Genomic DNA, 57671 nt, shown 5'->3' on the forward strand with positions numbered 1-57671 from the left:
TTCGGACCGAGGAGGGCGAACACCGACCCCGCCGGGATGGCCAGATCGATCCCGTCGAGCACGGACTTGTCCCCGTACGACTTGCGCAAACCGGTCGCGCAGACGGCGGGTGGATGAGGTGTCGTAGTCGTCATGCCGCAGAGGATGCGGCGGGGTGCCTTCAGCGCGGTTGCACCGCGGTTTCAGCACCGGGGCCGGCACCGCCCGATCCGTTCGACCGCTGAAACCTCCGCAGCTCAGCCGCGGCGGCGCGGCCTGCCGGAGCCGCGGCCGGAACCGCGGGGCGCCTTGCCGCCGCCCGTACCGCCCATACGGCCGCCGCTCGGGCCGGACCGCCGCTGCGACTGCTGCCCGCCCTTGGCGGCGCCACCGCCCTTGCCGCCCTTCGGGCTCTTCCCGGCCTTGGCCGGCTTCTTCGGCTCCTCCTCGGTGCGGCGCCCCCGGGTGCTGTTGACCGTGCGCCCGCGCACGATCCCGATGAAGTCCTCCACCAGGTCGGTCGTGGCTTCTTCGGGCCAGCACAGGGCGACGGAGGACTGCGGGGCGTCCACGACGGGTCGATAGGTGAGGTCCCTGCGGTGGTGCAACCGCGCCAGCGACTGGGGGACGACCAGCAGCCCGATGCCCGCCGCCACCAGTTCCACGGCGTCCGCCGTCGTCGCCGGGCGCTCCAGCGCGGGCCGCCCCGGCGGGGCCTCCCAGCCGAGGGCGTCGTCAAGGGGGTGCAGCACGATCTCGTCCGCGAGGTCCTCAACGGACACTTCGTCCACCGCCGCCACCAGGTGGTCCTTCGGCACGACCACCACGGTGGTCTCGGTGTAGAGCGGGATGGCGCTGAAGAACGTGCGGTCCACCGGTAGCCGTACGAGGCCGGCGTCCGCGCCGCCCTCGCGCAGCAGATCGGACGCCGCCGGGACGGTGACCTGGACCAGCTCCAGCGGGACGTCCGGCTGCCGCTCGCGCCAGATCCGCACCCACTTCGCCGGAGTCGCGCCCGGCACGTAGGCGAGGCGGAAGGCGGGGGAATCGGGGGCTGTCTCCGGGGCTGTCACGAGGCCAGATTACCGTGCGTGGTCAAAGGCCCGGGCGGCACTCGATATCCTTGGACGCATGACGTCGCGCCAGAGCACCCAGACCATGAAGCCCGCCACGGCGGCCAAGAAGCTGGGTGTGTACCTCGAAGCCACCCCCGCGGAGTTCCGGGAGGGCGTCGTCTCCCGCGACGAGCTGAACGCGCTCCAGGCCGACCCGCCCGCATGGCTGCGGGACCTGCGCCGCGAGGGCCCGCACCCGCGTCCGGTGGTCGCCGCCAAGCTCGGGATCTCCATCTCCGGCCTCGCCCGCGGCGGGGTCACCGAAGCGCTCACCACCGAGCAGATCGAGTCCCTGAAGCAGGAGAACCCGGACTGGCTGGTGCGCGAGCGCGCCACGCAGGCCGAGGTCCGCAAGGAGGCCGTGCGCCTCAAGGACAAGGAGAAGAACGCAGAGAAGTAGTCGGGCGACCGACACCGGCGAAGGGCCGCCGGGCGCATTCCGCGCCCGGCGGCCCTTCGGCCGTTCACTCAGCCCGCGACGCGTGCCATCCACTCCTCGACGTCGTCCGCCGACCGCGGCAGGCCGTCCGACAGGTTCTCGTGGCCGTCGTCGGTGACGAGGAGGTCGTCCTCGATCCGGACGCCGATGCCCCGCCACTCCTCGGGCACGGTGAGGTCGTCGGGCTGGAAGTACAGGCCGGGCTCGACGGTGAGGACCATGCCGGGCTCCAGCACGCCGTCCACGTACTCCTCGTTCCGGGCCCGGGCGCAGTCGTGGACGTCCAGCCCGAGCATGTGCCCCGTGCCGGCCATGGTGAAGCGGCGCTGGAGGCCGAGTTCGTACGCCCGGTCGGCCGGGCCCTCGATGAAGCCCCACTCGACCAGCCTGGTCGCCAGGTGGCGCTGGGCCGCCTCGTGGAAGTCGCGGTAGGCGGCGCCCGGCTTCACGGCGGCCATGCCCAGCTCCTGGGCCTCGTACACCGCGTCGTAGATCTTGCGCTGCACGGGCGTGAAGGTCCCGCTGATCGGCAGCGTGCGGGTGACGTCGGCGGTGTAGAGGGTGTGCGTCTCCACCCCGGCGTCGAGCAGGAGCAGCTCCCCCGGGCGCACCGGGCCGTCGTTGTTCGTCCAGTGCATGATCGTGGCGTGCTCGCCGGCGGCGCAGATCGTGCCGTAGCCGACGGCGTTGCCCTCCAGGCGCGCGCGGCGGAAGAACGTGCCCTCGATCCAGCGCTCGGACGAGGCGACGGCGCCCGAGAGCTCGCCGATCGCGTCGGTGAAGCCCCGCACGGTGGAGTCGACGGCCTTGCGGAGTTCCGCGACCTCCCAGTCGTCCTTGACGAGGCGGAGGTCGTCGAGCGCCTCCTTCAGTTCGGCGTCGCGCTCGTCGTCGGTCGTGACGGCGGCCTCCAGGGCCGGGTCGATGCCGCGGACGATGCGGGTCGGCGCTCCGGAGGCCGCCGCCAGGTCTTCGGCGGCGGTGCGGACGTCGCGGCAGGGCAGGCCGAGCACGCGCTCCGACTCGGCGAGGGAGCGGCGCCGGCCCATCCACAGCTCGGCGTGGGGGCCGGTCCAGAACTCCTGGTCGTCCCGGCCGTCCCGGGGCAGTTGGTAGCAGTACGCGTCGTGCCCGCCGTCCGCGCGCGGTTCGAGGACGAGGGCGCCGTCCCGGGCCTGGTCGCCGGTCATGTGCACGTAGCCCGAGTAGGGCCGGAACGGGTAGGTGTCGTCGTTCGAGCGGACCTTGAGGTTCCCCGAGGGGATCACCAGGCGCTCGCCCGGGAAGCGCTCGGAGAGCGCGGTGCGGCGGCGGGCCGCGTAAGGTGCCTGCTCGTCCGGTGCCAGATCGTGCCGCTCGGTGTCCGCCCACCCCGTGCGCATCAGGGCGGACAGTTCCTCGGAGATCCCTGAGTAGAGACCGTTCTTCCGGCCTTTCGCCACGTCGTACGCCTTCCCCTGGTGTGATGGGCACGGAACGGGGCAGCGAGGGGCCGCCGTCGTGCGGCCCGGACCTGCCTCGCCGCCGCCGGTCGTCGGCGGCCATCGGACGGTATCCCGCTCGGCACCCGCCGGGCGCCGAGCAGTGCCAGTGGCACCGATCGGCCAGGACTCGGGCCCGGGCGCCGGATAATGCGACGCATGACGAACGCGAAACTCGGCGATGCGCTGCGCGTGCTGGGGCTCGACGGAGCCGCGGCCCGGGTCTATCTCGCGCTCCTCGACGTCGCCCCCGCTCCGCTGGGTGCGGTCGCGGCGGCGACCGGTCTGGACGGCGCGGAGCTGGACGCCGCGTACGGTGCGCTGGTCGACGCCGGTCTGGCGAGTGCCGCGAAGGACGGCGGGGACGTGGTGGCCCCGGTGCCGCCGGCGGCCGGTCTGGAGATCCTCGCCCGGCACCGGGCGGCCGAGGTCGAGGAGTCGCGCATCGCGGTCGGGGGCGCCTTCGACTCGTTCCGGCGGCAGCGGCTCGCGGCCTACAACGACGATCTGGTGGAGGTCGTCACCGGCGACGCCATCGGACCCAGGATGCGGCAGGCGTGGGCGAGCGCGCGCGAGCAGATCCGGCAGTTCGAGTCGCCGCCGTACTTCCCGCTGTCGAGCGCCACGGACGACTCGCTGGCCACGCTCGCCCGCGGGGTGCGGCAGCGGGTCGTGTACTCGCGGGACTCGCTGGAGCACCCGGGGCACCTGAGGGACGTCATCGAGCCGTGCGTGCAGGCCGGCGAGCAGGCCAGGACGCTGCCGTCGGTGCCGGTCAAGCTCGTGATCATCGACGAGGCGTACGCGCTGGTTTCGCTGTCGATCGAGCAGGCCGACGTGCACAACACCATGCTGGTCGTGCAGCCGTGCGGTCTGCTGTCCGCGCTGGTGGCGCTCTTCGAGCTGTCGTGGCAGAGCGCCGTGCCGTTCCCGGGGCGTGCGGCGCGCCCGGGCGGTCTGCCGCCGGCCGACCGGCGCCTGCTGTGGCTCCTCGCGGGCGGCGCGGGCGACGACGTCATCGCCCGCGAGCTGGGGGTCAGCCGCCGCACCTTCTTCCGCCGGCTCCAGATCCTGATGGCCAGGGCTGGCGCCGCGAACCGCTTCCAACTGGCCTTGCAGGCGCAGCGCAGCGGATGGCTGTGACCGGGTTCACCGGCGCTGCCACTCCGCTGCGAGGAGTTCGTAGGAGCGCACCCGGTCGGCGTGGTCGTGCGTGATGGTGGTGACGATCAGCTCGTCGGCCGCGGTGGCTTCCTGGAGTTGTTCGAGCTGGTCGGCGACGCGCCCCGGGGAGCCGACGAACTGGGTCTCCACGCGGTCGGCGACCAGGGTCCGGTCCGCGTCGGTCCATCCGTCGGTGAGGGCGCGGGCCTGATCGGGGGTGGGGTACGGGATGGCGCCCTCGGCGGTGCGGATGCTGCGGACCCACGGGCCGTACCCGGTGGCCAGTTCCCTGGCGCTCTCGTCGTCCGGGGCCACGACGACGTCGGCGGAGACGCTGACGTAGGGCTTGTCGAGGTGCTCGGAGGGCTGGAACGCGGCACGGTAGCCCTCGGCGGCCTCCAGGACGGCGGCCGGGCTGACGTGGTAGTTGGCCGTGAAGCGCAGTCCGTTGCGGCCGGCGACGGCGGCGCTCTGCCCGCCGCTGCTGCCGAGGATCCACACCTGCACTCGGGCGCCTTCGCCCGGGACGGCGCGGGCTTCGGTCCCGTCCGCGGCGCGGTACTCGCCGCGCAGCAGCGCGAGCACGTCGTCCACCTGCTCGTCGTAGTCCTGCGGGCCGGCGCCTGGCAGGTGCAGCAGCCGCTGCTGGAGCCGGAAGCGGGGCGAGTTGAGCACGTGCTCGAAGGAGAACCGCGACGGGATCCTCAGCCCGTTGGGCGCGCGGCCGGCGACGACGGGGGACGTGGTCGGGCGGGCCTCGGTCGACCGTCCGCCGGGGCGGCCGCCGGAGCGGCCGAGGCCGAGGTCGAGCCGCCCGGGGTGCAGGGCGTCGATCAGCCCGAACTCCTCGACGGTGGACAGGGCGGTGCGGTGGCCGAGTTGCACGGCACCGGCGCCGATCCTGATCGTGGAGGTCGCGGCGGCGGTCAGGGCGAGGACGACGGCCGGCGACGACCCGGCCACGCCGGGGTTGAGGTGGTGCTCGGCGACCCAGTAGCGCGCGTAGCCGAACTCTTCGGCCCTTCGTGCGAGGTCGATGGTGTTGTGCAGGGCCCGTGCGGCGGTGGAGCCGGACGGGATCGGGACGAGGTCGAGGACCCCGAGGGGGATGGCGGACATGGTCGGGTGCTGCTCCTCAGCGGTCGACGGGGGCCGGTGCGGGTGCCGGCCCGGTGGTGGTCGGCGTGCGGACGGTGCGGCGGGCGGGTCCGTGCGCGACCGCGGTGCTCACGGGGCGCCGCGGCGCTTCACGGGGCGGCGGTCAGCAGGGCCTTACGGCTGTCGAGGACGTCGGAGAACTGGTCGACGACCTGGGCCAGGGCTTCGGCAGCGCTCTTGGCGACGGTCAGGGTGCCGTCGGGGCCGACCGCGATGTCCCTGTCGAGCGTGAACCAGCCCTGGACGACGTGGGCGGCGCCCATGGAGCTGAGCACGGGGCGCAGGGCGTAGTCGATGGCGAGGACGTGCGCCGTGGTCCCGCCGGTCGCCAGCGGCAGGACCGTCTTGCCGGCGAGGGCGTGCTGCGGCAGGAGGTCCAACAGGGACTTCAGCAACCCGGAGTAGGCGGCCTTGTAGACGGGCGTGCCGACCACGACGCCCTCGGCGCGGGCGAACAGCGCGATCGCGTCGACGATCGCCGGGTGCCCGAGGTCGGCGCCGAGCAGGGCGCCCGCGGGCAGGGTGCGGACGTCCAGGGAGGTCACCTCGTGTCCGTGGGCCGCGAGCCGCTGGTCGAGGTGGCGCAGCAGGCGTGCGGTGCGGGAGGTGGCGGAGGGGCTTCCGGAGACGGACAGGACGGTGGCCATGGTGAACCCTTCGGGTGCATGAGGCGGCGTGGGGCGGCGGGTGCGGGGCGGTGCGGCGCTTCCGGCCCCGCGGCCGCGCCGGCTACTTGTTGGTCTTGGGCAGTCCGGGCGGGTTGACCTCGGAGGCGGGGACGGCTTCGGCGGAGAGTCCCCAGCGCGCCAGGACTCGGCCGTACGTGCCGTTGCTGATGGTCTCGTTGAGCGCGGCGGCGAGCGGCTTTGCGAGTCCGCTGTCCTTCTTGGTGGTGGCGGCGATGAGTCCCTGGAGGGTGGCCCCGGCTCCGGAGTGGGTGCCGACGACCTCCGTCCTGCCGGTGGTGGCGGCGTGGTAGGCGGCGGTCGGGTGGGGGCCCAGGTAGAGGTCGATCCGGCCGGACTGCAGGGCCAGGTAGGTGTCGCTGTCGTTCTGGTAGTACTTGATGTCGACGGGTTTCAGGCCGGCTTTGACCGCCTCCCGGCTCCACTCCACGAGCAGCTTCTCCTGGTTGGTGCCGCTGCTCACCGCGACGGTCCGGCCGGCGACGTCCTTGGGTCCGGTCACCTTGAGGCCGCTGCCCTTGCGGGCCGCGAAGCCGAGGTTGTCCTCGCGGTAGCTGGCGAAGTCGTACTTCTCCTTGCGCTCTTCGGTGTCGGTGATGTTGCTGAAGCCGACGTCGTACTTGCCGCTGTCGATGCCGACGAAGACGTTCTCCCACGACACCGTGTTGACGTGCGGTTCGAGTCCCAGGACGCCGGCGACGAGGTGGGCGAGGTCGACCTCGACGCCGATGACGGTCTTGTTGTCGTTGGCGTAGAAGTTCAAGGGGGCCGCCGAGCCGGAGGAGTTGGCGATCTCCAGGGTGCCCCGCTCGCGGATCTCCTGCGGGACCTCGGCGGCTATGGCGTCGACCTTCGCCGCGGTGACGCGTCGTTGGTCGGGGCTCAGGTTGATCTTCGTGCCGGTGCCCTTGGTGGCGGCGACCTCGACCGTGCCGCCGTCGGAGGGGTTGCTGCACGCGGCGAGCGCGAGGGCGGCGGTCAGCCCCAGCGCGGCTGCGGCGGTGCGGCGGGCCTTCGAGCGGAACATGGGCCGTACTCCAAACTCGTGGGGAAGGGGGCGGGCGGGGCGCGTCACAGGACTTTGGCGAGGAAGGAGCGGGTGCGCTCGTGCCGCGGCCGGTCGAGCACGGCCGACGGCGGGCCCTGCTCGACGACGACGCCGCCGTCCAGGAAGACCACGGTGTCGGCGACCTCGCGGGCGAAGCCGATCTCGTGGGTCACCACGATCATGGTCGTGCCGGAGCGGGCCAGGTCCTTGATGACGTCGAGGACCTCGCCGACGAGTTCCGGGTCGAGCGCCGAGGTGGGTTCGTCGAAGAGCAGCACCTTCGGTTCCAGGGCGAGCGCCCGGGCGATGGCCACGCGCTGCTGCTGGCCGCCGGACAGGTGCCGCGGGTACGCGTCGGCCCGATCGGCGAGCCCGACCCGGGCCAGCAGCCGACGGGCGGCCTCCTCCGCCTCCCCGCGCCGACGGCGGAGCGCGGAGACGGGCGCCTCCACGAGGTTCGCCAGCACGGTCAGGTGCGGGAAGAGGTTGAAGTCCTGGAAGACGAAACCGATGTGGGTGCGCTGCTTGAGTACCTCCCGCTCCCGCAATTCGTGCAGCTTGCGGCCGGAGCGGCGGTAGCCGACGGTCTCGCCGTCGATGCTGATCCAGCCGCGGTCGACCTTCTCCAGGTGGTTGATGGTCCGCAGCAGGGTGGACTTGCCGGAGCCGGAGGGGCCGAGGACGACGGCGACCTCGCCGGCGTGGACCTGGAGGTCGACGCCGCGCAGCACCGGCACCGCGCCGAAGCTCTTGTGGACGCCGTGCACGTCCACCATCACCCGGTGGGCGGTGTCCGGGGCGTGCGCGTACGTCGTCGTCCCGCTCATCGGCCCGCTCCCGACTGCTTGAGCACGGTGACGGGCCGGTCGCGCTCGGCGGCCCGGGCGCGCAGGGTGCGGGCGAAGTGCCGGGCCCGCTGGATCGGGGTGGGCGGCGGGGTCCGGTCGGCGCCGCGGGCGAAGTGCCGTTCCACGTAGTACTGGCCGATCGACAGCAGGGAGGTGAGGACGACGTACCAGGCGGTGGCGACCAGCAGCAGCGGGATCACCCGGCCGTTGCGGCCGTAGACCACCTGCACTTGGTAGAACAGCTCCCCGATGGACATCACGTAGACCACCGACGTGCCCTTCAGCAGACCGATGATCTCGTTGCCCGCGGTGGGCAGGATGGCGCGCATGGCCTGGGGCAGCACGATCCGGCGGATCTGCCGCAGCCGGGGGATGCCGAGCGCCGCGGCCGCCTCCAACTGCCCGTGGTCGACGGCGACGACGCCGCCGCGGACGACCTCTGCGGCGTACGCCGCCTGGTGCAGGGTCAGTCCGATGACGGCGGCGCCGATGGTGCCGATCAGGCTGTTGCTGTCGACGGACCAGAAGACCGGGCCGAAGGGGATGCCGACGCCCAACCGTTCGTACAGGGCGCTGAGGTTGAACCAGAACACCAGTTGGACGATCACCGGGATGGCACGGAAGATCCAGATGTAGGTCCAGGCGACGGTCTGGAGCACCGGGTTGCGCGACAGCCGCATGAAGGCCAGGACCGTGCCCAGGAGGAAGCCGAGCACCGTGGCGTAGAGGGTGAGTTGGAGGGTGACCCAGACGGCTTGGAGGATCGTCTCGGACAGGAAGTACGCGCGGAAGACGTGCCACTCCCAGACGGGGTTGGTGGCCAGTCCGTGCAGGAGTTGGGCGATCACCACGACGGCCGCGGCGGCCGCGACCCAGCGGGCGTAGTGGCGGGCGGGGACGATGGTGAGGGCATCGGGTGCCGCGCCGTCGGGCGGGTCGGACCGGTCGGTCTGGTCGGGCGCCGGGGGCTCGATCGCAGGGGGCACGGCGGTGGCGCTCCGGGGCGTCCCGGTGCCGTGGACGCTCACAGGTCGGTTGCCCTTCTTTGGTGCGGTGCGGTCGACAGGTGCTTCTCGAAGGGCAGCGGGCCGATGGACTCCGGATCCGCCCCGGTGTCGAACAGGGGGGCGTATCCGGTCGTCAGGTACAGGCCGCGGGCCTCGGGCTGGCGCGGTCCGGTGGTCAGGTAGATCCGCTGGTATCCGCGGGCCTCGGCCTCGCGCTCCAACTCGGCGACGACGCGGCGGGCCAGGCCGCGCCGGCGGTGGGCGGAGTGCGTCCAGATCCGCTTCAACTCCGCCGTCGCCCCGTCGTACCGGCGGAAGGCGCCGCCCGCGACGGGCTCGTCGCCTTCCAGGAGGAGGAGCAGGACGCCGCCGTACGGGGCGGTGAACTCTTCGTCGGGGTAGCGGGCGAGTTCTCCGTGGGCGTCCTTGCCGTAGCGCGTCGAGTACTCCTCGCCGAGTTCGCGCAGCAGGGGCTTCGCCCTGGGGTCGGAGACGGACACGTGGATGACGGTCGGGGCGGCCGATGTCGGCGGCGGGGGCGGTGCGGGCGAGGTCCCCGGTGCGGCGGAGGTCATCGGGTCACCGCCGCGGGGGCGGGCGCAGCGTGTGATGCCGGCTTGGCGTCGGGGTGGGCGCCGCGTACGGCATCAGGGTCGGCATCGCGCTCGGAGTCCCGTTCGGCGTCCCGTTCGGCGTCCCGTTCGGCGTCCCGTTTCGCGACCTCCTCGCGGACGATCGGAATCACGTGCCGACCGAAGTCGATCGCGTCGCCCAGCAGGTCGTAGCCGCGGGCGGAGAGGACGTCGACGCCGAGGTCGTAGTAGTCCAGCAGCGCCTGGGCGACCGTCTCCGGGGTGCCGACCAGGGCGTTGGAGTTGCCCGCACCACCGGTGGCGGCGGCCGTCGGGGTCCACAGTGCGCGGTCGTAGCGCTCCCCCGCCTCGGCGATGGCGATCAGCCGCTGCGAGCCCGTGTTCTCCGGTTGGACCTGCCCGTGGTGCCTGATGAACGCCCCGCTCCGTTCCCTGCGGTCCTTGATCGCGGCCACCGTGCGGTGGGCCTTCTCCCAGGCCAACTCTTCGGTCGGGGCGATGATCGGGCGGAACGCCACCTGGATGCGGGGCACGTCGGTGCGGCCTGCGGCCCGGGCGGCGGCCTTCACCGCTTCGATCTGCTCGGCCGTCTTCGCCAGGGGCTCGCCCCACAGGCAGTAGACGTCGGCCTCGGCGCCGCCCGCGGCGTACGCGGCGGGTGACGAGCCGCCGAACGACACGCCCGGGCGCGGCTGTTGGAAGGGGAACACGTCGCTGAGGAAGTCGTGGAAGCGGTAGTGCTCGCCCTCGTGGTCGAAGGGCTCCCGGGCGGTCCAGACCTTCTTGACGATCCGGATGTACTCGCGGGTGCGGGCGTAGCGCTCGTCCTTGGTGAGGGTGTCGCCCTCGCGGGCCTGCTCGTGGTCGTTGCCGCCGGTGATGAAGTGCACCGTCAGCCGGCCCTCGCTGATCTGGTCCAACGTGGCGAAGGTCTTCGCGGCGAAGGTCGGGTACGACACGTTCGGCCGGTGGGCCAGCAGGATCTGGAGGCGCTCCGACCTGCTCGCGACGTACGCGGCGGCCGGCGCGGGGTCCGGCGATCCGGAGCCGTAGGCGAACAGCACCCGGTCCCAGCCGTGGTCCTCGTGGGCCCGGGCGAGGCGGAGCGTGTACTCCTTGTCGAAGGCGGCGCCGGAGCGCGCGGTCGTTTCGGATCCGTCGTTGGTGGCGGCGATGCCGAGGAACTCCACTGGCATGGGAGATGCCTTTCTGCAGCCTGCTGCCCTCGCGCCGGGAAGGCACCGGGGCGCGGCGGAGCGCCCGTGGTGCAGCCGGGCGTCAGGGCGCTGCCGGGGGCTGCGAATCACGTGGTGGTCGGGTGTGCTGACGCCGTGGGGTGGGGTGGGTCAGGCTCGGCCGGGGCCGTCCGTACGCGGTTCGGGCGCGTGCCCACGGCGAGACGCGGCGAAGCCGCGAGGAGGGAGGTGCGGGGAAGGCGACCCGGCCCGCAAGAGGGCTACCGGGAAGGGATAAGGGCCGGTCAGACGGCCCGTTGCCGCATCAGGCGCAACACGCAGCGGACCACACGCGACCGAAGTCGATGTGGTCACGGGTGACCAAGTGCCGCTCGGCGTTCATGTGACTCATTGAGCCGTACAACGTGACTCCCGTCAACCACGGCCCGGATGGTGGACCGGAGTTGAGCGGTTCGTCCGCCCATCCAGGTCCGATGGCACCACCGCCACCAAGTCGGCATCAAAAACCTTGCATAATGGCGCCACTGATGTGCCATCATGGCATCACTGGAGGGTGCGTCCACCTGCTTCGCAGGCCGAGGGGCACACGTTTCCGGCAGAAGCCGATCAAAGGGGTGGGGTCATGGAGCCAGCGCAGAGCCAGCAACGGACGGCACCCGGCGCCGTCTCGGCCTTCGCCCGCTTCGTGGTCTGCGGCGGCGGGGTGGGGCTCGCTTCCAGCTTCGCCGTGGCGGCCCTCACGGCGTGGCTGCCCTGGGCCCTGGCCAACGCCCTGGTCACAGTGGCCGGCACGCTCCTGGCCACCGAACTGCACGCCCGGTTCACCTTCGGCGCAGGCGGACGGGCGACATGGCGTCAGCACGCGCAGTCGGCCGGGTCAGCGGCTGCGGCGTACGTCGTGACGTGCGTGGCGATGTTCCTGCTCCAGCAGTTGGTGGCGACGCCGGGGGCGGTGCTGGAGCAGGTCGTCTATCTGTCGGCCTCCGCGCTCGCCGGCATCGGGCGGTTCGCGGTGCTGCGGCTCGTCGTCTTCGCCCGGGAGCGTTCGCGGGTCCCGGCCGCGCCCCGCGCCTCGGCCCCGACCGGCCGCGCGGCGCTGTGCCGCGCGGCCTGACCGGGCCGGCCGGGAGGGGTCAGCGCTGGGCCGGATCCGTGGCGATCACGCTGTACGGGTACGGCAGCGGCTGGTCGCCGGCCTTGGTCAGCAGCTCCGCGTCGGCCGGGTCGAGGTCGACGTCGGCCGCGCCGAGGACGTTGTCGAGCTGGTCGAGGGTGCGGGCACCGACGATCGGGGCGGTGACGGCGGGCCGGCCGCCGAGCCAGGCGACGGCGACCTGAGCGGGCGTCAGCCCGCTGCGCTCGGCCACCTCGAACAGGGCGTCCAGGACCCGCCAGGTGCGCTCGTCCTGGTACGCGCTCCAGGACTCGCCCCAGCCGAGCCGCTCGGCCGTCTCCACCCGACTGCCGGCCGGCGGGGCGGTGGCGCCGCGCCGGATCGACCCGCTGAGCCAGCCGCCGCGCAGCGGGCTCCACGGAATGACGCCGAGCCCTTCCTGCCGGGCCACCTCGATCAGCTCCCACTCCGTGGAGCGGTCCAGCAGGTTGTACAGCGGCTGGAGGGTCGCGAACCGCTCCCACCCGTGCAGCCGGCTGAGGTCCAGCGCCTTCTGGAGCTGCCAGCCGGTGAAGTTGCTGGCCCCCAGGTAGCGGACCTTGCCGGACTTCACCAGGGTGTCCAGCGTGGCGAGGGTCTCCTCCAGCGGCGTCGCGGGGTCCCACGCGTGCACCTGGTACAGGTCGATGTGATCGGTGCCGAGCCGGCGCAGGCTGGCCTCCACGCCGGAGATCACGTGATTGCGCCCGAGCCCGCGGTCGTTGGGGCTGTCGCCGGTGCCGTAGCGGACCTTGGTGGCGATGACGACGTCGTCACGCCGGCGCCCCTTGAGCCACTTGCCGATGATCTCCTCGGAGGCGCCGGCCGAGTAGATGTCGGCGGTGTCGACGAAGTTCCCGCCCGCCTCGACGAAGCGGTCCAAGATGGCGTGCGACTCCTCTTCGGCGCTCTCCCGCCCGAACGTCATGGCCCCCAGGCACAGTTCACTTACCACGAGTCCGGTTGATCCCAGGAAGCGGTGACGCATCTCAAGTCCCTCTCGATCGTACGGCGTTGCGGCACGGACCGATGAAGACCTGTGGGGGTGCACGGTCCGGGGCCGGGGTCATCTCGTGGACGCAGCGACCGGGCGGGCCCAGGTCGCGGAACCCGTGCGTGTGCACGCGCGCGCCAAGCCCGGCAGGCGCCCAGATCAGCGTCACCCTTGCACACCCGGACGCGGATGCCGAGAGATTTTTGGCCTACGGTCTGGCTCATCGACCCACGGTCGCGAGGACGTCGTGGCCCAGCCTCCGGATGACGTCCGTGGCCAGGCGGTGGCGCACCAGCTTGCCGTCGCGGGTCGAGCGGACCAGGCCCGCTTCGCGCAGCACGCGCAGGCTGCGGGAGACCTGCGGTTCCGTGGAGCCCAGGCGGTGGGCCAGTTCCGAGGTGGTGATGGGCTCGCCCAGCAGGTGGCGGCAGAGCTCCATCCGGGCGGGCGAGGTCAGGGCCATCAGGCGCTGGTGGAGATCGCGCACGGTGAGTTGTTCGTCGGGGGTGGTGCCGCGTGCCGCGTAGTGGACCACGACGCACGAAGGGTGCTCGTTCTTCACCGTCAGATGGGGCCACACCCGGGCGGACGGGACGAGGACCAGCGGGCGGGGAGCGACCCTGACTTCGTGGTTCTGGAGCTTGTCCAGCCGGATCCGCTCGCCCGGGCCGACCCGGACCGCCGTCGGAAGCAGGTCGGTGAGCACGTCCACGGGGGCGCGGACGGCCAGTCGGCGGCGGACCTCCCGGGCGTGGTCCTCCAGGAGCGGGCGGAGGGTGCGCCAGTCGTCGGCGAAGAAGGCGGTGTCCGCGGCACGGAGGGCCCCTAGCAGTCGGTCCCGCAGCTCCAGCGGGGCGGCGACCAACTGTCGGGCCAGCTCGCCGCGGGCGTAGGAGCGGCGCTGGCAGCGGCGGACGTACTCCTGCGCGGCGGCGGTGCCGGGGCGCAGTTCGCCGGCGGGCGGCACCGGCTGCGCGGTGGTGCCGAGGACTCCCGGGGCCACCAGGCCCAGGAAGTCCCCGGCGTCCAGCCGTGCCAGCGCCGTCAGCTCCTCCCCCAGGTCCTCGGCGAGCGGGAGCCCGCGGGGGAAGAACAGCCGGCAGCGGAAGCGCGCCCACAGCGGGGCGAAGAGGAGCAGCTCGTCGCGGAGGGCGGGGTCCGCGACGGCGCGGGCCGTCCAACCCGCGGCCTCCGGGTGGTGCTCGGGTTCGGCGAGCACGTGCAGGCTCGCCATCAGTTCTGCCAGGGCGGAGGGGGCGACCACGAGGTCCGTGGGGCCGAGCCCGCCGAGGTCGAGGACGATGCTCACGCCGTCAGGGTACGGCGGGCCTCATCGCACGGGCGCGCCCGGGCCGAGCGGAATGCCCAGCGCGTACCAGAGGAAGAAGAGCGCGGTCCACACCGCGAGCATGATCATGGCGACGGGCAGGGTGAAGGAGACCAGGGTCCCGATGCCGGCCTTGCGGCGCAGGGTCTGGAGGTAGCCGACGCAGAGCATGAAGGAGGTGCTCATGGGCGTGATGGAGTTCGTGCAGGAGTCGGCGATGCGGTACAGCGCCATGGTGGTGGCCGGGTTGGTGCCCAGCAGCATCAGCATCGGCACCAGGGCCGGGGCGACCAGGCTCCACAGCGCGGAGCCCGAGGTGATCACCAGGTTCAGCAGCGCGATCGCGACGATCAGCAGGGAGAACAACAGCAGCGTGGGGGCGCCGAGCCCCTTGAGGAAGTCCGCGCCCTCGACGGCGACGACGGTGGCGATGCCGGTCCACTTGAACAGGGCCAGGAACTGGGAGACGGCGAAGAAGAGCACCAGCAGCGGGGCGATGGAGCGCACGCCCTCCGCCATGAACTGCGGGATCGCCCGGCTGCCCTTGATCTGGCCGGTGAGCCACCCGTACACGGCACCGATGAAGAGGAAGAAGGCGGTGAGGAAGACGGCGATGGAGTTCATGAAGGTGGACTCGACGATCGCGCCGCCCTCGCCGCGCAGCGGCGACGCGGTGGGCAGCATCGCCAGCACGATCAGCGCGGCGTAGCCGAGGACGGCCAGCCCGGTCAGCTTCAGCGCGCGCAGTTCGGTGGCGTCGTCCACCTGGGCCGCGACGACCTGCCGCGCCGCGGCGGCCTCCAGGTCGGGGTCCGGGGTCAGGTGGTGCTCGCGCTTGGCGAGGACCTTGTCCACGACCAGGGCGATGGTGGCGGCGAGGACGAACGCCGAGACGGTCGTGAAGTACATGTTGTCCGTGGGGCGTACCACCGCCTCCTTGTCGATGAGCTGCGCGGCCTCAGTGGCGACCGAGGCGAACAGCGCGTCGCCGGGCGCGATCAGCGGATTGGCGTCGCCGGCGGCGTTGATGGAGACGAACGCGACGATCATGCCGAGCATGGGGGAACGTCCCACGGCACGGAAGGCGACCGCCCCGAGCGGGATGAGCACCACGTACGCGGAGTCGGAGAGGAACTTGCCGAGCACGCCGCCGAGGGCCACGCCCAGGACGACCGTGCGCGGGGACAGCCCCGACAGCATCCGGCGGGCCAGCGCCTCGAAGAGCCCGGAGCGCTCGGCGACCGCGACGCCGAGCATCACCATCAGCACGGTGCCGAGCGGGCCGAAGGTGACGAAGGACTCCTCGGCACCGGTGATCAGGTCCCGTACCGCGTCGCTCGACAGGGCGCTGCGCACTCCGACGAGGTCCCCGGACGAGGGGTCCTCGACCTTCAGCCCGGACGCGTTCAGGGCCCAGCTCGCGACGGCGACGACGCCGCCGAGTATCCAGAACAGCCAGAACGGGTGGGGCAGTGCGTTGCCCGCACGTTCGATCACGTCGAGGAAGCGGGAGCCGCGGCCCTCCTCTCCGGACCCGCCGGGAGGCGCTTCGGGGGCGGGCTGGACGGGTGTGCTCATGGCGGTGCTCCTCGGGAGGCGGTACGGGGACAGGGCGCGGCCACGCCGCGAGCGGTACGGGAAGGAACCCGGTGCACGCACGATCCGCCGTGCCGGCAGGCGGGGCGTTCCCGGGATGCGGTGCACAGTAGGTCCCGCGTCCTGTCCCGTCACCGTCCGACGGAACAGTTGACCTGATGAGGTCAAGTGATCGCCATGACCTGGGCCACTGCCTAGCGTCACGGTCGTGACCTCGTACGACACCTCCGCCGCCGCCCGTCCCGAACCCCTCGCGGGTGGTGCCCTGTGGCGCCGTGCCCTCGCCGTCCCCGTGCGGGACGGCGTGCACCTCGCCGCCGACCTGTACTCGGCATCGGCCGAGCCGGACGCGACCCCGCTGCCGGTGCTCCTGGAGCGCACGCCCTACGGGCGGCGCGCGGCCCGCGTGTCGGACCAGGACCGGGCGGGCGCCCCGGTGCCGTCACCGGAGGAGACCGCCCGGCACTTCACCGACGCCGGCTACCACGTCGTACGGCAGGACTGCCGGGGCCGCGGCGACTCCGAAGGCTCCTTCGTGAAGTACCTGGGCGAGGGGCCCGACGGGGCGGACACCATCGCCTGGCTCGTGGCCCAGCCGTGGTGCGACGGCCGGGTGGTGATGACGGGGGTGTCGTACTCGGCGCACTGCCAGTCGGCCGCCGCAGCCGAGAGGGCGCCGGGGCTGGCCGCCATGTTCCAGGATTCGGGCGGCTTCTCGTCCGCGTACGACGCGGGCATGCGGATGGGCGGCGCGTTCGAGTTGAAGCAGGTGACGTGGGCGGTGCGGCACGCGGCGCGGAGCCCGGAGGCGGCGGCCGACCCGGTGCTGTCGGAGGCGCTGGCGCGGGTGGACGTGGCGGGGTGGTTCGGTGCGCTGCCGTGGCGGCCCGGGTGCAGTCCCCTGCGGCACCTGCCCGTCTACGAGGACTTCCTGCTGGAGCAGTGGCGGCAGGACGCCTTCGGGGACTACTACCGCAATCCGGCGCTGTACGGGCGGGGCTTCTACGAGCGGTTCCCGGACGCACCCAGCCTGCACCTGGGCAGTTGGTACGACCCCTACGTCCGCTCCACCATCGAGAACTTCACGGCGCTGCGCGAGCTGAAGTCGGCGCCGTCCTACCTGGTGATGGGCCCGTGGACGCACGGCCACCGCTGCGAGACGCACGCCGGGGACGTGGACTTCGGTCCGCGGGCGACGCTGGACGGCAACCTCGCGCCCTCGTACCTGGAGTTCCGGCGGCGCTGGTTCGACCGGGCGCTCGGACGGGTGGCCCCCGATGACGCCGCCGGCGCGGCCGGGAGCGGAGACCTTCCGGCCGTCCAGTACTTCCTGATGGGCGGCGGCGACGGGCGGCGGGACGCCGCCGGGCGGATGCGGCACGGCGGCGAGTGGCGCACGGACGGCCAGTGGCCGCCGGCGGCGACGGCCCCCGTCGACCTGTACCTGACCGCAGACGGCCTGCTCACCACCGGCCCGCCCGCCGCGGAGACCTCGTCGGTCACGTACGACTTCGACCCGCGCGACCCGGTCCCCACCCTGGGGGGCCAGGTCACTTCGGGCGAGCCGGTGATGGCGGGCGGGGCGTACGACCAGAACGCCCCGGACGCCCGGGTGCACGGAGCACGCGAACCGTTCCTCCCGCTGGACGCCCGACCGGACGTGATCAGTCTGAGCACCCCGCCGCTGCGGCACGACGTGGTGCTGGCCGGTCCGGTGTCGGCGCGGCTGCACGTCTCCAGCACGGCGCTGGACACCGACTTCACCATCAAGCTGATCGACGTCCATCCGCCCAACGAGGACTATCCGCACGGCTTCGCCGTCAACCTCACCGACGGCATCCTGCGCTGCCGCTTCCGCGACTCCTTCGAGGAACCGGCGCCGCTGGTGCCCGGCGAGGTGTACGAGATCGAGGTCACCGCACCCGACACGGCGAACCGGTTCGCCGCCGGGCACCGCATCCGGCTCGACGTCTCCTCCAGCAACTTCCCGCGCTTCGACGTGAACTCCAACACCGGCGAGCCGGAGGCGGCGGCGCGCCGCACTGTCGTGGCCACGAACACGGTGCACATGGGCGCGGCGCGCCCCTCCCGGCTGCGGGTGTGGGTGGAGGGCGGAACGAAGTCGCTCCGCCAGCTCCACTTGGCCGGGTCCGGCAAGTAGCCCCGCCCGCCCGAAGCGGGGAGCCTGCCGGGGGTGGCCACGGGTCGCGCACTGAGGACAAGTGGTCGGAGTCTGCGTCGCGGGACTTGCCGAAGTGCCGGACCACGTACGGCACTCGGTTCCGTCCGGCTTTGTGTCTGCGGAGGATCGTGTCGCAACTGGCGCTCAAGCCCACTACTGGGGGCATCGTCAAACGGAACGGGGGCTCTACCCCCTACTCCTCTGTCTCCTCGGCGGACGCTGACCAGATCTCTTCCAGCAGTTCCGGGTAGTGCTCGCCGTAGGTGTTGACCGCGTGCCACACCGCGTCCAGTGCCGCCTTGAGCGGGGCGGGCTCGGCGGCGGCGAGCACTGCGGGGAGAGCGAAGTGGGGCTGTGAGATCTGTTCGGGGGCGCGGGGCGTGCCGGTGGCGTGGACCTCCACGGCCGCGGTGCGCCTCACTTCTGCGGGCGGCGTCGGCCTCTCGTCGCTGGACGCCGTCGGTACGAGTGCGCCCAGTGCTCGGCCCAGGCCAGGCCGATGTGGTCCGTCGTTTCCAAGCTCAGCATCCGGGGCCCATGTCCACTCCGCCCCCGGAGTCGTCGGCGGGTGGTATGGCGCTCGCTCGGGAGGTGTCGCCCGGCGCACCGACCGCCCCGGGACGCTGGGGTCGGAGCGCAGGGTCTCCCACATGCGGGCCGTGTCGTCGAACGGCGGCGGGAGCGGACGTTCCTCCGCCAACTCGGTGAGCGCCTCGGCGACCCACAGCACATCGGTCAGGCCCGCCACTTCGCAGGCCCGCCGCGCTGCCAGTAGTGCCACTGCACGCTGGACTTCGGGGCCTGCAGCATCGAGGGCGTGCACCAGGTCGCTGTCGAAGCGGAGCAGACCGAGGACGTTGCTCTCGCGGGCACCGCGCAGCCCTTCGCTCGGTAGCCGTCCGCCCCACTCCCACTGCTCGCGGTGCAGTCGCTGCTCTTCGGCGGCCTGTTGCTCCGCCTGGTGGGCGAGGTGTTCGGCCTCGGCGCGTTGCTCGGGGGTGGGTGGGGGCGGGAGTTCGCGGGCGTAGCGGTGCCAGTACGCGGCGTTGTGCGAGGTCTGGCGGATCATGTGGTCGGGGCTGGGTGGGGCGGGCCAGAACTGCAGGAGGTAGCGCTCTGCTCGTGGTTCCCTGGGGCCGGTGGTGTCGAGTTCCCGACCTTCGTCCATTCCTTGGGCGCAGTACCGCACCCGGTAGTCGGTCAGGATGAGGTCGAGGTTCCACGCGGCCTCGCCCGCCCACTGCACCAAACTGGTGCGTTCCGACATCGGTCGGAAGGACACCTCGACCACGTCCTGCCAATCTGAGTGCAGGAGAGGTGCTTCGTCATGGATCTCCACGCTGAAGTCGACGTCGCCTGTGTGCAGTGCGGTGACCAGCCAGAGCGTGCCCGGGACCGCGGCCCCGCACAATCCGACGCTCTGGCCTGCGAATGCCTCGGAGAGGTCTGGGTTCGTGTTGTCCGGATCGCTGTGGACGTAGATCTGTCCGTAGTGAACGTGCACCTTGCCTGTGACCGGCTTACGCACAACACACCCCTGTCGTCCAGGACGGCCTCGGGAGTTCGTCGGGCAGGCCGTCACATGCCCGTCATCATGGTGCAAGCCACTGACAACAGGGCCGGCGCCGCCGCGAGGCTGGGCACATGACCGGCATCGAGCCGCGGCCCGCCGGGCGGGGCACGTACGGCTGATCGAGCGGGGTTGGGACCCGTGTGGGGGGCGGCCTTGAGCACCTCCAGGGCGTCGACGGTGGCGGCGGGCCAGGGGCCGACGGGTGCGGGCGGTGCAGGCAGGACGGCGCAGCAGGCTGGTGAGCGAAGGCTCGGCGGGTGGTGGCGAGCGCTGGTGCAGGGCGACGGCGGGGGCCGCCCAGCCGGCCAACGGCAGGGCGGCGGTGGTCAACGAGAGGGTGCGCTGGCCGATCCGGCCCTGAACGCGCAGGAAGGGCGACATACTTGAGCTCTCGGTCTCGTCTGGTTTGGGTTGGGTGGACCCGGGGCGTCCGCCGTGTTCCGGTCGCCGTGTGGGCCCGGCGCAACTGACGCGGGCCGTCGGGGCGCACATGGAGGTAGTGGGTCCACTACGGCCGAGGCCATGAGATGGGCGTCGGCCGGACAGTGTGAAGCGAAGGAGGTGTTCCTGACGTGTCGTGGAGATGGGTGATCACGGGTGCGGTCGCAGTGGGGGCCGCGTTTGGTGTGATGCAGGCGAAGAGAGTGCTGGGCAACCCCTTCGCACGGGCGGAGAAGGAACTGGACAAGCGGGATCGGACGCTGCGCGAGGAGCTCCCCGACACCGTGGCGCTCCGGCACCGGGCCCACTACCTGAGCGAGATCGGGGACCTGGCCGGCGCCGTGGAAGTCTCCGAGCAGTTGCTCGCCGACCGGGTGCGGGTGCTGGGCGAAGACCACCCTCAGGTCCTCACCACTCGGCTCAACCTGGCCAACTTGCGTGGCAGGGCGGGGGACGCGGCTGGTGCCGCCGAGGCGTTGGAACGGTTGGTGCTCGACATGGAGCGGGTGCACGGAGCCGACTTCATCTACACCGTCTTGTCCCAGCGCGACGCCGTCCGCTGGCGCGAGGAAGCGGACCGGGACAGCCGGGGCTCCGCGTGACGACAGCGGCGCCGGAGCAAACGGCGCCAGGTCGTCGCCGACGATCACCCCAGGGTTGGTGGGCATCTGAAGTCCGCCCAGGGGCTCGGGGGTGGGGCCCGGCGGGATCCTTCAGACGGGCTCCGGGTCCGTAGCGCCCGGTCAACCGGCGACCGCGGGCCTCGTGGCGTGATCGTTCAAGACCTCCGCCCCCGGCCGGCCCTACCGTTCCGCAGGAGCGGGAGGAAGGGGCGGTCATGGAGGAGTACGCGAGTGCCAGGTTGCTGGAGCTCGTCCAGCGGGCGCTGGCGGCCGAGGGAATCCATGCCGTGGCGCCCGCCGGCGACGGCGCGCTGCTGCCGCTCGCGGCGAAGCGGGTCTTCCTGCGGGACGTCGCGCGTGACCACGGGCTGCTGCCCCTGCTGCGCGTCGGCGCCATGCTGCCGGTGGCCTCGTCCGATCCCGCGGTCGCCGCGCTGCTGAGCGCCGTCGACCCGTACGACTTGTTCGAGCGGTGGCAGCGGCTGGAGCAGTTCACGCACTCCCGGCACCGCGTGGTGGTCCGGGAACGCGGTGCGGGGCGGCTCGTCGCCGACCACGTAGGACCTGCCGCGGCGCCGCCCCACCCCGCCGAGGACACCCTCGTCCTCGGCGTGCTGACGGCGCTGTTGCCGCTGTGCGGTGCGCGGGACGTCACGGTCACCGCGGGCCGCGAAGCCCCGGTCACCGTGTTCGCGGCCGGCGGATACCCCGCGCCCCCGCCCCCGGCGGACAGCGCACGGTGGTGCTTCACCTGGTCCCGCACGGAGCCTCCGGCAGGCGCCCGTGCGGAGGAAGCCGGTCGGGACGAGGCCGTGCGCACAAGACGGCTGTTCGCCGCCGACCCCGCGCGGCGCTGGACCCTCGGCTGCCTCGCGGCGGAACTGGGGATGCCCGCGCGGAGCCTCCAGCGCCGGCTCGCCGCAGCGGGCGGCTTCAGCGGACTGCTGGGCACGGTGCGCGCCCGGGCCGCCGCCGAGCTCCTGATGGCCGGCGAACACCCGGTCAGCGTCATCGGCTTCGTCTGCGGCTACGCGGACCAGCCCCACTTCACCCGCCACTTCAAGGCGCGCACCGCCATGACGCCCGCGGTGTACCGCTCGGTGTTCCAGCGGCCCTCCCCCGGCGGACGGGAGAGCCACCCCCACGAACCGACGAAGAGAAGGTCTCCATGAACCTCACCGGCAGAACGGTCCTCGTCACGGGCGCGACCCGCGGCGTCGGCCGGGCCCTCACCCGGCGGCTGACCGGGCTCGACGCCCGCGTGGTGGCCGTGGGCCGGGACCGCGGCGGGCTCGCCGACCTCACGGCCGAGTACGGCGAGCGGGTGTCGACCGAGGAACTGGACCTCGCGGACCCGACGGCCGTCGACGCCTTCGCCGACGCGCTCCCCGACCGGCACCCCGAGGTCTCCGTCGTCGTCAACAACGCCGGCGTGCAGCACCTCAGCGACTTCCTGACCGCGGACCCGCGCGCGATCCGACCGGTGCTGCGCCGGGAGTTGGCCGTCAACCTGGACGCCGTCATCACGCTGTCCACCGGCCTGCTCCCGCACCTCGCCAACCAGCCCGCCGCGGCGATCGTGAACATCAGCAGCGGTCTGGCGGTCGCGCCGAAAGCTTCGGCGCCGGTGTACTGCGCGGCGAAGTCGGCGGTGCGGACCTTCACCCGGTCCCTGCGCTACCAGTGCGAGGACGCGGCGCCCCACGTCCGGGTGGTGGACGCGGTGCTCCCGCTCGTCGACACCGACATGACCGCGGGCCGCGGCCGGGGCAAGATCAGCCCGGCCGAGGTGGCGCGGGCGGTGGTCGAGGGGATCGCCCGGGACCGTGCGGAGATCTACGTCGGCCGGGCCCGGCTCCTGCCCGGCCTGATGCGGGTCGCACCCTCGCTCGCCCACCGGGCCCTGCGCCATGGTTGACGCCCCGACCGACGCGCTCCCCCAACCCGGAAGCCAACCCGGAAGCCAACCCGGAAGCCAACCCGGAAACCAGCCAGGAAACCGGTCCGGAAGCCGCCCCGAAGACCACGCCGGAACCGGCGACGGAACCCGCGCCGGACGGATCTTGAAGCGGCTGGACCGCGCCGCGGACCGGCCGTGGTTCCTCCCGGCACTCGCCGTCTTCCCGCTCGGCGACTACGTCCTGCCGGTGCTGCCGAACCAGATGCTGCTGATGGGGGTCTCGGCGCTCCACCCGCGGCGGTGGCGGACCGTCGCGCTGACCTTCGTCACCGCCTCCGTGGTGAGCGCATTCCTGGTGGCGACTGTGGTGCAGAGCGCCGGGACCCGGCTGCTTGAGGCGGCCGGACAGTCGGCGGAACCCGCCGAACTGGGCGATTTCGGCGGGTTCGTGGAGCAGCACGGCACCCTGGCCCTGGCCGTGCTCTCCCTTCTGCCGTGGACGCCCCGGGCGGCCGTCCTGCTCTGCGCGTTGGCCGGCCTGCCCCCGTGGTCCATCGCCCTGGCCGTGCTGGCCGGCCGCCCCCTGCCCGTGACGCTCCTCGCGGCGACCGGTGCGCGGGCGCCCCATCTGCTGCGCCGGTTCCGACGGATCGACCGGCTGCTGACGGAGGTACGGCCCGGTCTCACCCCGTCCGCGCGGGGCGGGCCGCGGCCCCGGCCGGGCGATCCGACGTGAGGGCGGCCAGGCCCACCAGGTCGTCCGCCTGCGCGTCCGGCACCTCCTGGTCGAAGCGGGCCAGCACCCGCACCCGTAGCGAGACCGCGCCGAGCAGCAGGAGCGCGGCCCCGAGCAGTACGTAGAGCAGCCCGATGCCGCGCCCGTCGCCGGTGCCGATGACGGTGCCCAGGGTGTCGGCGAGGGCGCCGTCGGAGGCCATCAGCGGCTCCAGGTAGCGGGTGCCGAACGGGGCGATCAGCAGGAAGCCGACCGGCAGGGTGGACCAGGCGACGAGCTGGTTGAGCGCCATCACCCGGCCGTGGAACCGCTGAGGCACCTTCACCTGGACGATCGTCAAGTAGATGCCGTTGAGCAGCGACAGCGACGCCGACGTGCCGAACACCCCGGCGCAGACCACCAGCAGCTCGGGCCGTAGCCCCGTCAGTACGGAGAAGAACGCCAGCACCGGAACCACCAGCAGCATCCCCCGCATCCGGCGGTGCCGCGGCCCGCCCCAGACGCCCATCGCAAGACCGCCCGTCAGGGCGCCGATGCCGCCTGCGAGGGAGACCGTGGCGACCGTGCCCAGCCCGGAGAAGCCGAGCACCAGCGGCGGGACGAGTTGGAAGAGGACGGGCAGGAAGAGGTTGAGCACGGCGAAGAACACCAGCATCGCCCGGAAGCCCGGCCTGCGCCAGACCAGTTGGAAACCCGCCGTGATCTCCTGCTTCAGGGTCTCGCGCCGGCGGGCGGCCAGCGTGCGCGGGAAGCGGACGGCCAGCAGGACGAGCGCCGCCGCGACGTAGCTGACCACGTCGATCAGCAGCACGCCGCCCAGTCCGATGGCGGCCAGCAGACCGACGGCCGCGAGCGGGGCGACGACCTGGGCGATGCCGCCGGAGATCTGCACCACGCCGTTGGCGTGGCCGAGGTAGCGCTTCGGCACGAGCTGCGGGATCGCCGACTGGAAGGCGAGCCGCTGCCCGGTGAGGGAGACGGAGAGGATCGCCATCAGCACCCCGACGTGCCAGGGCCGCAGGGCGTCCAACACGTGCAGCAGCGCGAGGACTGCTTCGGACGTGCCGCAGACCAAGGTGCAGGCCAGCATCACGCGGCGGCGGTCGACGCGGTCGACCAGCCCGCCGAGGACCGGGGCGGCCAGCAGCCCGGGCACGATGCCGAGGACCGCGAAGAGGCCGAACCAGGCGACGGAGTCCGTCGCCAGGTAGATCCACAGCGGTAGGGCGAACTCGGTCAGCGCCGAGCCGGTCTGCGAGACCATCTGGGAGGCGGCGACGGCCACGAAGCGGCGGGTGTCGCGGCGGGTCGCCGGCGCCGCGGGGCGCTCGTCGGCGGTCGGCGTGTGGTGGACGCCGTCCAGCCACCAGGTGGCACGCTCGGGACGACGGGCCCGGGTGAGGGCGGCGGCATTGCCGGCCGGGTCCTCGGAGCCTTGGCCGCGCGACGCCGCGACGGCGGGGTGGACCGTGGTGACGATCTCGGCCAGCTCCGCCGCACGGTGCTTGAGGAAGTAGTGGCCGCCCTCGTCGAGCACGGCCACGGCGGTGGTGGCGCCGACGAAGCCCCACTCCCGGAACCTCTCGCGGTGGAACTCCGTCCCCGGGTCGGCGGAGCCGATCACCGAGACCACCGGCGCCGTCAACGCGGCTGCCGGTGCGGCGAGTTGGTTCGTGAAGTAAGCCTCGGCCGCGCGGGAGTCCTCCCGTACGTTCGTGACGATCGTCGCCAACTGCTCCGGGTCCAGGCCCTCCAGGTCGGCCCCCATGGAGCGGAGCCAGTTCAGGTGGAGCCGTCCGCTGCGCCGTCGGTCGAGCACGGAGAAGCGGGCGAGCAGCCCGAGCAGGCCCTCGGTGGGCCGGGCGAAGGGGAAGATCCCGCCCAGGTAGACGGCGGCGGGCTCCCGGCCGGCGGCGGTCAGCCGGTGGGCCAGCTCGACGGCGAGCGCCGCGCCCACCCCGCAGTGCCCGTACACCGCGACCGGGCCGGTCACCCCGTTCAGCACTTCGTCGGCGCAGCGGCGGGCCACTTCCTCCAGCGGCAGCGGCTCCTCGGACGTGCCGAGGTCGTGCCCGGGGACGGCGACGGCGTGCAGGGCGACGCCGGGCGGCAGGGCGTCGGCGAGCGGTTGGTAGACGACGGCGCTGCCGCCGCCGTACGGCAGGCACACCAGGGTGAGCGTGACGCGGTCGACGGGTTGGCGGGGCGTCAGTTCGTGCAGCAGGCGGCTCGGGCCGCGCTCGGCGTCCGATCGGTCGGCGTGGGCCGCGAGGGCGGCGACGGTCCGCTCCCGGAAGACGTCCATGAGGGTGATCCGGGCCTGGGGGCCGAGCAGTTTGCGCAGCGCGGCCACCATCCGCATGGCCAGCAGGGAGTGGCCGCCGAGGTCGAAGAAGTCGTCGTGGGCGCCGACGCGGTCCAGTCGCAGGAGGTCGGCCCAGCAGGTGGCGATCGCCGCTTCGGTGGGGGTGGTGGGGGCGGTCCAGCCGGCGCCGTCGGCGGGGCCGGGCGTCCCGGGTTCGGGCAGGGCCCGGCGGTCGACCTTGCCGTGGGCCTGGCGGGGCAGGTCGGGCAGGACGACGAAGCGGGAGGGCACGAGGTAGTCCGGCAGCTTCTCGGCGAGCAGCCGGCGCATTTCGGCGACCGGGGCCGGGGTTTCGTCCGCGGTGGGGACGAGATAGCCGACGAGGACGAGTTCACCGGCCGGGCCGCGGGCGGCGGCGACGGCCTGGGCGACCGAGGGCAGCCGGGCGAGGTGGGCCTCCACCTCGCCGAGTTCGACCCGGTAGCCGCGGATCTTGACCTGGTGGTCGTCGCGGCCGAGGAATTCGATCGTGCCGTCGGAGCGGTGGCGGGCGAGGTCCCCGGTGCGGTACATGCGGGGCGTGCCGGCTCCCCCGCTCCGCTCGGCGCCGGCGCGGGGATCCGCGGCGAAGGGGTCGGGGCGGAACCGAGTCGACGTCAGCTCCGGCAGGCCCAGGTAGCCGCGCGCCAGCCGGTCGCCGCCGATCCACAGCTCCCCCGGCACCCCGGCGGGCACCGGTTGCCGGCGGGCGTCGAGCAGGTAGACCCGGGCGCCCGGCAGCGGGCGTCCGATGGGGGTGGTGGGTCCCGCGGCCGGCTGGTCCGGGTCCACGAGGTGGGTGGTGGCGCCCACGGTGGCCTCGGTCGGCCCGTAGTGGTTGATCACCCGGCAGCCGGTGCGGGCGCCCGCCGCGGCGAGCCGGCGCGCCCACTCCCAGCCGGACGCCTCGCCGCCGAGGACCAGCAGCCGCCGCGGCAGCAACTCCGCCGGGTCGTCCACCTCGGCGCTCAGCGCGGCCAGGTGGGAGGGGGTGAGCTTCACGCAGTCCACGCGCTGCGCGGCGAAGTAGGCGGCGAGCTCCGGGCCGGGGGTGCGCGGGGGCAGCAGGTGCAGACTGCCGCCGGTGGTGAGCGAGAGGTAGAGGGTGGTGAGGCCGAAGTCGAAGGCGAGCGACTGGAGCAGGACGTAGCGGGCGCCGCCCGGCAGCCCCGCTTCGGCGAAGCGCTGGTGCACGCCGGCGAGGTAGGTGAGCACCTGGCGGTGCTGCACGGCGACGCCCTTGGGGGTCCCGGTGGAGCCCGAGGTGTAGATCACGTACGCCAGGTCGTCCGGCCCTGCGCCGTCGCCGAGTGGGGTGTCGGGGACGGCGGCGAGTCGGTCCGCGAGTCCGTCGAGCAGCAGGACGGGGGCGTTGGACGCGGTCAGCAGGGAGCGTCGGACGGAGGTGGTGACGAGGGCGACGGGCGCGGAGTCCGTCAGCATGTGCGCGAGGCGTTCGCGGGGCTGCTCCGGATCGAGCGGTACGTACGCGGCACCGGACTTCAGCACGGCCAGCAGGCAGACGGCCTGGTCGATGCCCTGGTCCAGGCAGACGCCGACGAGCCGGTCGGGTCCGGCGCCGGTGGTGCGCAGCAGTCTGGCCAGCCGGTTGGCCCGGCGGTCGAGTTCGCCGTACGTGAGGGGGCGGCCCTCGTGGACCAGAGCGACCGCGTCGGGGGTGCGGGCGGCCTGTGTGGCGACGGCGTCGGCGAGGGTGGCGGCGACCGGGCGGGCGGCGCCGGAGTCGTTCCACTCGTACAGCACCCGGTCGCGTTCGCCGGGGGTGAGGAGGTCGAGGGCGCCGACGGGGGTGTGGGGGTCGGCCGCGACGCGGGCCAGGACGCGCTGCCAGTGCCCGGCGATGCGGGCGACGGTGTCGGCGTCCCAGAGGTCGGTGCGGTAGGTGACGAAGGCTTCGAGGCCGGCCCCGGGTTCGTCGGGCTCGGTGCAGTACAGCCCGAGGTCGAGGTGGACCCCGCTGCCTTCGAAGGGGAAGGTCCGCCACTGAAGGCCGCGGGGGCGGACGGTCTGGGCTCGGTGGTTCTGGAGCGCGAAGGAGACCTGGAAGAGCGGCGGCCGGCCGACGTCCCGCGGCAGGTCCAGTGCCTCGACCAGCCGCTCGAACGGAGTCTCGCGGTGTTGTTGGGCGCCGAGTGCCGCGGTGCGGACGCGGTCGAGGACGGTCGCGAAGTCGGGTCCCGCGCCGTCGTCGGCCGCCTGGTCCGGCCCCGGACCGGGCGCACCGAGGTCGGCCCGGATCGGCAGCATCGTGCTGAACAGGCCGATCAGGCCCTCGGTGGCTTCGGTGGGACGGCCCGCGAACGGGGTGCCGACGGCGAAGTCCCGCTGCCCCGACCAGCGTCCGAGCACCACCTGGAAGGCGGCGAGCAGGGTCGTGAAGAGGGTGGTGCCCCGGGCTCGGGCGAGCGCGCGGACGGCCCGGTGCGTGTCGGGGTCCAGCCGGAAGGTGTACGTCGCGCCGTCGGGGCCGGGCACGGCGGGGCGCGGCCGGTCGGTGGGCAGGTCCAGCGGCGGGACGCCGGCCATGGCGTCGCACCAGTACGCCAAGTCGGTGGCGGCCTGCGGCAGGTGCTGGCGTTCGCGCTGCCAGTGGGCGAAGTCGCCGTAGCGGACGGGCAGCGGCGGCGGGGCGAAGTCATTGCCGCGGGCCACCTCCTCGTATCCGGTGAGGAGTTCGTCCAGGAGCACTCCGGCGGACCAGCCGTCGCCGACGAGGTGGTGTTGGCAGATCACCAGGACGTGGTCGTCGTCGGCGAGGCGCAGCAGCAGGGCCCGCAGCAGGGGGCCGTTCGCGAGGTCGAAGGGGCGCGCGACCTCGGCTTCGACGGCGGCGCGGGCGACGGTCTCCCGCTCGTCGGCCGGCAGCCCGGCCAGGTCGCGGGTGCGCCACGGCACGGCGAAGCCGTCGGCGGGCGCGATGCGCACCCGGGGCGCGCCGTCGCCGTCGACGGGGAAGGAGCTGCGGAGGGTGTCGTGGCGTACGGCGATCAGGCGCAGCGCCTCGGCGAGGGGTTCGGCCCTCAGCGGGCCGCGTAGCCGCCCCGCGGTGGGCAGGACGTAGGCGGCGGTGCCGGGGGTGAGTTGCTCGACGAACCAGAGGCGTTCCTGTGCGAGGGACAGCGGCTGGGGCGCGTCGTCGGGGCGGGCCGGGATGCCGGTGGGCCGGGCGGCGGCGCGGTCCCGCAGTCGCCGGGCGAGCAGGGCGCGCTGATCTCCGCTGAGCGCCCGCCGGGGCACGGGCGGCGCGGTCCGGGAACCGTCCTGGGGCGTGCGTTCCGGGGCGTGCAGGGGTTCCGTCACGCCTCCTCCCCGAGCAGTTCGCGCACGACCGCGTCGGTGACCGTGGCCACGGTGGTGGGCTCCTCGTAGAAGGCGTGCAGCGGTACGTCGACCCCCAGGCGGTCCCGGATGCGGGCCGCGGCCCGGGTGATGGTGAGGGAGTGCGCGCCGAGGTCGACGACGTCGTCGTCGCGGCCGACGGCGGGCAGGCCCAGCACCTCGCACCAGATGGCGGCGATCTCGGCGGCGAGTTCTTCCCATGCGTCGTCCACGTCCGGGGCGTCGCCGGTCGGTGCGGGGTCCGGTGCGCCCCGGTCCGGTTCGGGCAGCGCCGGGCGGTCCGTCTTGCCGTTGGGGGTGAGCGGGAGGGCCGCGAGCGGGTGGACGACGCCGGGGACCATCGCGTCCGGCAGCGTCCGGGCGAGGAAGGACCGCAGCTCGGCGCCGGTCGGTGCGGTGGCTTCCGGGTGCCAGACCGGGTACGCGACGAGCAGTCGGCCGGCCGGGTCGTTGTCGTCGCCCCGGACGGCGACGGCGGCGGCCGCCACGGCGGGGTGTTCCTGGAGTCGGGCCTCGATCTCGCCGAGTTCGATCCGGTGGCCGCGCAGCTTGACCTGGTCGTCGCGGCGGCCGAGGCAGTCGAGCGCGCCGTCGGGCCTGATCCGCGCGAGGTCGCCGGTGCGGTAGTGGCGGGCGCCGGTGACCGGGTCGGTGACGAAGCGTTCGGCGGTGTGCTCGGGCGCTCCGCGGTAGCCGCGGGCCAGCCCCGCGCCGCCCAGGGCCAGTTCGCCGACGACGCCGTGCGGCACGGGGTGTCCGGCCGGGTCGACCACGAGTGCGGTGGTGCCGGCGATGGGTCGGCCGACGGTCACCTCGTCGGGCGCGGGCGGCACTTCGGCGGCGGTGGACCAGATGGTGGTCTCGGTGGGCCCGTAGACGTTCCAGAGCCGCCCGACGCGTTCGCGCAGCCGGCGGGCGAGTGCGAGGGGCAGGGCCTCGCCGCCGCTGAGCGCGGTGAGGGCGGGGGCGGTGAGCCCGCCGTCCAGCAGGAGCCGCCAGCCCGACGGGGTGGCCTGCGCGTGGGTGACGCCGCGCCGTTCGACGAGGGCGGCGAGGGCGCGGCCGTCGCGCGTCTCCGACTCGCGCGCGATCACCACCCGGCCTCCCGTGATCAGCGGCAGCAGCAGTTCGAGGGCCGAGATGTCGAAGGCGAGCGAGGTGAGCGCGAGCCAGACGTCGTCGGGGCCGGCGTCCAGGGTGTCGCGGAAGGCGAGCAGGAGGTGGGCGAGGGAGCCGTGCGGCACCTCGACGCCCTTGGGGCGACCGGTGGAGCCGGAGGTGTAGATGAGGTAGGCGAGGTCGTCGGGGGTGGGGAGCGGCAGCGGTGCCCCGTCGGTCCCCTGCGCCGTCAAGGCGTCGTCGAGCAGCAGGGTGGTGCCGTGCCCTTCGACCAGGTGCGCGGTGCTGCGCTGGGCGAGTGCGTACGGTGCGCCGGCGTCGGCGAGCACCAGGTCGATGCGGTGCGCCGGGTAGGACGGGTCGACGGGCAGATGGGCGCCTCCGGCGAGGCTGACGGCGAGCACCGCGGTCACCATCTCGGCGGAGCGCTCCGCGCAGACGGCGACGACGGTGCCGGGGGTGACGCCGGCTGCGATGAGTCGGCGTGCGAGGGCGGTGGCGGCGGTGGCCAGGGTCGCGTAGCTCAGGGTCCGTTCGCCGACCGTGACGGCCGGCCGTGCGCCGTGCGTGGCGAAGGAGTTGGCGAGCAGCGCGGGCAGGGTGGCGCCGGGGGCGTCGTGGGCGGGTTCGGGTCCGCGCAGCGGGGCGCGTTCCGCCTCGCCCAGGAACGTCAGGTCGGCGAGCGCGGTGCCGGGGGCGGCGGCGATCGCGGCGAGCAGGCGGCGCAGATGGGATCCGACGCGGTCGGCCCGGACGGGGGACGGCAGGTCGGTGCGGTGCATGAGCAGGACGCGGAGCCGGTCCGGGCCGTCGAGGAGGTGGAGCCGGAGTGCGCCGCGCGCGGTGCCGGGGAAGAGCGTCCAGTCGATGGTGGTCCGCAGGCCCGGGAAGGTGACGGGGGCGATGCGGCGGCGGTAGGTCAGGATGACGGGCGCGAGGGACAGCCCGGGGCGTACGCCCGGGACGGCGCGGGCCAGCGGGACGCGGCGGTGCGGGTAGCAACTGCGCAGCTCGGCGCGGACGGCGCGGGCGAACTCGCCGAAGGCGGTGCCCGGTTCGGGGGTGGTGACCACGGGCAGTTCGTTGGCGTGCATGCCGATCCGGTCGGCGCTGCCGGGGGTGCGGGTGCCGAGTCCGACGGTGACGGCGGGGCGCTCGTTCCCGTACCGCAACAGGAGGGTGTGCACGGCGGCGAGGAGCAGTTCGAAGAAGGTGACGCCGAGTTTGTCGGCGGTGTCGACGAGGTCGGCGCGCAGGGCGGGGTCGAGGTCGAAGTCGACGGCAGCGCCGGGGCCGGCCCCGTCCGCGCCGTCGGGTCCCGCGTCGAGGCCGGGCAGGTGCACCGTGGGGCCGGGCAGCGGGCGGTCGGCCCAGTGGGCGGACGCCTTGGCGACGGCACGGGCGTCGAGTTCGGCTTCGGCCACAGGTTCGGCATCGGCATCGGCTACAGGTTCAGCTTCAGCTTCGGCCGGGGCAGGCCCACTGCCGGTGCGGTGGGCGTAGCAGGCCGCGAGGTCGGTCAGGAAGACGTCGGTGGAGGTGCCGTCGAAGGCGATGTGGTGCGCGACGACCAGCAGGGTGGCGTGGGTCGCGTCGGTACGCAGCAGGGTGAACCGTACGGGCGGTCCCGCGGCGAGGTCGAACGGCTCCGCGCTCGCGGCCGCCAACTCGCCGGGCAGCCGCTCGGGCGTGGTGTCGCGCACGGTCAGCGCGGGCGCCGCTCCGGGGGCGAACAGGGGGACGCCGTCCTCCTCGCGGGCGGTTTGGGTCAGTGCGGGGTGGCGGCCGGCCACGTCGGCGCAGGCCGCGGCGAGCGCGACGGGGTCCAGGGGGCCTTCGAAGCGGACGGCGAAGGGCATGTGGTGGACGGAGCCGAGCGGTGCGATCCGCTCGTTGATCCAGATGCCCTGTTGGGCGGCGCTGGCGGGGGTACTGGTCACAGGTCTTCCTCGGTCTGTTCGGCATCGGAACGCGTGGAACGGGGTGGAGCAGGGTGCAGGCGCGGCGGGCCCGCGCTCCTGCCCGGCGCGGGTCGAAGCGCAGGGGTGGGCAAGGGGCGGTGCGCAGGCGCGGGGACAGGGCCCGCCGTCGGCGCTGACGGCGGGCGAAGGAAGAAGAGACGGGCGGTCGTCAACGGGTGACGACGGCCGGGGCAGGGCGCGGTGCGCCCGCGCGGTGCCGGGCGCGGGGCGTCAGTCGAAGAGGGGCGAAGGTCGGGGAGGAACGGCGGTCACGGCCGGGGTCAGGGGCCGACGGCCGTGGTCAGGTCCGTACGGAAGTCATCGGCGAGCGCGGTGATCACCGGTTCCTCGAAGGCGAGCGCGTTGTACTGGATCCAGCAGTTCAACGAACCGTCCGGTTGCTCGACCACGGTCAGCTCGGGCACCCCGAGGTCCCCGCCGGGCAGCGGCCAGGGCACGGTGGTGCCGCGCGGCAGCTCCCACGGCTCGCAGCGCAGGCCCGGCACGTGCGGGTCGGCGGCCCAGCTCTCGTACCGCAACCAGGCGGGGAACGCCACCACGTGCGGTTTGAACTCCGCGTACGGATACATCTGGTGGTCCAGCGCACCGGTGGCGGCCCGTCGGACCCGTTCGGCGAGTTCGGCGAAGCCGGGGCCGCCCGAGCAGTCCACCCGTACCAGCAGGGACTGCACCAGACAGCCGACCGCCTGCTGCGCCGCCGTACTGGTCCGACCGGGGACGGGGGTCATGAGCACCAGGTCGGGGCGCTCGGCGCGGGTCGTGAGCAGTGCGCTCCACAGGGCGGCGACGGCCATGAAGGGGGTGACGCCGAGGGCGCCCGCCCTCTCCCGCAGCCGTTCGGCGGGGCCGGCTGCCACGGTGAAGGGGCGGGCGACGGTGTGCACGCGGTCGACGGCGCGCCGACCGGGGAAGGGATCGAGCGCGGACGGCGCGCCCGCGAGCGCGGTGGCGAAGTGCCGCCGTCCGCCCTCCCACTGCTCGTTGGCGCGGCGCACCAACTCCGGATAGTCCAGGTCGGGTTCGGGCAGCCGGGGGGTGCGGCCGCGGCGCAGGGCGTCGTAGGAGAGGCCGAGTTCGCGCAGCAGGACGCCGATCGACCAGCCGTCGGCGACCATGTGGTGCACGGCGAGCAGGACGACGTGGTCCTCGGGGCCGCGGGAGACCACGAGCAGTCGGGCCGTCGGGTCGGTCGCGAGGTCGGTGAGGCGGTCCCGCTCGGCGATGAGCTGGGCGTTGACCTCTTCGTCGGTGGCGCCGGGAGCGTCCCGCAGGGTGATGCGGGCGCGGGCTTCCCCGTCGAGCACGGTGCGGACCAGGCCGCGCACGTCGCCGGGCACGGGGACGAACCGGGTCCGCAGGGCGGGGTGGCGTTGGACGAGCGCGGACAGGGCGCGGCCGAGCGCGCGGCGGTCCAGGGGGCTGGTGACGCGGAACAGGGCGGTGACGGCACCGACGTCGCGTCCGTCCTCCTCGGCCATCCAGTCGAGGAAGTTCTCCTGCTGGCTGGTGAGCGGGACCTCGTGGCGCTGGGACCGTAGGGCGCGCAGATAGGGCGGGAGTTCCGGGGCGGGCGGGCGGCCCGCGGGGGTTTCGGCGTCCGGGGTCCGTTGCCGGTCCGCTGCTTCGTCCAGCCAGGCGGCCTGGGCGCGCAGCGAGGGACGGCCGAAGACGAGCGCTGCGCCGACGTCGACGCCGAACTCTTCGGTGACGGCGGTGGCGAGGTGCACGGCGCGGAAGGAGTCGCCGCCGAGCGCGAAGAACTCGTCGGCCGCGTCCCGGACCGGACGGCCCAGCACTTCCTGCCAGATCGCGGCGAGGCGCAGCTCGGTGGGGGTGCCGGGCGGCCGGGCGGCAGCCGGGCCCGCCCGCTCTTCGCCGGCCGTCGCGAACAGCGGGCGCAGCCGGTGCTTGACCACCTTGCCGGAGGCGTTGCGGGGCAGGTCGTCGGCGAGCAGGACGCGTACGGGCAGTTCGGCGCGGGCGAGGCGGGTGGCGAGGAAGAGCCGCAGCGCATCGAGGTCCAGACCATTGGCGGTGGGGATCACGACGGCGACCGGCACGGACCCCATGACGGGGTGTGGTATGCCGAGCGCCGCCGCGTCCGCGACGTCGGGGTGCTCGTGCAGCGCGTCCTCGATCCGGAGCGTGGAGACCTTCAGCGCGCCGGACTTGATGACGTCGCTCTCCCGGTCGACGAGGTGCAGGTATCCGTCCTCGTCCAGCCGTCCGAGGTCGCCCATCCGCACCCAGCCGTCGCGGAAGACCGTGGCGCCGGCAGCCGGGTCGCCGGCGTAGGAGCGCGGGGGCCCGGGCTGGCGCAGCCAGATCTCGCCCGTCTCGCCGGACGGCACGGGGGCGCCGCCCGGGGTCAGTATCCGCAGGTCCCGGGGGTCGGTGGGGCGGCCCACCGCGCCGGCCGGCGCTTCGCCGACGACGGCGGAGAGCTGCGCGGGTGCGGCCTCGGACGAGGTGTAGACGTTGACGACGGTGGCCTTCGGCAGGGCTTCCGCCAGGGCGCGGGCGACGGGCGCGGGGAGGGCGGCGGCGGAGGAGCTGAGCAGGTGGACGCCGGAGAGGTCGTACCGGTCGGGCACGCCGGAGTTGAGCAGTTCGATAGCCATCGAGGGGACGAGGAAGACGGTGCCGATGTCCAACTCCTCGATGGCGCGCCCGAATTCGTCGGCGTCGAAGCGCGGGAGGACCACGGTCGTGGGCGCGCCGGTGAGGGCGCTGATCAGCATCACCTGGGCGGCGTTGGTCCCGATCGGGAAGGAGTGCAGGGCGCGGTGCGAGTGGGCGTAGGGCCGGGGGCGGGGGTTGAGGCGCTGGCCGGCCGTGAGGTTGGCGTGCCGGGCGCGTACGCCCTTGGGGTCGCCGGTGGTGCCGGACGTCCCGACGATCTGGGCGAGGTCGCCGGGGGCGGGTCCCGTGCGGCTGCGGTCGAGCCCGGCGCCGCGGCCGGCGGCGGCTCCAGCCGATTCGACGTCGAGCAACGACAGGTCACCCCGCCCCAAGCCGTCCAGGCAGGGCAGTTCGGTCCCGCGCAGGACGGTCGTGGCGCCGCAGACGCCGGCGAGGCGTACGGCTTCGGGTGCGGCCAGGTCGGCGCGGAGCGGGAGCGCCGCCGCGCCTGCGTAGTGGACGGCGAGGTTGGCGACCGCGTGGGCGTCCCACTCGCGGTCGGTGAAGCGCAGGGCCACGACGTCACCGGGGCGGATCCCGGCGTCCACCAGCCCCAGGGCGCCGCCGACGGCTCGCGCGCGCCACTTCCCGTACGTGAGCGAGCCACCGCCGCACACCTCGATCGCGACCCGGTCGGGCTGTTTCGCGGCCCGGGCGTCGAGCAGGTCGGGAACGGTCAGCGGAGCGGGCTGGGCGTTGATGATGTCCTCCAAGAGCGTGATCCCCGGGGCGAGTTGGTTCGGGGATGCGATGGCACAGGAGACGTTCACGGGCATGGCGCGCAGTTGTTGCCCTTGGATATGGTCTGGACCTTCGGCAGGGCATGCGAACAATAGCGTGCCTGTGTCGCACTTGTGTCGCAATGATGGAGAGTTCGTGGACATCGGTGGGGATCGGCTGCGTTGGCCGAACCTCGCCAGCACCTGAGAACTGCTATGAAACCCCTCGTCAGAGGGGGCGCACCAGCCAACTCCGGAGAAACCGGAGCCAGGAATCCTGGATCTGCTCCGGCCGTCGCCCAACCGCACCGCGAAGGCCCCCTCCGTCCCACCGGACGACAGGGCCCTCAACTCTGCTTGTCTGTAACGGCGTTCCGCATCCACCGGCTCCACCCGCATGCCGGGTGCCCGCTGCGCCCTTGCGCCCGTATGCCCTTGCGCCCGTACGTTTCGTCCCGTCCCGGTTCCGAGGAGGAACAACGCATGCTGTACGCGGGAATTGCCTGGTCAGCCGATGGTTACGAGGTCGAGGTCATCGACGCCGACGGGAACCGGGCGACCGCCCCGACCCACTGGGGCGCGGAGCGCGTACCAGAGCTGACGGCGTGGCTCGGGGCGCCCGGCCCGTCCTCGGAGCCGCCCCGCGCCGTCGTCGTGGAGAGCACCAACGGCCTGGTGGACGGCCTCTTCACGGCGGCCGGCCTGCCCGTCTACCGGGCCGACCCCTGGGTGCTCCCCGAGCGACCCGACTTCGGCTCCGTACCGGCCAGATGTCTCGCCGAAAGAGCCAGAACCGACCTCGCCTCCCTCTCCCCGCTCACCGCGGAGGGCGGCGGCCAGACCGGTCGGGACGACGACTACCACGGCGGCATCCGACGCAGCGCCGCGCAGGAGGAGGAACTCGTCCGCGCCGGCCGTTGGTTCCGCCACGGGCCGCGCGACCGCGACGAGATCGCCCTGACCTTCGACGACGGCCCCGACCCGGCCTTCACCGGCCAGGTGCTCTCCATCCTGGCCCGCTACGGCGTGCACGCCACCTTCTTCTGCGTGGGCCTCCATGTGCACGCGCTCCCCGACGAGGTGCGCCGGATCGTGGACGCGGGGCACTCCCTCGGCAACCACACCTGGTCGCACCCGTTCCTGCCGGACCTGAGCCCCTGCCAGTTCCGGCTCCAACTTGAGCGCACCGACGAGGCTTTCGACCGCGCGGTGGGCCGGGTCCCGACCGTCTTCCGCCCGCCGTACGGCGCACGCACCCCGGAAGCCCTGGCCGAACTCCACCCCGACGGCCCCGCCCTCGCCCTCTGGGACGTCGACTCCTGGGACTGGGCCCGCCCCGGCCCGGAGAAGATCGCCCGTACGGTCCTGGACCACGCCGGTCCCGGCTCCCTGATCCTGATGCACGACGGCGGCGGCGACCGCCGCCAGAGCGTGGCGGCCCTACCGACCGTGATCGAGGGCCTGCTGGAACGGAACCTGCGCTTCGTGGCGGCGGACGAACTGCTCGGCGTCGCAACGGCGAAGGGTGCACGCACCGGGGAGTGAGGCCGGCGCCGGTGCGGTCAGGGCGTGTCCTCCGCGTACGTCCGGTGCTCCCAGTCCGTGACGGCGGCGCAGAACCGGGCCCACTCGTCCGCTTTGCAGGCGTGGTGGAGGGCGGCGACCTCCTCGGTCAGCCCGCCCCTGACCACGGCGTCCGCACCGAAGGCCGTCAGCGCCTCGCCCAAGGTCCCGGGCAGTGCGGGGAACCGGTCCCAGGACCCGTCGCCGGCGCCCTGCGGCGGGCCCGGGTCGATCCGGTTCTCCAGGCCGTCGCAGATGACGGCGAGCAGCACGGCGTGCGACAGATAGGGGTTGACCATGGCGTCCGGGAGCTTCAGCTCCAGCCGCCCGTTGGCGGACAGACGTACGGTGCAGGTCTTGTCGTCCATCCCCCAGTCGATCTTCTCGGGTGCGAAGAGTCCGGTGTCCCAAAATCGCTTGTAGGAGTTGACGGTGGACCCCATGACTGCCATGGCGCCGGCGGCGTGGGCGAGGATGCCGCCAAGGGCGTGCCGGCCTTCCTCGGAGAGGTGCAGTTCGCTGCGGCCCGGCTCGACCAGCACGTTCCGTTCGCCGCGCCAGAGGCTGATGTTGTGGTGACAGCCGTTGCCCATCACCCCGGTGGCGGGCTTGGGCATGAAGCTGGCCTTGACGCCGAGTTCACGGGCGACCTGACGGCAGATCTGCCGGAAGGTGATGAGCCGGTCGGCGGTCAGCTCGGCCCGGTCGTACATCCAGTTCAGTTCGAGCTGGCCGGGGTCCTCGTAGTCGCCCTCGATCATGTCGAGCCCGAGGGCCCTGCCGTAGGTCATCACCCGCTGGAAGATCGGCCGGTTGCGCTCCAGCATCTCCACCCGGTAGGCGGGGCTGGCGTCGGGGCGGTGGGCCGCCTCCAGGCCGGGCCCGGTCCAGGTCGTCTCGGGCTCGCAGCCGGAGCGGAGCACGAGGCCGGTGCGCGCGGTGAACTCCCGGTGCCGTCGGATGAGGTTGCCGCGCACGTCGGCTGCGTACGGCTGCCCGCCGCACTCGGGTCGGTGCGCGGGCTCGTACAGCCGGCAGTAGAACCGGCCGACGCTGGTGTCCCAGGGCAGTACGGCGAAGGTGTCGAGGTCGGGCAGGGCGGTGAACTCGGCCGCCCGGGCGCCCCCGCCCAGGAGGTTGCCGTTCCGGTCGGTCTGGATGTCGGCGACGACGGAGCGGTGCAACTGGACGCCCCGCTCCAGGTTCCGCAGCAGGTGCACGGCCGGCACCACCTTGCCGACGGCCCGGCCGCCGAGGGTCACCGACTGGTAGTAGACGTACTCCACTCCGGCGTCGGCGATCCGTTTGCGCACGGCGTCCACCGCGTCCTGGTCGGTGTTCAGCTCGCGGTGGCGATCGAGCGCGGTGGCGCTTGCGGGACGGTCGGCCATGGGGCACCTCACGGGTTCGTACGGCAGGGGCGGACGGTGGCGGGCCGCGGGCGGCGGGCCGGTCAGGAGCTGAAGGTGAGGGGGAGTCGTACGGGGCCCGTGTTGCCGGAGTCGGGCAGCCAGACGGCGCCTTCGGCGATCCGGGGGTCACGCAGCCGCCGGGCGAGCACCGGCAGCGCCTCGGCCATGTCGCTGCGGGCGACGAAGTGGCCGAGGCAGTGGTGGACCCCGCCGCCGAAGCCGTGGTGCGGCTGGCGCTCGGCGGTGAGGTCGAAGGAGTACGGGCCGTGGACGCGGGGGTCGGTCCCGGCGGATTCGCTCCACAGTTGGATGGTGGTCCCCGCCGGGATGTCCAGGTGCTGGAACGTGAAGTCCGCCAGCGCCTGTCGGGTGACCCAGCGAACGGTGGGGTTGACGCGCATCACCTCCTCGACCGCCCGCCCGCCCAGCTCCGGTCGCTCGGCGAGCAGGGCCCACTGGTCGGGGTGGCGGGTGAAGGACTGGAGGGCCAGCCCGAGTTGGTTGCGGGTGGTGTCGAAGCCCCCGAAGATCAGCAGCACCAGCCCGTCGCGCAGTTCGTCCCCGCTGAGCCGGTCGCTGTCCCGGCTGGCCCGGACCAACCGGGAGACGAAGTCGTCCCGTTCCTGGCGGCTCCGGTCGGCGATCACCTCGTCCGCGTAGGCGTGCAGCACGGCGAGCGCCCGCTCGATCCGGTCGAGGTCACGGCGCACGGTGACGCCCAGCGCGAGGCCCAGGACCGCGGACTCACGGGCGATGAAGGGCCACTCCGACTCCGGGAGCCCGAGCAGAACGGTGATGACCCGGGCCGCGTAGGGCTCGGCGAACTCCGAGACGAACTCGCACCGCCCGCTCCCGGCGAAGGCGTCGACCAACTCGACGGCCAGGGACCGGAACCCGGGCGCCATGGCGGCGGCCGCCCGCGCGGTGAACGCCGGGTTCATCAACCGCCGCAACCTGCGGTGCTCCTCGCCCTCCTGGTGGAGCACCCAACTCTGCCACCAGTCGGCGAGCGCCCCCTCGGTCACCCCGTTGTGAGCGGGCCAGGCCACGCTGCCCTGGCGGAGCAGGGGGTGCTGGAGCAGCGCCGCCACCTCCGCGTGCCGCAGCACCGCCAGCCCGTAGTTGGTCCGCGCGTACCAGGACCTCTCACGCGCCTCGTGCACCGCGTCCGAGGTGATCGAGAAGCCCGGATCGGTGACGTCGAAGAAGGGAACGGCTTCCGGCGGGGGTGTGCCCGTCATGGGGCCCTCCGGCTCTCGGGGCTGACGGTGGGAGCCACACATTCGAGAACCGGGGTGGCGGTGTCAAGCGCCGAAGACGAGTTCCCGCCGAGAAACGGCGGCGGGCGTCGGGCGGTTCAGCCGTGGAGCGTGACCTCGGGCAGCGGTCGACCGGCGGCGTCGAACAGCACGGCTCCGCAGTCGCAGCTCTCGTCGGCGAGCGTCTCGATCGTCGGCACCTGCCAGACCAGCAGCTGCGAGCAGCTCGGGCAGTCCAAGCTGACCAACGTCTCCTCGGGCTCGGCTCCCCAGGCCCGTACCGGTGCGTCCTCGTGCATCAGCCCGGCGGGCTCGTCCCCACCCGTCAGCGCGACCAGCACCTCGTAGGTGTCGGTGCCGGTGTCCCACACCATGAGCGTGCAGCCGAGACGCGCCACAACACCGGACAGATGGTCCAGGAGGCGGACCGGGAAGTCACCGCGGCCCGGCGTCGGCTCGCCCTCCGCCGCGCGGTAGAGGTCATCGGTGTCGACCCCCACCGGCTCCAGCCCGAAGGCCCGCACCCGTCCGGCCACGAACGCCGCGAGCTGCCCCGGGTCGTCCTCCCCGGTCCAGTCCATCCCGAACAACACGTTCTCGACGCGGACCCCTCGGGCCAGCTCACCGGGGGTCAGGACGAGTTCTTCCAGCTCTGTCACGCCGATCACGCTAGCAGCGCGGCCGGCAGGCCCAACGCCGGCGGTCGTCAACCCGCTACACCTGCCGACCCAGGAAGTTCAGCAACCTGGTCTGGGCATCCGCATCGGCGACCGGAGACACCTTGACGCCGAACGCCCCCGGCATTCGAATGTCCCCGTCCTCTGGCAGCAGAATCTCCGTCGCCACCGCCACCGCCTCGGGATCCAGCACCTCGTCCTGGCCTGTTGCCCGCGCCAGGTCCCATCCGTGAATCAAGGTATCGGCACACGCCATCCGTCTCACGAACTCCTCGAACGGAAGGCAACCGAACTCTTCTCCCAGGAGTGCCTGCGCCTTCACCGGGTCACGCAAGGCGGCCTTGATCTCCTCGGACGCCGCACTCCACGCCCGAGACAGGTCCTCATCCCGGCCGGGCGCGGAGTAGCCCGATCCGTCCAGCCCGGCGACGGCCCGCCGGTGGTTCGAGACCACGTGGGCGGCAACGTCCCGAGCCGTCCACCCCGGACATGGAGACGGATCCTCCCACCTGTCCTGCGGGCAATTGAGGATCAACTCCCCAAAGCGCTCCGCGATCCGTCCGTAGAGCTCCGGCACTGAAGACGCCACTGCACTCCTCATTTCTCTTTCACTTCAATCCATGTCACCGTGCCGGCAACCGACCGATGCGGGCCCGTGCGTGCCGTCCGGTGACAGGCCATCAGCGGTCCGGCGATCCGATTCCGCCCGGTGCTCGCCCGCCCCTCTCTTCGTCTGGTACCACCGGTACCGCCGAGCAGAGGACGATTCTGGGGATCTCCCCCGCCCCGGCGGCCACGGGGGCAGTATGGCGTGGTGGCCACTCCCGCTGACGGGCTCGCGCCGTTCTTCGTGCTGCGCCCGATCCTGCCGACCTACGCGCCGACGCGCGTACGCCGCACCGAACCTGAGTACAGCGTTACCGGATCTGTGTGGCAGAGACCCATGTCCTGCTTCCATGTGACATACGGCAACGACAAAGGATTGACCATTAGTGAGGCTTCCCTCTCAGCCAGCCCCTGCTCACGAATCGCCATCGGATTTGGCCCACAACTCGCACTCTTCCTCCGAAGCCACCCGACTGCTCTGCTGGGGCACCTACGTCGACCGTCCCTTCCGGCGCAACGTCGTGAAGACACTGGTCAAGCGTAGCGAGAGGTCGATGGCTCCGTCGGGCGGTGTCGACGTGGTCGCGGTGCTGGCACACGCGTCACGCGCCAGCAGACTTGAGTACCGGACGAGCCGTTGGATCGTCCTGCTCTGGGGGCTCTTCCTACTGACGGAGGCGAGGGGAAGAAGTTTTAGCTGGATGGCTGAGTGGAGCTTGTCCGAGGCTTACGGTCTGAGCCTCACGAAAGAGAGCCTCCACCTTCCCGGCATCGTGGAGATCTTTCTGGAGCCCGACTTCATTCCCACCGACCGACCCGTTTCCGAGCCCGGCTCCTATGTGTGGGTGCTGAACTACGCCGTCCTGAGTCTGCTTCTGTGGCTGGTAAACAGCATCTCCGGCCACGGCAGCGGAATGTACTCCAGGAAGTTCCTGACGTTCACGGACCGAGGCAAGGCCGTCAGGCAACTCATTGGACCCGTGGGCTTGCTGCTTCTCTACTGGTCGGCGGCGCTCATCGCCGTGTGGAACAACTCCGCGCAGTGGGCGGCGGTGGTCTTCCCGCTGCTGCTGTCCATCCCGGTGTGGGCGCATCGCCGCGCTGTCGAGAGGGTGGCATGCGACGAGCTCGGCGACACGGTCTTCGCAACTCGGCCCAGGCAGGAGATCGGCGGGCCCGCATGGCTGCGGAGGATCGGTCGGGTCATCGACCGGGAACAGCGTTCCAGGATCGTCCTGTACGACCCGGACCAGCCGTTCGCCGGTCTGGGTCAGGCCGTGGATCCTTGGTCGATGGTGATCCGCCTCGATCCCGAGCCGGGCGCCGCCCCCTCGCCCCTCGACGCAGCCGAGGTCCTGGACAGCATGAAGGACAAGCTGCACGGTCTCGCGCGGAGCCCGGTGTCGACGGCGAGCCGGGACCGCCTCCGGGCCATGGAAGTCGATGAAGTGGTCTATCTGCCGGCGGGGCCGCCGAGGGAGGAAGTTGATCACGGGGAGGCCGCGGTCGCCGGGCATCTGAACGGATCGATCGGGGAGGGAAGCGAGGCGAGGCGGCATTTCCTGCGGATCCAGGTGGGCGCACCGGAGCTCCAGACCGTCTCCGTCCTGGTGAGGGTGCACACGCTGGGTGAAACGCTGACGGTGGAATTCGTCCCCCATGTACTGGGCGCGCTGAAGCCGCACTTCAGCCTCGTCGACGACCTGGTCGGACAGGGCCGCTCGCTCCCTGCGGTGTCGGTGGCCCGAGCCCTTCTGGTCTCTCCGGCGGCGGGAGTACCAGCGGTTCTCTCCGTCCTGGGTACGGCGAACCGCGCGATCACGGCGATCAGACTGCGCAGGGCGAGCGGGAACACGCTGGCAACGCTCCCGTCCAACGGAGCCGTGACGTCAGTGCGCGAAATCGCCGCAGCGCAGAAGAGCTCGCTGCTTGAGGACATGGATGCCAACCGCTACCTCAAGACGCTTCAGGACCGTGTCGCCGCAGGGATACTCCAGACCATGAGGGCGAAGGGTTACCGCACGGGGGAGTTGGAGCAGCAGGTCGTCCAAGTGAGTCAGGGCGGCATCTACATCACGTCCATGCAGGGCGGTGCGGTGGCATCCGGGGCGGGGGCCAGCGCCCGGGGCGCCCGCGCCATGGGTGTCGGCGGCCGGTCCTCCCGTGCGCGGCAGCGGATGACGAGGACCTTGGGCCCCCGCCAGTGACCGACCTCAGGGGACAGTTGGCCGCACGACCGGAACATAGACAGAAATGAGATCGCCATGAGCGGGGAGACGAGCAGGCAGGAAGAAACGGATGGCGGCGGCCGAGGCCCCGACACCGGAACGGCCGCAGTGGGCGAGGAACCACCGGGAGGCATCGTCATCGGTGAACTCGCGGGAGGAGCCGTGGCGGCAGGGAAGCAGGCGACGGCCGAGGACTCCAGCAGGTCACTCGGCACACGAGGTGCCGACACTCCGCCTCCCGCGCCAGTGGCGCCGCTTCCCGGTGGCATCGCCATCGGCCGGATGACCGGTGGTGCGGCGGCCTCGGGACCCGGCGCGCAAGCCACCGACCGGTCGGAGCAGTTCGTCGAGGCAACGCCCCAACTGATCGAGGCACTGGCGCTGTTGCGCGGCGAAACGGGCGAACTACGGGAGGAAGCCACCGAGGCGGAACGAGAGATCGAGGCCAGCGGCGGGGTGGAGCAAGGGCGGCTGCGGAGGATCGTTGCGCTCGCAGGCGTCACCGCCACGGCTGTGGCCGGTCAGACAGCGGCTGGGGTGGCTGCCGAGACGATCATGGGAATGCTGACATGACCGAGTGGGAGGTGGAGGAGCAGCGGTGGGACCCCTCCCAGGCTTGGGAGAACTACCGCGCCCGCGCCGGTGCACTGGAGCGGAGACTGCGCGCAGCGGCCATCGCGCTGGCAGTGGCACTCCTGGGAACAGTGGCCATCGGAACCGTGCTGCTCGTTCCGCGATAGCTCTCCAGGAGTGGAGCATTTCAAGGACGCGTTCCTCGCACCGGATACGGGCCGGGGGGAAGTCGTACGACATCGTGCCGATGGCCTCCATCCTGCACGTCCTCGCGTCGTCTCCCTCCTCCGGTGTGCTCGTCCTCCTGCGCTGGGAGGCCCCTGACGGCGGTTCCTACCCCCGGTACGACTTAAGGAGCCGCCGTAACTGACCAGGTCCAGCCGGGGGTAGTCGGCCGGGCAAGACGGCCCGGCCGAACGCGCGGACGCTCCTCACTGCGGTCTCGCGCTCAACCGGGACGCGTCAGACCCACCGTGGGGCGCACACCACAGCACGCCCTCCCACCAATTGAGGATCAACTCCCCAAAGCGCTCCGCGATCCGCCCGTAGAGCTGCGGCGCTGAAGACGCCACTGCACTCCTCCTTCTGACTTCAACCCATTTCACCGTGCCGGCCGCCTTCAGTAATGGTCAGGCTGGCGACGCGGTCGTCCGCACGGGGCCTCACCGAAGGCGCGGGGGCCGCGCGCGGAGAGCGTGAAGGAGCCGCCCGGTGCACGCGCGGCCGGGACCCGGTGCGTGTCGGGCCCCGGGGCGCGTGCCGCAGACCGTCCGGCACACGGTGCCCCTCCTGCTGGGTTGTGTCTCATGCCGACTGAAAGCAGTCGCGTGTGGGGAAGAGAGTCCGGTCTACTCGTTCGTTCGGTGCGTCACCGCTGTGGAGAGGAGCGTCCGTGAGGTCTGGGGACCGTGGCGAGGCGGCTGGTGGAGGGCCGTGGGAAGTACCGGACTTCTGGGGTCTGTTCCCGAGCCGGATCAGTCCGCTGGCCGGGGAGGTCGAATCCGGCACCCGGGGCTGGCTCGACGGCTGGCGGCTGGTGGAGGAGGGGCCGGGTGAGCGGCTGAAGGCCAGCAAGGTGGGGCGGTTGGTGGCACTGGCCTATCCGGACGCCCAGGCGGACCTGCTGCGGTGGTCCGCCGACCTGTTCGCCTGGCTCACCGCCTTCGACGACGTCCACGTGGAGGCGCCCCGGGTCACGACCGCGGAACTCGCCCCCCACATAGCCTCCTTCGTCGGAGTCCTGGAGACCGGCACCGCTCCCGGGACCGCGCCGACCCACTTCCCCGCCGCTCTGGCCGAACTCCTGGCCCGGGCACGGGAGTTGTTGACACCGCTTCAGGATGAACGGGTGCGGGCCCGGCTCGACAAGGTGTTCGTCGCGATGCTGTGGGAGACCACCACGCGGGAGCGGACCGTCAGCACGGCGGAGTACGAGACGATGCGTCCGCACACCTTCTTCAGTGCGGTCGGCGCCACTCTGGTCGAGCCGTGCGCGGGGCTAGACCTGTCCCCCGCCGCCCGCGCCGACCCCGAAGTCCGGCGACTGACCCAGGCCCTGGCCACCTTGTGGGGCCGGACGAACGACCTGTACTCGTTCGCGTACGAGCAGCGGGCGCTCGGTTCCGTACCGCGGACCCTGCCCTGGCTGATCGCTCGTGAACGCGGGCTGCCGCTGGACGCGGCCTTCGCGGAGGCGGGCCGGTGGTGCGCGGAGGAGGCCGTCCTCGCGCACCGGCTCATCGGGCAGTTGTCCTCCTCGCCCCGGGAGGGCGTGTCGGAGTACGCCCGGGCGATTGCGCACGCCATCGGGGGAACGCGACGGCTGTACGAGGTGAGCGACCGCTGGCGGAAGGAGTAGCCCCGGCCCGTTCCGGGGTCAGTCCGCGGGCCCGAGCGGGACGGGCACCGGGGCGGGCAGTCGGCGATCCAGCCGGTGCAGGGTGGACAGGACTTCCGCCCGGACGATGGCACCCGGCGCGAAGACCGTCTTGTCGTGCCAGAGCGCGGGCGGCGGACCGTCGTCGTCCGCGCGGGACGTCAGGTGGGCGTGGGCGCGCCTGAGCGCTTCCGTCGGGGGCTCCGGAGCGTCCAGCAGGATCTGGGCGGCGTACGCCGTCTCCTCTGCGGTGCCGCCCCAGATCCCCCACGAGCCGTCCGCCCGCTGGGTCTCCCGCACCCAGCGGGCGGCGCTGCGCAGGGCATCCGCAGCCTCGGGACCACCGTGTCGGGAGAGTGCGGCCGTGACCTTCGCGGTGGCGTAGAAGGGGGAGGCGTGCCACTTGTCGCTCCAGTGGCCGTCGCCGTGCTGCCGCTCCAGCAGCCAACGGCCAAGGGGGGCACTCGTGTTCCGGTGATCGGTGGCGGAATCGGGGCGGTGGCGCGCCCAGGTGCCGAGGGCCAGGAGGACGTGGGCGTTGGTGGAGACGGATCCGGTGTCCTCGCCGAGGTAGCAGGCGAAGTGGTCGCCGGTCCGGAAGGGTGCGAGGACCTCGGGCCCGTAGGGGACGCCGAGTGCCGCGGCGAGGTGGAGGGTGACGGCGGTGTCGTCGGCGTCCGGCTCGAAGCCGGGTACACCGGGTACGCCGCCGGGGGCCGCGAGGGCGCTCACCCAGCGGCGCGCCAGGGGCTCACGACCGGCCAGCAGTCCGGCCCGGTGGAGAGCGGTCAGCACCCACAGCCGTTCGAAGACGGTGATCCGCGCGGTCTCCGGGAACAGGCCGCCGTAGCGCGCGGCGGTGCTCCGCAGCAGGAGGTCGAGGTCCGGGGCGCCGGGGGCTGCGGTCGCAGCGGTGAGCCAGGCGGCGGTCGCGGCCGACGAACTGCCCAACAGGTGGTCCGGGCAGGCGGGCACCAGGCCGGGCGGGCAGGTGGGAGCCAGGGCCTCGAAGCAGTGGTGGAGTTTGACGGGCAGTCGGGGGAAGCGGGCGAGGCGTTCGGCGAGCCGGTGCCGCGGCAGGGCGGGCAGCCCGTGGACGGCGGTCAGTCGGCGGCCGTGCAGCACGGGGGCCAGGGCCGGGTGCACGGCCTCCGGCTCCATGGCGTCGAGGCGGTCGTTGACCTCGGTGATCAGTCCGGGTACGAGGAGTTCGACGGCCGCGGTGTCCGGCAGCGGGTCGTGCTGCGGCAGCCCGTACAGCGCGTTGACGCCGGCCGCGACCGCGTCGGCGAGCCTCCCGGCCGGCCGGGAACGGCCGGTCGTCTGATGACCGGCTTCCCGTTGCCGGTCGAGTTGGGCGAGGAGGGCTGCGACCGCCGCGAGCGTCGGCAGCACCTGGTACGCCGACGGCCCGTCGCCCCACAGGCCGCCCGCCTGCTGCTGGTCGAGCAGCCAGGTGACGCGCCGGTCCCGCCCGGGTAGGTGCGGCGCCCAGGCGTGGACGCGGGCGGTCTCGTACACGGTCGGGCTGGTGCGGCCCCAGGGGTCGCCGTCCACCGAGGCCAGCAGACGGGCGGCGGCGGAGACCGCCTCGCGCGGTGCCGGAGGCGGAAGGGCGCCGGCGTCGACGGGCATGGGGGACCCACCTTTCGGGGAGGGGTGAAGGGAAGGAGCGGGGAGGGCTTGAGCTAGCGGGAACCGTCCGGGGCGGAGGCCGGGGCCTTGGGGGCCGGGGTCACCGTGGCCGCCAGCCGCGTCGGATTGAGGGTCAGCGCGGGCAGGTGGGGTCGCTTCGGGGCGTCCGGTGCCGTGCGGACGTCCCAGCGCGCCGTGATCGTGGCCAGCATCAACACCCCCTCGATCAGCGCGTACTCATCCCCGATGCACTTGCGCGCACCGCCGCCGAAGACGCCGTCGGGGACCTTGGTGCCCACCGTCCCGGGCGCCCATCGCTCCGGTGCGAAGCGCTCCGGACCCTCGTACCGGGCGGGCAGGCGACCCAGCAGATAGGCGCTGTAGACGATCGTGCTGCCGCGCGGGACGGCGTGGTCCCCCAGCCGGGCGTCGTCGGTCGTGGTGAGCCGGGTGATCAACCAGCCCGGTGGGTTGAGCCGTAGCGCTTCCAGAAGGGTCTGCCGGGTGTACGGCAGGTGTGGCAGGTCCTCCCAGGTCGCGGCGCGGTGACCGAGGACGGATCGGCACTCGTCGGCCAGCCGCCGACCGACCTGCGGGTGCTGGGCCGCGAGGTGGAGCGCCCAGCACACGACGCCCGCGGTGGTCTCGGTGCCGGCCACGTACATGGTGATGGCCTGGTCGACGAGTTCCTCGTCGGTCATGGGATGGTCTCCGGTGCCCGCCCCGTGTTCGCTGACCAGTGTCGTGAAGAGGCTGTCACCGCCCCCGTCGCCGGCGCGCACACCTCGGATGAGCTCGGCCATCATCGCTCGCGCCCGGCGCCTGGCGCGCTGGTAGCGCAGGTTCGCCGGGGTGGGCAGGGCGCTCAGGGCGTCGGGCAGGACGGCCCGCCGCAGTCCCCCTCTCAGGATCGTTTCGAGGTCGCGGGCCAGTGAATCGCGGGCCTCGGGGGCGAAGGCCGTACCGAACAGGGTGGCGAGCAGGACACTGCTCGCCGTGGAGCGGGTCTCGTGGCTGAGGTCCACCTCCGGTCCGTCCCAGCCGCCAACGGCCTCGTCGATCACCTCCGTCATCATCCGGGCGTAGCCGGGAAGCCGGGAGTGGTGGAAGGCGGGCTGGATCGTCCGGCGCTGACGGCGGTGGTCCCGGCTCGGGCAGGACGCGAGTCCGTTGCCGGCGGCCTCGCGCATCCGGTCGTAGACCGGTCCGCCCTTGTCGTAGACCCGGTCGCGCCGGAGCATCTCCTGTGTCAGGTCGGGGTCGCAGACGACAAGGACCCGCTTCCGCCCGAACCGGACCTCCACCAGGTCCCCGTGCGCGGACAGGCCCTGGAGGAATGCCAGCGGCGACTTGAGGAACCCTCCGGTGTGACCGATCAGGGGCAGGGCGCCCGGGACCCGGGCGATGGTGCCACCGGTCATCGCCCACCACCACGGCCGGTGGAGGTACGAGGGAGGGCGCTGCGGTTCCGGGTGGCGCGGCCGGGCCGGGTGGCCGGCGGGGAAGCAGGAGCCGAGTGGTCGGGTAAGCGGGTGGATGAAGAGGTCATGAGGCGTCTCCGATCTCGGGGCCGTGCCGTTGTCCCACGGGTACTCCCGCAGGATCGTTTCGTCTAGCGCCCTACGTTGGACCGCAGCGGTTTCGGGTCCGTCACGGCGCCTTGGGGCCTGCTCACTTGTTCGTTCTACTCGGCAGGGACGGCCTCGACCGCTTCGTCGTCGTCCAGCAGGCCGGCCACGACGTCCCGGGCCGCCTCGGCGAGGCGACTGCCCTGGCCTGCGCTGAACCAACTCCGCCCCAACCCGAGGTCGATGCCCAGCCCCTCCCACGAGGCGGTGACGAAGGCGATCGGGAACGGACCCGGGGGCTGGCTGAAGAGCCGCAGGGACCCGGCCGTGACGCCCGACGGCAGCTCCAGTGCGAGCGGGCGGTGCGCCGCGTTCGTCACCGCGAGGCTGATGGGTGCGGTCGTGAAGTGGGCCGCCGCCTGTTCGGCCGCGATGAGTTCCAACTCCAGGTCCCCGGCGTCGACCGACCGGCGCAGTCGGGACCGGAACTCCGGTGCGACCTCCAGCGGGTCGTCGTCCGGGGCGACTTCGACGGCCGTGTACGCGATGGACGCCGCCTGCACCAGCCGGCCGGGCGGGACCGCGGGCGTCACCCGCCTGCGCAGGTCCACCGCCGACATGCAGTTGAGGGGCAGCGCCCCGCGCTCCGGGGCGATCTGCCTGCGCACCGCGACGAGCAGGGACGCGGACAGCAGGGCGTGCACGGAACCCCCGCACCGCTGCGCCAGTTCCCGCAGTCGCAGCGTCCCGGACGGCGTGACCGCAACCCGGCTCAGGTGCGAGCCGGTCCCGACCGCCTCCCGCGCCGGTATGACGGCGGGGACGACCGAGGCGGCGAACTCGGCCCTACGGGCGAGGAAGGCGTCGATCTCCTCCCCGTCGCGCCGGTCACCCAACAACTGCTCGATCGGTGCGGGGAGCCCGCCCTGGGTCTCCGTCGCCTCCGGATCCCGGCCGGTGACCAGCGCCGTGTACGTCCCCCACAGGGCGCGCATCAGCTCCAGGACGCTGACGCCGTCGCTCACCGCGTGGTGCACGGCCACGACGACCGTGTGCGCACCGTCCGTGCGGGGCAGCACGGTGACCCGCAGCAGCGGTTCACCGGGGGCGAACCCCCTGATCGCCTCGTCGAAGTCCCCGCCGGTCACCACCGGTACGTCCCCGGGAGCCGGCGCCTCCAGCCGGAAACCGAGCCCGCTCTCCTCGGCCACGACCGTGGCCGAAAGCACCGGCTGGTGTCTGCACAGCCGGTCCACAGCCGTTCGGAGGACCGAGGTCTCAAGTGGGCCGTCGATCGTCACGGCGACCACGACCTGCTGCTCCAGCGCCGCGAGCACGGACTCGCTCACGGACAACAGTCGGTGGGCCAGTTCGGGATTCGGCACGGGGCACCTCCAGGTCGTGGTGGAACACGTTCGGGGCGGCCTGCCCGCGGCGGGCGTGCTGAGGCTCATCGGGTGGCGCACGAGCGGCGGGCCGGGGCGGGTGCCCGGGCGACGGGGTGCGTGTTCGCGGCATCCCGTTTCTTGATCAGGTGCCGCAGGAGGCTGCCCTGGGCGGGCACGGGTAAACCCACTGCCGTGGACGGGGCCGGGCTGCCGGGTTCCGTGGCGGGGCCGATGGGCAACGCTCCGGGCGGTCCCGGATGCGGGCCCGCACGGCCCCGGAAGACCGTATTGACCCGCACATATCAAGAATGCGATCGTCGCTCCCGGCACACCTGGCGATCACGGCCAAACCACCGCGCGCCTGACCTCTTCCAGGGAAACGAGCGATATGTCTGATGTGTCGATGCACAGCGGGACTGCAGCGGGCACACCACCATGCTCCGGGCTCCCTGCCGAGTACCGCGCGGCCGTTGAAGCCCACCTCGCTGCGTTCCTGGACGCCAAGGAGCGTTCCGGCACCGCCGGGGGGCCGGTTCCGGAGGACGTGCCCGCGCTGCTGCGGGAGTTCATCGGCGCCGGGGGGAAGCGGATCCGTCCGCTGTTGTGCATCGCCGGCTGGCAGGCCGGCGGCGGAACGGGACTGCCGGGTGAGGTGGTGGGCACGGCGGCGGCGCTGGAGATGTTCCACGCGTTCGCGCTGATCCACGACGACATCATGGACGGCTCCGTGACCAGGCGCGGCCGCACGACGGTGCACCAGATGCTCGCCGACCGGCTCGGTGCCGCCCTCGACCCCGACCAGGCCGAACAACTGGGGGTGAGCGCAGCGATCCTCGTCGGTGACCTCGCCCTGACCTGGTCGGACGAACTGCTGTACACCGACCTGACCCCCCATCGGCTGGCCGCGGTACTGCCGCTGGTCATGGCGATGCGCGCGGAAACGGTCCACGGCCAGTACCTGGACATCACCTCCGCCCGCCGGCCCAGCACGGACGCCTCACTCGCGCTGCGGATCGCGCGCTACAAGACCGCCGCGTACACCGTGGAACGACCCCTGCACATCGGGGCCGCGCTCGCCGGCGCGCAACCGGAACTCCTGGCAGGACTCAGCGCCTACGCGCTGCCGGCGGGCGAGGCGTTCCAACTGGCCGACGACCTCCTGGGAGTGTTCGGCGATCCGCAGACAACCGGCAAGCCCAACCTCGACGACCTCCGCGGCGGCAAGCACACCGTCCTCGTGGCCCTCGCCCGGGAACACGCCACACCCGAGCAGCGGGACACCCTGGACGCCCTGCTCGGCAGACCGGGCCTCGGCCCGCAGGACGCGACCCGACTGCGCCGCATCCTCGTCGCCACCGGGGCCCGGGCGGAGGTCGAACACCTGATCACCGAACGGCGCAACCGGGCCCTCACCGCGCTCAACGCCCTGGCACTGCCCACCCCGCTCGCCGATGCACTGTCCCGCCTCACCCTCGGGAGCGCCGCACACCCGGCATGACACGGCCGACGGACCGGGCCATCGCACAGGGCGAACGAACCGGCCCCCTCCCCTACGGAACGAGAGGAAGGGGCGCGGCACGCTGATGGACACCTGGGCCGTGAACGTCCCCGCGTCGGGAACCGGGCGGGCGTCAGTCATGCGACTCCGCCGTGTGCGCACCTAACCTCGGTACGCCTCCAGCAACCGCCGTAAAGGACACACCGTATCGATGGAACGGCGTGCCGTCGCCCGGGTGGCGATGCGGCGGGAACGGCCACAGGCCCACTTCTTCCGAGGAGAGCTTCCCCTGGCCGCGTTGACCGGACATGGCCCGATGTGGGCTCCCGGTTCGACGGCCGCCCCAGGCCGTAAGCCGGAAGAGCCCACCCGCCCTCAGGAGGCGCAGACGGTGTTCCGCGCGGGCAGAGTGCCGTCCAGCAGGTAGTCGTTGACGGTCCGCTTGACGCAGTCGTTGGGGTAGTAGAGATAGACCGCGTGGCTGCGGGCGGGAACCGTCACCAGCTTGGAGCCGCGCATCGCCCGGTGCATCCGGAGCCCCGACTCGTAGGTGGTGCGGGTGTCGCCCGTCGCCTGTATCTGGAGCGCGGGCACCTTGTTGTTGATCTTCGTGGGCTGCTCGCGCGGCTTCTCCTTCCAGAAGGCGCAGGGCAGCGGCACGTTCGTCACCGGGCCGAAGACGGGCTGCGACGTCCGGGACCGCTCGACCGCCTTCCAGTAGTACTCGGGATCGCGCGGCATGACGGCGTCGGCGCAGAGCACCCCGAGTTGGGCGGCGTAGTCAGCCGCCCGCCCCGTTCCACGGGCGTCGAACATCATGTCCAGGAACTGCTTGAGGGCCGGGGGCACGGTGATCGGCTTCCCCGCGGCGGCGTCCAGCAGGACGCGCAGCGCTCGCGCGACATCGGCGTTCCCGGTGTCGTCGGTGATGAGGCTGAAGAGGACGAGGGGCAGATCGTGCTGGGTGACGCGGTGGGCGCCGACGCGGATCGGCTCGGTCCCGGCACTGCGGATCAGGCCCTCGACTGTGGCACGCACCGTAGCGGCGGTGGTGCCCAGACCGTACTCCCGGTCGCGCGGGGCGGCCCAGCGGGCGAAGTCGTCGAGTGCCTCCTCGTTGGCGGGCCCCATCTTCTGCACCATCTCGAAGCTGTGGTAGTCGGCGGGTCCGGGGGCACTGTCGAGGACGAGGCGGTCGATCCGGTGGGGGAACATCTGGGCGTAGACCGCGCCCAGAACCGTGCCGTAGGACTGGCCGAACCAGGAGGTCTTGCGCTCGCCGAGCGCGCTGCGGACGACATCCACGTCCCGGGCGATGTTGCGGGTCGAGAGATGGGGCAGCACATCGGGGTACTTGTCCCAGCACTTACGGGCGTCTTCGCGGGACTGCCGCACGGACTCGTCGAATCCGGCCCGGTCCGGGCCCGGCGCACGCAGCCACATCCCGCGGGTCAGCCCGCAGTCCACCGGGGTGCTCTCGCCCAGCCCCCGGGTGTCCATCCCGATCACGTCGTACGCCGCGGCCACCTCGGGCGTCATCTTCGCCTTGATCTCGGCGGGCAGGGACAGTCCCCGCCCGCCGGGGCCACCGGGGTTGCTCTGGAGGATGCCGCGTCGCTTCTTCGGGTCCGTCGCTTTGATGCGCGATATCGCGACGGTGAGGGTGCGGCCGTCCGGCTTGCCGTAGTCGAGGGGAACCGTGATGCGTGCGCATTCGGTTCCGCTCGCGGCGAGCGCGGGATCGTCGCACTCTGCCCAGTTGACGGTCTGCTTCCGGAATCGTTCGAGGCCGTCCGCGGCAGTGGAGGGGGAGGCGACCGCGGTGTGCCCCGCGGTCGTCATCACCGTGGCGAGCGTGAGCGCGAAGGCGGTTGCTGACATGGTCTTCTTCACGACTCATACGCTAGAAGCGCAGTGATCCACTTTCCATGGTGCCAACACCACACTCGTTCCGGGAGCTGACTCCACCACAGCGGCCCGGAACCGCGGCGACGCACTTCACCCGATCCGGTGCGGACCGCCCTGACGAACCGGCTGCCCGGACCGGGCGCGCTGTTCCCTCAGGAGCTCGAAGCGGCTATTCGAACCGGAGGGTGTCACCCGCTCCCCTGCGCACGATCTCCGGCTCACCGCTGGAGAAGTCGATGACCGTGGTCGGCTCCGTGCCGCAGTCACCCGAATCGACCACGGCGTCGACGACATGGTCGAGCCGTTCCTTGATCTCCCAGCCCTGGGTCAGCGGCTCCTTCTCGTCGGGCAGCAGGAGAGTGCTGGAGAGCAGGGGCTCACCGAGTTCGGCGAGGAGGGCCTGGGCGACAGTGTGATCAGGGATGCGGACGCCGACCGTCTTCTTCTTCGGGTGCAGCAGCTGTCGCGGCACCTCCTTCGTCGCGGGCAGGATGAAGGTGTAACTGCCCGGCGTAGCCGCCTTGATCGCGCGGAACACGTCGTTGTCGATGTGCACGAGCTGGCCCAGCTGGGCGAAGTCCCCGCACACAAGGGTGAAGTGGTGTCGCTCATCGAGATCCCGGATCGCTCGAATGCGCCCGATTCCGTCGCGACTGCCCAGCTGGCAGCCCAGCGCGTAGCAGGAGTCCGTCGGGTACGCGACAAGCGCGCCGGAACGGATGCTGTCGGCCACGCCCGCGATGGTGCGTCGCTGGGGGTTCTGGGGGTGCACGTCGAAGTACTTTGCCATCCGGGGAGTTTAGTGGTGCCGGGTGAGCCGGTCCTGACACTCCGAGTGCCCGGTGGTTCCCGGGCCTGCGCGAGGGCGGGGGCGTGCCGTGGTACGTGACGGGACTTGCGCCCCCGGCCCGCACCGACGATGTCCCTGGCTCCCTGTGCCGACACGAGTGTCCGGCCCACCCCGAGTCTGAGCACCCCCACCGCGATCACCTCACCGACGTGCAAGGAGTTGGGGTTCAACCACGACGATCCGCACGCGGGGTGGGCCAAGAGGTCATTCTTGTGCCGTTCAGGAACGGTACGGACCACGGTTGCCCTGCGCTGCTGGGCCCTGGTGCGCGGGGTGGTGACCGGACGGGTAGTTTGCTCGGATGAGTCTTCTCGATGATGTGGCCGAGCGCGACGGCTGGCGATGCTGGGTGTGCGACGAACCAGTCGACCCCGACAAGTCGGTGAACGACCCGCTGGGGCCCAGCGTTGACAGCCGGACCGCCGACCGGAAGGCCAAGGTCACCGAGCGGCTCGCGCACCGCGGGTGCAACTCCCGCAAGGGCGCGGTCAAGGTGGTCATCGACTGGCCGGACCGCCTGTACGTGGTCGAACCCGCGCCGCTGATCGCCGTTGCCGCGAGGCTGGAGCGCAAGGGGGGCCGCGAGACGGTGGGCCGTTGCCCGACCAGGCAGGACGCCCAGGAAGCAGCGGATTGGCTGGTGGACCGCTTCGCCCGACTGGTACCGGGGCTGCCCGTGACCGCCGACGTCGCGGCGGGCGGCGGCCAGTTCCTCGTCGTCCTGGCCACCGGCCGCCGCTGACCGAGGATCGCCGCCACACACCCACGCCGAGCTGAAGCGCCGGCCGAACCGGGCCGTCCTGGCTTGAGCGGACCCGCCGGGTACGGTTCCGCTCTTGCCGACGCCAGTCAGTGGTGCTGTCGGTCCAGCACCAGTTCTGACGTGGCCGCTTGAGAGTACTGCTGGACGGATCCGGGACCGGCTCTGGCGCTACCCCTGCCGGTACGCCTCCAGCAGCCGCAACCAGATCTCGCTGATCGTCGGGTACGACGGAACCGCGTGCCACAGCCGGTCGATCGGGACCTCGCCGACGACCGCGATCGTGGCCGAGTGGAGGAGTTCGCCGACGCCGGGGCCGACGAAGGTGACGCCCAGGAGGACCTCGCGGTCCAGGTCGACCACCATGCGGGCGCGGCCGCGGTAGCCGTCGGCGTAGAGGCCGGCGCCGGCGACGGAGGTGAGGTCCTGGTCGACGGCGCGGACGCGGTGGCCGGCTGCCTGTGCTTCGGCGAGGGAGAGGCCGACGGCGCCCACCTCCGGGTCGGTGAAGACGACTTGGGGGGCGCCGGCGGTGTCCGCCGTTGCCGCGTGGGCGCCCCAGCGGTCCGTTTCCAGGAGGGGGACGCCCTGGGAGCGGGCGACGATGGCGGCGCCGGCGATGCGGGCCTGGTACTTGCCCTGGTGGGTGAGGAGCGCCCGGTGGTTGACGTCGCCGACGGCGTACAGCCACTCGCTGCCCTCGACGCGGCAACTGTCGTCGACGGTGAGCCAGCGGCCCGACTCCAGACCTACGGTGTCCAGGCCGATGTCGTCGGTCCGCGGTGCCCGGCCGGTGGCGAAGAGGACTTCGTCGGCCTCGATCCGGTCGCCGTCGCCGAGGACCAGGGTGACCGGGCCGGTGCCGCCGTCCCGCACCACCGCGGAGACGTCGGTGTTCAGCCGCACGTCGACGCCGGCTTCGGCGAGGGCGTCCGCGACGTGTTCGCCGACGAAGGGCTCCATCCGCGGCAGCAGTCCGTCGCCGCGCACGAGCAGGGTGACGCGGGAGCCGAGGGCCCGCCACGCGGTGGCCATCTCGACGCCGACGACCCCGCCGCCGACGACCGCCAGGCGGTCGGGCACCGCGTGCGCGCTGGTGGCTTCGCGGCTGGTCCACGCCTTCGCTCCGGCGAGACCCGGCAGGTCCGGCAGGAGGGCGCGGCTGCCGGTGCACACGGCGACGGCGTGCCGGGCCTTCAGGACGTGGTGCTCGCCCTCGGGGCCTTCGACGACGACCGTACGGGGGCCGTGCAGCTTGCCCCGTCCTCGGTAGAAGCGGGCGCCGGTGGAGTCGAGCCAGGCCACTTGGCCGTCGTCCTTCCAGTGGGAGGCGTACTCGTCGCGGTGGGCCAGCACGGCGTCCGCGTCCAGCGGGCCCTGGACGGCCTGGCGCACTCCCGGCACCCGGCGCGCGTCCGCGCGGGTGATCACGGGGCGCAGCAACGCCTTGCTCGGCATGCAGGCCCAGTACGAGCACTCGCCCCCGACGAGTTCGCCCTCCACCACGGCCGTGCTCAGACCGCCGGCCCGGACCCGGTCCGCCACGTTCTCACCGGTGGGGCCGGCACCCAGCACCACGACGTCGTACTCCACTGCTTCCGTCATAGGGCCAGTCTGGTCCCCGGGGTGCGCCTTGGCCACATGACGTACCCGTGGTCACTACGGTCACATGCCACGACGATCCTTGGGCAGGGACAGGAATAGCCCGGGCCGGCGGGTCGTTGTCGCGGGTCCGGGCACCGGGTCGATCAGACGGCCCGGACCGGGGTTACGCACCGGGCAGCCACCGAGGAAAGGAAGCAGGTCATGAGCACCGTCGAGCTCACCAAGGAGAACTTCGACCAGGTCGTGTCGGAGAACGACTTCGTCCTGATCGACTTCTGGGCTTCCTGGTGCGGCCCGTGCCGTCAGTTCGCCCCCGTGTACGAGGGCGCCGCCGAGCGCCACCCCGACCTGGTCTTCGGCAAGGTCGACACGGAGGCCCAGCAGGAGCTCGCGGCGACGTTCGAGATCCGGTCCATCCCGACGTTGATGATCGTCCGTGACCGGATCGCCGTGTTCGCCCAGCCTGGGGCGCTCCCGGAGGCCGCGTTGGAAGACGTGATCGGTCAGGCGCGGGCGCTGGACATGGACCAGGTCCGCCAGTCCGTCAAGGAGGCCGAGGCGACGCAGGGGAACGGCCAGGAGCCGTCCCAGGGCTGACGCCGGGGCCGCGCCGGAGCGCCGGGGCCGTGGCGGTCTTGCCACGGCCCCGGCGCCCGGCGGCTGGGGTCGCCCTTCGGCCCCGCCATCGATCGGCCGGCTTCATCGATCGGCCGGCTCCGCCACGCGTGCGGTGAGCCCGTAGTCCAGCTCGAAGCCGTCGACGAGGAGCGCTTCGACGGTGCGGGTGTCGGGGTCGATGTCGGCGACCATGCCCTGGCCC

General features: G+C 72.7%; 42 protein-coding genes and 2 pseudogenes (1 of these 44 running past the window's edge). 16 read left to right on the plus strand and 28 right to left on the minus strand.

Annotation, left to right across the window (positions count from 1 at the left end):
* Positions 1 to 134, minus strand: a pseudogene (locus ACH4E8_RS27625) (ABC transporter); the annotation flags it as partial.
* A 102-nt stretch (positions 135 to 236) separates the two neighbouring features.
* Entirely contained in the window at positions 237 to 1052 is an 816-nt protein-coding gene (locus ACH4E8_RS27630; protein ID WP_398453033.1) for a LysR family substrate-binding domain-containing protein, read from the minus strand.
* Between the two features lie 58 nt (positions 1053 to 1110).
* Here ACH4E8_RS27630 and ACH4E8_RS27635 point away from each other — a divergent pair, with 58 nt between their 5' ends.
* Complete coding sequence (locus tag ACH4E8_RS27635; RefSeq protein WP_398453035.1) at positions 1111 to 1494, plus strand: DUF5997 family protein; 384 nt, start codon at positions 1111 to 1113, stop codon at positions 1492 to 1494.
* Between the two features lie 68 nt (positions 1495 to 1562).
* Here the strand turns inward: ACH4E8_RS27635 and ACH4E8_RS27640 are convergent, their stop codons facing one another.
* On the minus strand, positions 1563 to 2975 hold the full coding sequence (locus ACH4E8_RS27640; protein ID WP_398453038.1) for an aminopeptidase P family protein: 1413 nt from the start codon (positions 2973 to 2975) through the stop codon (positions 1563 to 1565).
* A gap of 198 nt (positions 2976 to 3173) precedes the next feature.
* Between ACH4E8_RS27640 and ACH4E8_RS27645 the strand changes: the two genes are divergently transcribed.
* On the plus strand, positions 3174 to 4157 hold the full coding sequence (locus ACH4E8_RS27645; RefSeq protein WP_398453039.1) for a LuxR family transcriptional regulator: 984 nt from the start codon (positions 3174 to 3176) through the stop codon (positions 4155 to 4157).
* Positions 4158 to 4163: 6 nt separating this feature from the next.
* Here the strand turns inward: ACH4E8_RS27645 and ACH4E8_RS27650 are convergent, their stop codons facing one another.
* The 7 genes from ACH4E8_RS27650 to ACH4E8_RS27680 all read right to left on the minus strand — a co-directional run bounded on the left by ACH4E8_RS27650 (position 4164) and on the right by ACH4E8_RS27680 (position 10714).
* A complete protein-coding gene (locus tag ACH4E8_RS27650; protein WP_398453041.1) occupies positions 4164 to 5297 on the minus strand; it encodes an LLM class flavin-dependent oxidoreductase in 1134 nt (377 codons plus the stop codon).
* Between the two features lie 128 nt (positions 5298 to 5425).
* On the minus strand, positions 5426 to 5983 hold the full coding sequence (gene ssuE / locus ACH4E8_RS27655; protein ID WP_398453043.1) for an NADPH-dependent FMN reductase: 558 nt from the start codon (positions 5981 to 5983) through the stop codon (positions 5426 to 5428).
* An 82-nt stretch (positions 5984 to 6065) separates the two neighbouring features.
* On the minus strand, positions 6066 to 7049 hold the full coding sequence (locus ACH4E8_RS27660) for an ABC transporter substrate-binding protein (RefSeq protein ID WP_398453046.1): 984 nt from the start codon (positions 7047 to 7049) through the stop codon (positions 6066 to 6068).
* Positions 7050 to 7093: 44 nt separating this feature from the next.
* Positions 7094 to 7897: an amino acid ABC transporter ATP-binding protein gene (locus ACH4E8_RS27665; protein WP_398453049.1), complete on the minus strand. Its 804-nt coding sequence runs from the start codon at positions 7895 to 7897 to the stop codon at positions 7094 to 7096.
* The gene (locus ACH4E8_RS27670; RefSeq protein WP_398453051.1) at positions 7894 to 8946 is read right to left on the minus strand and encodes an amino acid ABC transporter permease; all 1053 of its coding nucleotides are present in this window, start codon (positions 8944 to 8946) and stop codon (positions 7894 to 7896) included. Before ACH4E8_RS27670 ends, ACH4E8_RS27665 begins: the two co-directional genes overlap by 4 nt.
* Complete coding sequence (locus tag ACH4E8_RS27675) at positions 8943 to 9500, minus strand: GNAT family N-acetyltransferase (RefSeq protein WP_398453053.1); 558 nt, start codon at positions 9498 to 9500, stop codon at positions 8943 to 8945. The genes ACH4E8_RS27670 and ACH4E8_RS27675 overlap by 4 nt, the downstream gene beginning before the upstream one ends.
* Complete coding sequence (locus ACH4E8_RS27680) at positions 9497 to 10714, minus strand: LLM class flavin-dependent oxidoreductase (protein WP_398453055.1); 1218 nt, start codon at positions 10712 to 10714, stop codon at positions 9497 to 9499. The genes ACH4E8_RS27675 and ACH4E8_RS27680 overlap by 4 nt, the downstream gene beginning before the upstream one ends.
* A gap of 622 nt (positions 10715 to 11336) precedes the next feature.
* Here ACH4E8_RS27680 and ACH4E8_RS27685 point away from each other — a divergent pair.
* The gene (locus tag ACH4E8_RS27685) at positions 11337 to 11828 is read left to right on the plus strand and encodes a hypothetical protein (protein ID WP_398453058.1); all 492 of its coding nucleotides are present in this window, start codon (positions 11337 to 11339) and stop codon (positions 11826 to 11828) included.
* A 19-nt stretch (positions 11829 to 11847) separates the two neighbouring features.
* Here the strand turns inward: ACH4E8_RS27685 and ACH4E8_RS27690 are convergent, their stop codons facing one another.
* The 3 genes from ACH4E8_RS27690 to ACH4E8_RS27700 all read right to left on the minus strand — a co-directional run bounded on the left by ACH4E8_RS27690 (position 11848) and on the right by ACH4E8_RS27700 (position 15766).
* Positions 11848 to 12855 (minus strand): aldo/keto reductase, encoded by a 1008-nt coding sequence (locus tag ACH4E8_RS27690; protein WP_398453061.1) that lies wholly within the window; start codon positions 12853 to 12855, stop codon positions 11848 to 11850.
* A gap of 226 nt (positions 12856 to 13081) precedes the next feature.
* The gene (locus tag ACH4E8_RS27695) at positions 13082 to 14170 is read right to left on the minus strand and encodes a DUF5937 family protein (protein ID WP_398453063.1); all 1089 of its coding nucleotides are present in this window, start codon (positions 14168 to 14170) and stop codon (positions 13082 to 13084) included.
* Positions 14171 to 14191: 21 nt separating this feature from the next.
* A complete protein-coding gene (locus ACH4E8_RS27700) occupies positions 14192 to 15766 on the minus strand; it encodes an AbgT family transporter (RefSeq protein ID WP_398453064.1) in 1575 nt (524 codons plus the stop codon).
* 226 nt (positions 15767 to 15992) lie between these two features.
* Between ACH4E8_RS27700 and ACH4E8_RS27705 the strand changes: the two genes are divergently transcribed.
* Positions 15993 to 17945: a CocE/NonD family hydrolase gene (locus tag ACH4E8_RS27705; RefSeq protein ID WP_398453066.1), complete on the plus strand. Its 1953-nt coding sequence runs from the start codon at positions 15993 to 15995 to the stop codon at positions 17943 to 17945.
* 214 nt (positions 17946 to 18159) lie between these two features.
* On the opposite strand, the gene ACH4E8_RS27710 is transcribed toward ACH4E8_RS27705, so the two are convergent.
* The gene (locus ACH4E8_RS27710; RefSeq protein ID WP_398453068.1) at positions 18160 to 19494 is read right to left on the minus strand and encodes a hypothetical protein; all 1335 of its coding nucleotides are present in this window, start codon (positions 19492 to 19494) and stop codon (positions 18160 to 18162) included.
* Between the two features lie 674 nt (positions 19495 to 20168).
* On the opposite strand from ACH4E8_RS27710, the gene ACH4E8_RS27715 reads away from it, so the two are divergent.
* The 4 genes from ACH4E8_RS27715 (at position 20169) to ACH4E8_RS27730 (ending at position 23239) form a co-directional block, all read left to right on the plus strand.
* Complete coding sequence (locus ACH4E8_RS27715; protein ID WP_398453070.1) at positions 20169 to 20582, plus strand: tetratricopeptide repeat protein; 414 nt, start codon at positions 20169 to 20171, stop codon at positions 20580 to 20582.
* 236 nt (positions 20583 to 20818) lie between these two features.
* Entirely contained in the window at positions 20819 to 21775 is a 957-nt protein-coding gene (locus ACH4E8_RS27720) for a helix-turn-helix transcriptional regulator (protein ID WP_398453073.1), read from the plus strand.
* Complete coding sequence (locus ACH4E8_RS27725; protein ID WP_398453075.1) at positions 21772 to 22521, plus strand: SDR family oxidoreductase; 750 nt, start codon at positions 21772 to 21774, stop codon at positions 22519 to 22521. The genes ACH4E8_RS27720 and ACH4E8_RS27725 overlap by 4 nt, the downstream gene beginning before the upstream one ends.
* Positions 22522 to 22666: 145 nt before the next feature.
* Positions 22667 to 23239 carry a hypothetical protein gene (locus ACH4E8_RS27730; RefSeq protein ID WP_398453077.1) on the plus strand — a complete coding sequence of 191 codons (573 nt, stop codon included), beginning with the start codon at positions 22667 to 22669 and terminating at the stop codon, positions 23237 to 23239.
* Here the strand turns inward: ACH4E8_RS27730 and ACH4E8_RS27735 are convergent.
* From ACH4E8_RS27735 to ACH4E8_RS27745, 3 genes are all read right to left on the minus strand, one after another.
* Positions 23187 to 28904 (minus strand): amino acid adenylation domain-containing protein, encoded by a 5718-nt coding sequence (locus ACH4E8_RS27735; protein ID WP_398453079.1) that lies wholly within the window; start codon positions 28902 to 28904, stop codon positions 23187 to 23189. The genes ACH4E8_RS27730 and ACH4E8_RS27735 overlap by 53 nt on opposite strands.
* On the minus strand, positions 28901 to 32002 hold the full coding sequence (locus tag ACH4E8_RS27740; protein WP_398453081.1) for an amino acid adenylation domain-containing protein: 3102 nt from the start codon (positions 32000 to 32002) through the stop codon (positions 28901 to 28903). The genes ACH4E8_RS27735 and ACH4E8_RS27740 overlap by 4 nt, the downstream gene beginning before the upstream one ends.
* A 302-nt stretch (positions 32003 to 32304) precedes the next feature.
* Positions 32305 to 35502, minus strand: coding sequence for an AMP-binding protein (locus ACH4E8_RS27745; protein ID WP_398453084.1), 3198 nt, complete (start codon positions 35500 to 35502; stop codon positions 32305 to 32307).
* A gap of 426 nt (positions 35503 to 35928) precedes the next feature.
* On the opposite strand from ACH4E8_RS27745, the gene ACH4E8_RS27750 reads away from it, so the two are divergent.
* Complete coding sequence (locus ACH4E8_RS27750) at positions 35929 to 36990, plus strand: polysaccharide deacetylase family protein (RefSeq protein WP_398453086.1); 1062 nt, start codon at positions 35929 to 35931, stop codon at positions 36988 to 36990.
* Between the two features lie 17 nt (positions 36991 to 37007).
* Here the strand turns inward: ACH4E8_RS27750 and ACH4E8_RS27755 are convergent, their stop codons facing one another.
* The 4 genes from ACH4E8_RS27755 to ACH4E8_RS27770 form a co-directional block, all read right to left on the minus strand.
* Positions 37008 to 38399, minus strand: a complete 1392-nt coding sequence (locus tag ACH4E8_RS27755; RefSeq protein ID WP_398453088.1) for a glutamine synthetase family protein — start codon at positions 38397 to 38399, stop codon at positions 37008 to 37010.
* Positions 38400 to 38461: 62 nt separating this feature from the next.
* Complete coding sequence (locus ACH4E8_RS27760; RefSeq protein ID WP_398453091.1) at positions 38462 to 39661, minus strand: cytochrome P450; 1200 nt, start codon at positions 39659 to 39661, stop codon at positions 38462 to 38464.
* A 116-nt stretch (positions 39662 to 39777) separates the two neighbouring features.
* Entirely contained in the window at positions 39778 to 40338 is a 561-nt protein-coding gene (locus ACH4E8_RS27765) for a hypothetical protein (protein WP_398453094.1), read from the minus strand.
* 55 nt (positions 40339 to 40393) lie between these two features.
* Positions 40394 to 40957 (minus strand): TIGR03086 family metal-binding protein, encoded by a 564-nt coding sequence (locus ACH4E8_RS27770; protein ID WP_398453095.1) that lies wholly within the window; start codon positions 40955 to 40957, stop codon positions 40394 to 40396.
* A gap of 706 nt (positions 40958 to 41663) precedes the next feature.
* Here ACH4E8_RS27770 and ACH4E8_RS27775 point away from each other — a divergent pair.
* From ACH4E8_RS27775 to ACH4E8_RS27790, 4 genes are all read left to right on the plus strand, one after another.
* Positions 41664 to 43169 carry a hypothetical protein gene (locus ACH4E8_RS27775; RefSeq protein WP_398453097.1) on the plus strand — a complete coding sequence of 502 codons (1506 nt, stop codon included), beginning with the start codon at positions 41664 to 41666 and terminating at the stop codon, positions 43167 to 43169.
* Between the two features lie 57 nt (positions 43170 to 43226).
* Entirely contained in the window at positions 43227 to 43763 is a 537-nt protein-coding gene (locus ACH4E8_RS27780; protein ID WP_398453100.1) for a hypothetical protein, read from the plus strand.
* Positions 43760 to 43930, plus strand: coding sequence for a hypothetical protein (locus ACH4E8_RS27785; protein WP_398453102.1), 171 nt, complete (start codon positions 43760 to 43762; stop codon positions 43928 to 43930). The genes ACH4E8_RS27780 and ACH4E8_RS27785 overlap by 4 nt, the downstream gene beginning before the upstream one ends.
* 662 nt (positions 43931 to 44592) lie before the next feature.
* The gene (locus ACH4E8_RS27790) at positions 44593 to 45621 is read left to right on the plus strand and encodes a terpene synthase (RefSeq protein WP_398453105.1); all 1029 of its coding nucleotides are present in this window, start codon (positions 44593 to 44595) and stop codon (positions 45619 to 45621) included.
* A gap of 18 nt (positions 45622 to 45639) precedes the next feature.
* On the opposite strand, the gene ACH4E8_RS27795 is transcribed toward ACH4E8_RS27790, so the two are convergent.
* From ACH4E8_RS27795 to ACH4E8_RS27805, 3 genes are all read right to left on the minus strand, one after another.
* Positions 45640 to 47274 carry a prenyltransferase/squalene oxidase repeat-containing protein gene (locus tag ACH4E8_RS27795; protein ID WP_398453108.1) on the minus strand — a complete coding sequence of 545 codons (1635 nt, stop codon included), beginning with the start codon at positions 47272 to 47274 and terminating at the stop codon, positions 45640 to 45642.
* 53 nt (positions 47275 to 47327) lie between these two features.
* Positions 47328 to 48695: a cytochrome P450 gene (locus ACH4E8_RS27800; protein ID WP_398453111.1), complete on the minus strand. Its 1368-nt coding sequence runs from the start codon at positions 48693 to 48695 to the stop codon at positions 47328 to 47330.
* 263 nt (positions 48696 to 48958) lie between these two features.
* Positions 48959 to 50227 carry a condensation domain-containing protein gene (locus ACH4E8_RS27805; RefSeq protein ID WP_398453114.1) on the minus strand — a complete coding sequence of 423 codons (1269 nt, stop codon included), beginning with the start codon at positions 50225 to 50227 and terminating at the stop codon, positions 48959 to 48961.
* 406 nt (positions 50228 to 50633) lie between these two features.
* Between ACH4E8_RS27805 and ACH4E8_RS27810 the strand changes: the two genes are divergently transcribed.
* Entirely contained in the window at positions 50634 to 51728 is a 1095-nt protein-coding gene (locus tag ACH4E8_RS27810; protein WP_398453117.1) for a polyprenyl synthetase family protein, read from the plus strand.
* Between the two features lie 375 nt (positions 51729 to 52103).
* On the opposite strand, the gene ACH4E8_RS27815 is transcribed toward ACH4E8_RS27810, so the two are convergent.
* Positions 52104 to 53621, minus strand: a complete 1518-nt coding sequence (locus tag ACH4E8_RS27815; protein ID WP_398453120.1) for an alpha/beta hydrolase — start codon at positions 53619 to 53621, stop codon at positions 52104 to 52106.
* A 184-nt stretch (positions 53622 to 53805) separates the two neighbouring features.
* The gene (locus ACH4E8_RS27820; RefSeq protein WP_398453123.1) at positions 53806 to 54426 is read right to left on the minus strand and encodes an L-threonylcarbamoyladenylate synthase; all 621 of its coding nucleotides are present in this window, start codon (positions 54424 to 54426) and stop codon (positions 53806 to 53808) included.
* Between the two features lie 361 nt (positions 54427 to 54787).
* Here ACH4E8_RS27820 and ACH4E8_RS27825 point away from each other — a divergent pair, with 361 nt between their 5' ends.
* On the plus strand, positions 54788 to 55228 hold the full coding sequence (locus ACH4E8_RS27825; RefSeq protein ID WP_398453125.1) for a hypothetical protein: 441 nt from the start codon (positions 54788 to 54790) through the stop codon (positions 55226 to 55228).
* 189 nt (positions 55229 to 55417) lie between these two features.
* On the opposite strand, the gene ACH4E8_RS27830 is transcribed toward ACH4E8_RS27825, so the two are convergent.
* Complete coding sequence (locus ACH4E8_RS27830; protein WP_398453128.1) at positions 55418 to 56851, minus strand: dihydrolipoyl dehydrogenase family protein; 1434 nt, start codon at positions 56849 to 56851, stop codon at positions 55418 to 55420.
* A gap of 189 nt (positions 56852 to 57040) precedes the next feature.
* Between ACH4E8_RS27830 and trxA the strand changes: the two are divergent.
* Positions 57041 to 57448 (plus strand): annotated as a pseudogene (gene trxA, locus ACH4E8_RS27835) (thioredoxin); the annotation flags it as partial.
* Between the two features lie 102 nt (positions 57449 to 57550).
* On the opposite strand, the gene ACH4E8_RS27840 reads toward trxA, so the two are convergent.
* A protein-coding gene (locus ACH4E8_RS27840; protein WP_398453130.1) for a hypothetical protein crosses the window boundary here: on the minus strand, positions 57551 to 57671 show its 3' end. Its footprint extends 164 nt past the window's final position; the window shows 121 of its 285 coding nt (coding positions 165–285); its start codon lies beyond the right edge, outside the window; the stop codon is at positions 57551 to 57553.

The organism is Streptomyces sp. NPDC017979 (assembly GCF_044328175.1).
Lineage (GTDB): Bacteria > Actinomycetota > Actinomycetes > Streptomycetales > Streptomycetaceae > Streptomyces.

Bases quoted from the DNA above. Each gene is read 5' to 3' on its own strand.
- ACH4E8_RS27720 (WP_398453073.1), top strand. From the start codon at position 20,819: ATGGAGGAGTACGCGAGTGCCAGGTTGCTGGAGCTCGTCCAGCGGGCG.
- ACH4E8_RS27675 (WP_398453053.1), bottom strand. From the start codon at position 9,500: ATGACCTCCGCCGCACCGGGGACCTCGCCCGCACCGCCCCCGCCGCCG.
- ACH4E8_RS27700 (WP_398453064.1), bottom strand. From the start codon at position 15,766: ATGAGCACACCCGTCCAGCCCGCCCCCGAAGCGCCTCCCGGCGGGTCC.
- ACH4E8_RS27810 (WP_398453117.1), top strand. From the start codon at position 50,634: ATGCACAGCGGGACTGCAGCGGGCACACCACCATGCTCCGGGCTCCCT.
- ACH4E8_RS27800 (WP_398453111.1), bottom strand. From the start codon at position 48,695: ATGACCGGTGGCACCATCGCCCGGGTCCCGGGCGCCCTGCCCCTGATC.
- ACH4E8_RS27660 (WP_398453046.1), bottom strand. From the start codon at position 7,049: ATGTTCCGCTCGAAGGCCCGCCGCACCGCCGCAGCCGCGCTGGGGCTG.
- ACH4E8_RS27665 (WP_398453049.1), bottom strand. From the start codon at position 7,897: ATGAGCGGGACGACGACGTACGCGCACGCCCCGGACACCGCCCACCGG.
- ACH4E8_RS27745 (WP_398453084.1), bottom strand. From the start codon at position 35,502: ATGCCCGTGAACGTCTCCTGTGCCATCGCATCCCCGAACCAACTCGCC.
- ACH4E8_RS27780 (WP_398453100.1), top strand. From the start codon at position 43,227: ATGAGCGGGGAGACGAGCAGGCAGGAAGAAACGGATGGCGGCGGCCGA.
- ACH4E8_RS27750 (WP_398453086.1), top strand. From the start codon at position 35,929: ATGCTGTACGCGGGAATTGCCTGGTCAGCCGATGGTTACGAGGTCGAG.
- ACH4E8_RS27725 (WP_398453075.1), top strand. From the start codon at position 21,772: ATGAACCTCACCGGCAGAACGGTCCTCGTCACGGGCGCGACCCGCGGC.
- ACH4E8_RS27775 (WP_398453097.1), top strand. From the start codon at position 41,664: ATGGCTGAGTGGAGCTTGTCCGAGGCTTACGGTCTGAGCCTCACGAAA.
- ACH4E8_RS27830 (WP_398453128.1), bottom strand. From the start codon at position 56,851: ATGACGGAAGCAGTGGAGTACGACGTCGTGGTGCTGGGTGCCGGCCCC.
- ssuE (WP_398453043.1), bottom strand. From the start codon at position 5,983: ATGGCCACCGTCCTGTCCGTCTCCGGAAGCCCCTCCGCCACCTCCCGC.
- ACH4E8_RS27755 (WP_398453088.1), bottom strand. From the start codon at position 38,399: ATGGCCGACCGTCCCGCAAGCGCCACCGCGCTCGATCGCCACCGCGAG.
- ACH4E8_RS27785 (WP_398453102.1), top strand. From the start codon at position 43,760: ATGACCGAGTGGGAGGTGGAGGAGCAGCGGTGGGACCCCTCCCAGGCT.
- ACH4E8_RS27825 (WP_398453125.1), top strand. From the start codon at position 54,788: ATGAGTCTTCTCGATGATGTGGCCGAGCGCGACGGCTGGCGATGCTGG.
- ACH4E8_RS27635 (WP_398453035.1), top strand. From the start codon at position 1,111: ATGACGTCGCGCCAGAGCACCCAGACCATGAAGCCCGCCACGGCGGCC.
- ACH4E8_RS27685 (WP_398453058.1), top strand. From the start codon at position 11,337: ATGGAGCCAGCGCAGAGCCAGCAACGGACGGCACCCGGCGCCGTCTCG.
- ACH4E8_RS27650 (WP_398453041.1), bottom strand. From the start codon at position 5,297: ATGTCCGCCATCCCCCTCGGGGTCCTCGACCTCGTCCCGATCCCGTCC.
- ACH4E8_RS27760 (WP_398453091.1), bottom strand. From the start codon at position 39,661: ATGACGGGCACACCCCCGCCGGAAGCCGTTCCCTTCTTCGACGTCACC.
- ACH4E8_RS27690 (WP_398453061.1), bottom strand. From the start codon at position 12,855: ATGCGTCACCGCTTCCTGGGATCAACCGGACTCGTGGTAAGTGAACTG.
- ACH4E8_RS27770 (WP_398453095.1), bottom strand. From the start codon at position 40,957: ATGAGGAGTGCAGTGGCGTCTTCAGTGCCGGAGCTCTACGGACGGATC.
- ACH4E8_RS27715 (WP_398453070.1), top strand. From the start codon at position 20,169: ATGCAGGCGAAGAGAGTGCTGGGCAACCCCTTCGCACGGGCGGAGAAG.
- ACH4E8_RS27820 (WP_398453123.1), bottom strand. From the start codon at position 54,426: ATGGCAAAGTACTTCGACGTGCACCCCCAGAACCCCCAGCGACGCACC.
- ACH4E8_RS27645 (WP_398453039.1), top strand. From the start codon at position 3,174: ATGACGAACGCGAAACTCGGCGATGCGCTGCGCGTGCTGGGGCTCGAC.
- ACH4E8_RS27680 (WP_398453055.1), bottom strand. From the start codon at position 10,714: ATGCCAGTGGAGTTCCTCGGCATCGCCGCCACCAACGACGGATCCGAA.
- ACH4E8_RS27795 (WP_398453108.1), bottom strand. From the start codon at position 47,274: ATGCCCGTCGACGCCGGCGCCCTTCCGCCTCCGGCACCGCGCGAGGCG.